This is a genomic window from Aeromonas sp. 9A (genome assembly GCF_963900955.1).
Taxonomy (GTDB): domain Bacteria; phylum Pseudomonadota; class Gammaproteobacteria; order Enterobacterales; family Aeromonadaceae; genus Aeromonas; species Aeromonas salmonicida.
In genome coordinates this window covers 1,871,133-1,928,113 of sequence record NZ_CAWRFG010000001.1, presented here as the reverse complement: position 1 = coordinate 1,928,113, position 56,981 = coordinate 1,871,133, and the positions used below count along the sequence as shown (strand labels likewise).

Genomic DNA, 56,981 nt, shown 5'->3' with positions numbered 1-56,981 from the left:
TTGGGGCAGGGCATAGCCCGCGGCCTTGATCTGCACCTGACCCGGGCCCTTGAGCCAGGCCACCAGCGCCTCCACCGCGGCCCCTTTCTTCAATACCAGCCCCTGCTGCTCGATGGCGGGATAGAAGTTGGCAGGCACAGCCCAGGCTTCGCCGGTTTTACCGGCGTCCACCAGATTGGCCCAGGCCACGAAGCCCAGTTCGGCATTGCCGGTATCGACAAACTGCCAGGTCTGGCCGATGTTGGCACCGGTCAGCAGCCGGTACTGCTTGGGATCGATCTTGAGATGGGTGAGGGTCGCCATGGCGGCGGCACCATAGGGTGCGGTGCGGGCATTGGCGATGGCAAGGTTGCCTTTCCAGCTGCGCAGGGTCGCCTCGTCAGGAGCCGGGCCCCCTTTCTTCCACAGCCCCAGCTGACCGATGGCGTAGGTGAAGCGATCGCTCCCCTTGCCCTCTTTTTCCAGCTTCTCGGGAGTCGCCACATCGGCGGAGAGGAAGAGATCGAACGGCGCGCCGTGACTGATCTGGGTGTAGAGCACTCCGGTGGCGGCAGACGAGATGGCCAGAGTGTGGCCGGTCTTGGCCGTGAACGCCTTGCCGATACGCTCCATGGTGCCCTTGAAGTTGGCAGCCACGGCCACCTTCACTTCATCGGCCTGCACGGCACCGGTATGCAAGGTAGCAGCGCAGACCCCTGCGATGACAACAGATAACAGCGGTTTCATTCCCTTTCTCCTGATGGGGGCCCGAACATCCGCGCCCCTAAGCGGGGCCGTGGTTCCCGTTGAACCTGCGCCCCTCGTGATGAACAGGTCAGGCTTGCCAGCGGGCGGCGGCGGCGTTGTCGCTATCCTTGGCCTCGACCCAGCGTTGTACACCCTCGGCGGTCAGCTCTTTTTTCCAGAACGGCGCCCGAGTTTTCAAGAAATCCATGATGAAGTGGCAGGCGTCAAAGGCGGCGTCACGGTGGGCACTGCTCACCGCCACCAGCACTATCTGATCGCCAAGCCACAGCTCGCCGATGCGGTGGATCAGGGTGCACTCATGCAACGGCCAGCGCTCGCGGGCCTCATGCACGATATCGGCCAACGCCTTCTCTGTCATGCCTGGGTAGTGCTCGAGTGCCAGCCCCTTCACCTCCTCCCCATGATTGAAGTCGCGCACCTTGCCAACGAAGGTGACGATGGCGCCACTGTCGGCGCGGGTGGCGAGACAGGCATACTCGTCGGCCAGCGAAAAGTCCTCCCGCTGCACCAGAATGCGATCTATGGGTATCGTGGTTGCTTGAGACATGGCTCAGCCTCCGGTCGTTACTGGAAGGAGAGGGAAGAAAGCCACTTCGTCACCACCGCACAGCTCAGTGGTGCGATCCACGGTCATTATCTCGCGCATCCTTAACCTCCGGTCGTTACTGGAAGGAGAGGGAAGAAGGCCACTTCGTCGCCACCGCACAGCTCAGTGGTGCGATCCACGGTCATTATCTCGCGCATCCTTAACCTCCGGTCGTTACTGGAAGGAGAGGGAAGAAGGCCACTTCGTCGCCACCGCACAGCTCAGTGGTGCGATCCACGGTCATTATCTCGCGCATCCTTAACCTCCGGTCGTTACTGGAAGGAGAGGGAAGAAGGCCACTTCGTCGCCACCGCACAGCTCAGTGGTGCGATCCACGGTCATTATCTCGCGCATCCTTAACCTCCGGTCACTGGGGGGAAGAAGGCCACTTCATCGCCATCATTGATGGGGGTATCGAGGGGCACCAGGGTCTGGTTGACCGCGACCAGCAATTTGCCAGCCTCCAGCGCCAGTGCCCACTTGTCGCCGCGCTCGCTTAAGCTGTTGCGCAGCGCTTCAGCGGTGGCGTAGTCACAGGGCAGGCTCAGTTCGTCACAGGCCACCAGCTCTCTTACTTGCGCAAAAAACAGTACCTTGATCATGCGTTATCTCCTGCATTCGATCCCAACTGAAAGTGGCCGGACTTGCCGCCCTTTTTCTCCACCAGTCGAACCTGTTCGATCACCATGTCCTTTTGCACCGCCTTGCACATGTCATAGATGGTCAGCGCTGCAACCGATGCGGCCGTCAGCGCCTCCATCTCCACCCCTGTCTTGCCGGAGAGTTTGCAGAGGGTGCGGATATGAACCCTGTTTTGCTCAGGTAACGGCACTATCTCCACCTCGACCCTGGTCAATGCCAGCGGATGGCAGAGCGGGATAAGATCCGAGGTCTTCTTGGCCGCCATGATGCCGGCGATGCGGGCGGTAGCGAACACGTCACCCTTGTGGTGCTGACCGCTCAGGATCAGGGCCAGGGTGTCAGATGCCATGGCGACGAAGGCCTCGGCGCGGGCCTCACGTTCGGTGACCTGCTTGTCGGTCACGTCCACCATGTGGGCTTCGCCGCTTTGGTTGAGATGGGTCAGGTTCATCACGCTCCCCTTTAAGGCTGACATAGTGTTGGGATCAATGACTCGCGACTCAGAGATGGGCCACGAAGTTGCAGGGCTGGGTACGGGCATCGAGCTGATCCCGGATAAGCTGCTCCCAGCCGAGCTGGCAAGCACCGGGAGAACCGGGCAGGCAGCAGACCAGAGTACGGTTGGCGAGCCCGGCCAGGGCACGGCTCTGCATGGCCGACCCTTCGATTTCGGCAAACGAGAGCTGGCGGAACAACTCGCCAAAGCCCTTGACGGTGCGATCGAACAGTACGCCGACCGCCTCCGGCACCCAGTTCTGATCGGTAAAACCCGTGCCGCCATTGATCAGCACCACCTGTATGGTTTCATCGGCAATCCACTGGCTGACCCGGGAACGAACCTGATAAAGGTTGTCGGCGAGCAGGGCACGATCGGCCAACTGGTGACCTGCTTCTGTCACGGCCGACACCAGATAATCACCCGAACTGTCATTGGCACTGGTACGACTGTCGGAGACCGTCAACACGGCGATCTTGAGAGGAATGAATGCGCTGTTTTTCTGTCCCATGGGCAGCTCCTGATAGCAAAAGACCGTGAGAAAAGAGAAGAAGAGAGTGGTCAGGATCCCGGCTTGCGGTACCTGCTCTCGGGATGGCCAGTGCCTGCTCGGGCACAACCTTGACCACCCGCTCACTCCCTGCGACTCACGGCGGCCCGATTCTACCAAAACTCGCGCAAGAGGGGGGATTTAAAGGAGGCACAAATACCGTTTCAAGCTGGCTGGCGGGAATATGAACAGACCGGACAACCCCGGTCTGTTCAAGATGGCTTAAAAGCCCTTGACCCCCGTCATGTCAGGCAATTGGTGAGCTATGCCCTTGTGACAGTCGATGCAGGTGTTCTCGCCACTGGCCAGACTGGTGGAGTGCATCTGGGCACCCCGCTTGCCTTGCAAAGAGAAGTCCATGTACTCGAAGTTATGACAATTGCGGCACTCCCTCGAGTCTGTATCCTTCATGCGTTGCCACTCCCGCTCGGCCATTTCGCGCCGGTGCGACTCGAACTTCTCGCGAGTATCCACCTTGCCAGTCAACATGCCCCACAGCTCTTTCGAGGCCTGTACCTTGCGAATGATCTTGTAGGTCCACTCGTGAGGCACGTGGCAATCCGGGCAACTGGCCCGCACACCGGAACGGTTGGCATAGTGAATGGTGTCGCGGTACTCCACGAACACGTTGTCTTTCATCTCGTGGCAACCGACACAGAATTTCTCGGTATTGGAAGCTTCCATGGCAGTATTGAAGCCACCCCAGAAGATGACGCCACCGAAAAAGCCCATCAGCAGCAGCACCCAGAGTGCTGCCTTTGACGGTGACTTGAACGTGGTCCACAGACGCTGGATAAAGCCGGGTAATTTCATCTATGGGTTCCTCAGTTCAGTGCTTCGTTCACTGGAGTGTTAAAGGTGTTCCAGACTCGCTGAACAACGCCGAATAATGTCATCTGCGAACTCCTCAGTTCAGTGCTTCAACCGGTTTAAAGGTGTTTTCCACCAGCGGCTTGGCATCCGCTTGCGGTACGTGGCACTGCAGGCAGAAGTAGCGACGCGGCGATACTTCACCCAGGGTCATGCCGTCACGGGTCTCAAAGTGAGTGGGACTGATCTTGGGGGCCTTCATCTTGCTGGCATTCTTGAAGCTGTGACAGGCCAGACACTTGTTGACCTTGGTGTCCACTTCATAGTTGCGAACATCGTGAGGGATCAGCGGCGGCTGATGCATGTACTGGCGATCGTAGAGATCCCCGTCCTTGCGAAAGTTCTTCAAAGGGGCAGCTTCAGCCTCCGTGGTGAGATCCGTGCTCCCCCGCTCGGATTTGATCCCCCCTGTGCTATTGGTGATCTCGGGGATGGCGGCCATCAAGGAACCCGCCATCAGGCAGGCCAGCATTGCTCCAATCAGCTTTTTCATTATGTGTTCTCCGACATTTTCTCTGCCTTGACGGCAAAACCTACAGTGATTTCAAAAACTTGCTCCGCGCAGACATCAATGCAACGGCCGCAGTTGGTACACTCTTGAGCCGCAATCAGGGGCCCGTGACCACGCTTGGCACCGTGAACGGGGCCGCGCAGAATGGGCCGCTCCGGGCAGACCGCATAACAATCCATGCAGTTGCTGCACCGCTCGCGTCCCTTGGCAGAAATTTTGATAAACCCGACCCGGTTGACCAGGGCGTAGAAGGCCCCCACCGGACAGAGATGACCACACCAGCCCCGCTCCACCACGAACAAGTCGAACAGGAAGATCATCGCCAACAGTGCCCAGCCAGCCCCCATTCCAAACAGCAGGCCGCGCATGGCCAAGGACACCGGATTGACCAGCTCCCACACCATCACACCCACCACGGCTGGCACCACCAGCACCATGGCCAGCAACCAGTAACGCGTATTGCGACTGAACTGGCCATTGCCCTTGAGGCCAAGTCTGGCCCTGGCCCAGGCGGCGGCATCCGTGACGAGGTTGACCGGACAGACCCAGGAGCAGAACACCCGTCCCCCGACCAGCCAGTACCCCAAGAGCACAATGACAGCCCCGATCCAGAGGGTGGTGATGGGCCAATGACCCGCCGCCACCGACTGCAGCAGGGTCAAGGGATCGCTCAGCGGCACCGTTTCCAGCAACAGCGAGCTGGAGAGATTGCCCTTGAGGATCCAGACACCCGCCAGCGGCCCCAGCAGAAACAACCCCAGCACGCTGAACTGGGTCAGACGACGCAGCAGCAGGAAGCAGTGTGCCCGCCACCAGCCGAGCCTAGCGCTGGCCTCGGCTCCCGGATAACGACTCATAACCCCTCCGGTTTACGGGTCGGCAGTGTGAGCCGCTCACCGATGAGTGACTTGCCCGCTTTGCGCTTTTCTTCCCAGCCGAGCCGGTAGTGATGGCCAAGCTCCCCTTTGGCGAGCTGGCGCGGCACCACCTTGATGGCGGACTCCTCCAGCACACAGGCATGCTCGCACTTGCCACAACCGGTACAGATGTCGCTGTGCACCGTCGGCAAAAACATGGCGTGTTTGCCGGTGCGCGGGTTGCGCACCAGTTCGAGCGAGATGGCCTTGTCAATCAAGGGACAGACCCGGTAGCAAACATCGCAGCGCAGACCCAGATAGTTGAGGCAGGTCTCGTGATCGATGAGCACAGCTACCCCCATTCGTGCCTGATCGATGTCGGTCATCCCCTGATCCAGGGCTCCGCTTGGACAGGCCACCACGCAGGGAATGTCGTCACACATCTCGCATGGCACGGCGCGCGCCTGGAAATAAGGGGTGCCCGTGGTGACGGGTTCAAACAGCCGGGCAAGCTTGAGGGTGTCGTAGGGACAGGCGTCGACGCAGAGTCCGCAGCGCACACAGGCACTGAGGAACTCGGCCTCGTCGAGGGCTGCCGGCGGACGCAGTGCCTGGGCGGGCACCGCCGCTGCCTGCTGACGCGCCATTCCGCCCAGACCCACACCAAGCAGGCCCACACCGCAGGCCCCCTTGGCCATGTCGGCCAGAAACTGGCGGCGACTACGACTCATCTCGCGCTCCCCCACCTTACGCCTTGACGACCTTGACGGCGCACTTCTTGTAATCCGTCTCTTTGGAGAGCGGATCCGTCGCATCCAGGGTCAACTTGTTGACCAGCTGGCTTGCGTCAAAGAAGGGCATGAACACCAGGCCTTTGGGCGGACGGTTGCGACCACGGGTCTCGACCCTTGTCTTCACCTCGCCACGGCGAGAGGAGACGATCACCTCTTCGCCACGGCGTACGCCACGGGCCTTGGCATCTTCCGGGTGCATGAAGAGCACCGCATCCGGGAAGGCGCGATAGAGCTCGGGCACCCGACGGGTCATGGTGCCTGTGTGCCAGTGCTCCAGCACACGACCGGTGGAGAGCCACATGTCGTACTCTTTGTCCGGCGCCTCGGCGGCCGGCTCGTAAGGCAGTGCGAATATAACGGCGCGGCCATCGGGCTTGCCGTAGAAACGCACCCCCTCGCCCGCCTTCACGTAAGGGTCGAACCCTTCGCGATAGCGCCACAGCGTCTCCTTGCCATCCACTACCGGCCAGCGCAGACCGCGCGCCTCATGGTACTGATCGAACGGCGCCATATCGTGACCATGGCCACGGCCGAAAGTGGCGTACTCCTCGAACAGCCCTTTCTGGACGTAAAAACCGAAGGACTCGGACTCGTCATTGAACTCGCCCTTGCTCTGCTCTTTGGGGAACTGATCGACCTGACCGTTGGCGTAGAGCACATCGAACAGTGTCTTGCCCTTGAGCTCGGGTTGTTTGGCGATAAGCTCCGCGGGCCATACGTCCTCGACCTTGAAGCGCTTGGCGAACTCCATCAGCTGCCACAGATCGGACTTGGCCCCTTCCGGCGGCTTGACCTGCTGGTGCCAGAACTGGGTGCGACGCTCGGCATTGCCGTAGGCACCCTCTTTCTCCACCCACATGGCGGTGGGCAGAATAAGATCAGCCGCTTGCGCCGTGACGGTCGGGTAAGGGTCGGACACCACGATGAAGTTGGCCGGGTTGCGATAACCGGGCAGCGCTTCTTCGTTCATGTTGGGGCCGGCCTGCATGTTGTTGTTGCACATCACCCAGTAGGCGTTGAGCTTGCCATCTTTGAGCATGCGGTTTTGCAGCACGGCGTGATACCCCACCTGCTCAGGGATAGTGCCTTCCGGCAGTTTCCAGATCTTCTCGGCAATGGCGCGGTGCTTGGGATCAGTCACGACCATGTCGGCGGGCAGGCGGTGGGCAAAGGTGCCGACCTCCCGCGCGGTACCGCAGGCAGAGGGCTGGCCGGTCAGGGAGAAGGGACCACTGCCCGGAGTGGAGATCTTGCCGGTCAGCAGGTGGATGTTGTAGCAGAGGTTGTTGGCCCAGACCCCACGGGTGTGCTGGTTGAAGCCCATGGTCCAGTAGGAGACCACCTTCTTGCTCGGGTCGGCATAGAGCTGAGCCAGTTTTTCCAGCTTCTCTTTCGACACGCCACTGAGCTTGGAGACAGACTCCAGGTCGTAGTCCGCCACGAACTTGGCGAAGTCATCGAAACTCATCGGCATGGAGTCGCCATTGCCGGGATTTTTGGCCCTGGCTTCGGTCGGGTGCGTCGGACGCAGGCCATAGCCGATGTCGGTGGTGCCTTTGCGGAACTGGGTGTGCTTGTTGACGAACTCCCAGTTCACCTTGTCATTCTGGATGATGTAGTTGGCGACGTAGTTGAGGATCGCCAGATCGGTCTGGGGCGTGAATACCATGCCGTTGTCTGCCAGTTCGAAGCTGCGGTGTTCGAAGGTGGAGAGCACATGCACCTGCACATCAGGGTTGGAGAGGCGACGATCGGACATCCGTGACCAGAGGATGGGGTGCATCTCGGCCATGTTGGATCCCCACAACACGAAGGCATCAGCTTGCTCGATGTCGTCATAGCAACCCATGGGCTCATCCATGCCGAAAGTACGCATGAAGCCAACCACGGCGGATGCCATGCAGTGACGAGCGTTGGGATCCAGATTGTTGGTACGAAAACCCGCCTTCATCAACTTGGCGGCGGCGTAGCCTTCCCACACTGTCCACTGACCGGAGCCGAACATGCCGACGGCGGTGGGGCCCTTCTCTTTCAGGGTCGCCTTGAACTTCTCGGCCATGATGTCGAATGCCTGATCCCAGCTGACGGGGGCAAAGTCACCATTCTTGTCGAACTTGCCATTGGTCATGCGCAGCATGGGCTGGGTCAGACGATCCTCGCCATACATGATTTTGGAGAGGAAGTAGCCCTTGATACAGTTGAGGCCACGGTTGACCGGCGCATCCGGGTCACCCTGGGTCGCCACGACACGTCCATCCTGGGAACCCACCAGCACGGAACAGCCGGTACCACAGAAGCGGCACGGGGCTTTATCCCACTTGATGGCGGTCTTGTCGGTACTGGTGATCAGGTTCGCCGCCAGGGTGGGGGCACTGACACCGGCCACGGCTGCGGCAGCTGCCACCGCGTTGGCCTTCATAAAGTCGCGTCGACTCAGCTTCATGACATCTCCTCGCATTGCGTAATCACATCAATGACAGCCATTGTGACGAGCCGCGCTGGCTCAGCTTCATGGCGCTTTATTGCTTTTATCGGGCATCGTGAACCTCGCGGCTCCGGCCTCACGGCGTTTCTATTCTTTGCATTCGACATCGAGCTCATCGAACTGGTGGTAAATCAAGGCGGCGGACAGCACGCCCGGCATTGCCTGTATCGCATCAATGGCTGACATGATGGGGCGCTGGCTGGGACCTTCCAGCGTCACCACCAGCTTGCCCTCGTCACTGACAGCGTGGACCTCGGCCCCTTCAAGGGTCGCAATCTGCTGCGCGAGCTGGTGACGAAAGGGGGGTTGGGTCAGCACCACCAGGCTCGATACATGGAACTCTTGGTTCATTGTGGCTCCTGCTTCACACATACATGATTCATGTTGGAGCCTCGGGTCTGGGCGCACCAACCCGGATGCTGCCCACCGGGCAATCCATCACGCAGGCGCCACAACCGGTACACGAGGCGGTATCTATGCTGGGAGTCGGCACACGGCCCAGCATGGGAGAAAAGCGGATCGCACGGGTTTCGCAACTGTCCTGGCAGCGCTGGCAAAAGACCTGCGCACTGGCCAGACAGTTGGCTTCAATATGGGCTATGTATTGCCAGGGCGCCTCCGTCATGGAACGAAATACCGGCGCCTTGCAGGCTGTGACGCAGTCACCGCAGAAGGTGCACTCACCGCGCAGGAAGTCCACCGCAGGGAAACCACCGTCACCCTTGATGAGGATCTGCTCCGGACAGGCCGTCAGACAGTCACCACAACGGGTGCAGTCGGCCACAAAATCGGGCCAGGCGACGGACCAGGGCAACTGCACCTGAGGCTCGCTCGATGTCAGGCGTCCCCGAAACAAACCACGACGTGACAGGTTGACCCTATCCGGCATATAGACTCCTTCCTGGTGGTAACGTCTGGTGCCATATAGCGCACAAGCGAGTCTCATGACAGGCATTTTCAATACCTATTATAAGAGTGGGTGTATATTGCGGCCCTGACAAGTTCAGGGATATACCACCAGGGAGATAAACAGGGGGGATTATTGCGCTGGATCAAACCCTTGGCGCAGGAACAAAGAATGGGGGCAGGTCAAAATACCCCCATTTGAGGATTGCTTATTAATCGATGGCTATTTTTGCAGAGTCGTTAGCGGCTTAACCGCCGATGGAAGCCAGATGAGGGGTCATACCGGCATTCCCCTCATGCAACCTGTGAGTGGCCGCCTTGCCGATGAGGGCCTGACGAATGCGCTGTTGCAACGCATCCTGCTGGCTGTCGGCTGACAGCAAGTCACGCAGTTCCACCCCGTTATCACCGAACAGGCACAGGTGCAGCTTGCCCACCGAGGAGACCCTCAACCGGTTGCAACCGGCGCAGAAATCCTTGCTGTAGGGCATGATGAGCCCCACTCCCCCCAACGAAGCCGGATGCATGAATACCTGCGCCGGACCATCATCAGTACCGCGCAACTGCTGTACCCAGCCGCCATCCAGCAGCCGCTGCTTGATGAGCTCGCCGCTGGCGTGGTGGTCACGAAACAGGGTGTCCATCTCGCCGGTCTGCATCAGTTCGATGAAACGCAACTCGATGGGCTTGTGCCTGATCCAGGCCAGAAATGCATCCAGCTGATGGTCATTGAGCCCCTTTAGCAGCACCGCATTGATCTTCACCGATTTGAAGCCGGCGGCCAGCGCCGCCTCAATGCCATCCATCACCTCCGCCAGCTTGTTTTCACCGGTTATCTGGTGAAACTGGCGGGGATCCAGGCTGTCGACGCTGACATTGAGGGCGGTGAGGCCCGCATCGAACCACTCCCGGGCCCGCTCTTTCAAGCGATAGCCATTGGTGGTCATGGCCACCTTTTCGATACCCGGGGTATTGGCCACCGTCTCTATGATGGCGGTGAAATCACGGCGCAGTGACGGCTCCCCCCCGGTCAGACGCACCTTGCGGGTACCCATGGCGGCAAAGCCGGAGACAATGCGGCGGATCTCATCGAGAGACAGGAACGACTTTCTACCCTCGGGACGATAACCGTCGGGCAAACAGTAGGTACAACGAAAATTGCACACGTCGGTAACCGACAGGCGCAAATAGTAAAAACGACGGGAAAAACCATCTTGCAGTGGCAACATAAACACCTTTCCAAATACGGGAGGCCAGGGCATTTCTTTCCTGACCCTTACAGCTCGAACATCGGCTGACGGCGGCTTTCCCCTATCCCAAGGACTTAGGCAAAACAGCTCGGAGTTCATCTAGTTTTTCGATGCTAGCACAAGTTGGAGTACACTCCCACGCAACTTTATGGGGTTATTGCCAGAGGTCGGGGACGCCAGCCAGCATGGGAAAATGGTTCAAAGTACATTCGGTCAGCAGCGCCATCGGGCGTTCCATGGTGCTCATTCTGTTCATGGCGAGCCTGATCGCCGTCGTGGCCATGGTGACCCTGTTTTACTCGGTGCCCGATGCCAAGGCGATCAACCTGTCGGGTTCGCTGCGGATGCAGGCCTATCGCATGGCCTACGAAATAGAGCAGGGCCAGCCAGTGCTGGGACGGCTCGATCAGTTCGAACAGACCCTGCATGCACGCGAGCTGCAAGAGACACAGCGCTGGATCACTCCGGCCTCCCTGCGCCGTACCTATGGCGAGGTGTTGCTGCAATGGCAGATGATGCGCGAGCACATCGAGAACGCCACCCCAAAACGCTACACCGACAATACGGAACAGTTTGTCGCGGCCATCGATGATTTCGTCAATCAGATGCAGTACCACGTGGAGTTCAAGGTGCGCATGCTGGCACTGGCGGAGGGGCTGGGCCTGCTCTCCATCATCACCATCGCCTGGTTTACCGTACGCTTCACCCGTCAGCAGGTGGTGGCCCCGCTAAACCAGCTGGTCTATTGCGCCCGCCAGATCCAGCGCCAGGAGTTCGATCTCACCCTGCCTCCCCATTGCGAGAATGAACTGGGAGAATTGTCGGCTGCCTTCGTCACCATGGCAGATGAGCTCGGCAAGCTCTATCGGGAGCTGGAGAGCAAGGTAGAAGAGAAAACGGCCAAGCTGCAACAGGCCAACGACACCCTCTCCTTTCTCTATTCCACCGCCCAGAAGCTGCATGCGGCGCCGCTGAGTCGGCGCACTCTGCTCAAACTGCTGGAGCGGGCCGCGGCCCATCAGCACATAGACCATATCCGGCTGACCCGCTTTGAACACAACGCCATGCCGGACTACATCACAGGCCGCAAGGGCTGGCCCGGCGATCTCGACTCAGTGGTGAGCTTTCATCTGCAGATGGATGAGCAGGAGTACGGCCGGCTCGACATGATAAGCACTCACCCCATCGACGAGCGGCTGATGAAAAACTTCTCCATGCTGCTGGCCCAGGTGCTGCACAAGGATCAGACCCTGCTGCAACATCAGCGGCTGTTGCTGATGGAAGAGAGAGCCGTCATCGCCCGCGAGCTGCACGACTCGCTGGCCCAGGCGCTCTCCTACCTCAAAATCCAGTCCACTCTGCTCAAACGCTCTTTTGCCAAGGGCGATAACGCCAAGGCAGAGGCGGCCATGCAGCAGATCGACGAGGGACTCAGCAGCGCCTACACCCAGTTGCGCGAGCTGCTGGGCACTTTCCGCCTCAGCATCGGCGATGCCAATCTGGGGGAAGCCATCAAGGTGATGCTGGAGCAGCTCAAGCCTCAGACCCAGGCCGAGATCAGGCTCCATTACGGTCTGGCTGACACGGATCTTGAAGCGGGTCAGCACATTCATATTCTGCAGCTGATCCGTGAGGCAGTGCTCAATGCCATCAAACATGCCAGCGCGCAAGTGATTGATGTTAGCTGTGAGACCCTCGCCGATGGTAACATTCAGGTTCAGATTTCAGATGACGGTGTTGGAATAGGGATCGCAAGCTCGGCGGTCAACCACTATGGCCTCAGCATCATGAATGAGCGTGCCAGCAAGCTGCATGGTCTGCTGACCATCAGCGAACAGCCGCCCAGAGGCACCTGCGTACATCTGACCTTTCCCACCAGCCTAACAAGAGATGCCTGATGGACGAGATGAAATATAGTGTTCTGGTCGTGGATGACCATCCCCTCATGCGCAAAGGGATTGTGCAACTGCTGGCACTGGAAGAGAACATAGAGGTGATTGGCGAGGCGTCCAACGGCACCGATGCCGTCGCCATGGCCAAAGAGTCCGAACCGGATCTGATCCTGCTCGATCTCAACATGAAGGGGCTCTCCGGTCTGGATACCCTCAAGGCGCTGCGCACCGAGGAAGTCACCTCCCGCGTGGTGATCCTGACCGTCTCCGATGCTCGCCAGGACGTAGTCGCCCTGCTCAAGGCCGGCGCCGATGGTTACCTGCTGAAAGATACCGAGCCAGAGATGTTGCTGGCCCAGCTGGCAGACGTGATGACCGGCAAGCAGATCCTGAGCGAGCCGCTGCGTCCCTACCTCGAGAACATCTACGAGCTGGACCACCTGCAACAGAAGCTGGAAAGCTTAACGCGTCGCGAAATGCAAATCCTGCGCGAAATTGCAAAGGGCCTCTCCAACAAACAGGTCGCTTCCGTGCTTCATATCTCCGAAGGCACGGTCAAGGTGCACGTCAAGAGCCTGCTGAAGAAACTCGAGGCGCAAAGCCGCGTGGAAGCAGCCGTCATGTACCTGGAGCAGCGCAACTAACGCGCGCTGGCAGAGCATGCAACCGAGCGCCTTGTTGCGCTCTATATTCATGCCTTGACCAGACTGAGAAAAAACCAAAGCCCCGCATCGTCGGGGCTTTCCTTATCTGCGCTAAATTTGCCCGAATCTGCCATCTGCGCTAAATCCGCCCGAAACCGGGCCTGCCACCCTTTGCCTCTGCAAGAAGCAAGATGGACGACCACATAATCCCGCTTGTGTGGAAGCGGGAGTCACCCGCCGATTCACCACATCCGTCACTGCGACACACTTCTATCTTCTCGTGCCCGAACAGGGCTCCCCTGCCTGCTCGCACCTTGCACTCAGGCCAGCGGCGCGGCTCACAAGCCGCCGCAACGGCCATGCGCATTTTGCACTTGGCTCTTTGCAAGATGCGATGCGCTTCAATTCAGGACGCGAAGAGAGTGGGGACCGAGTAACCAGGAACCGGCCGTATTCAGCTGACTACGGGGTCACGTCAGCAGAAAATATAAAAACATAAACTACTGATTATTAATAAATTTAACCCTAAAGCTGGATGCTGACGCCCCCATTCTGTGGCTTTTATCATCCTCTGGCACAGTCGCTGCATTGTCCTATTCAGCAACTACTCAATGGAGGACGGAACATGAAACTTCAACCTTTGGCATTGTTCCCCTTGCCTTCCCACATACTGCCTGGTGGCAAGCTTCCGCTGCGTTTGTTTGAACCGCGCCACCTGCAGATGCTCAAAGAGTCATTCATCAATGACCAGGGGTTCGGCATAGTGATGGAAGAGGCGACCACCACGGGTAAATCCGGGCGGATCCTGCCGGTCGGTACCCGGGTCAAGGTGACCGATTTTTATACCCTGAATGATGGTCTGCTCGGCGTCACTGTGCTCGGAATGGAACGCTTCTGCATCCATGAGATGGAAACGGACGAGATGGGATTGCGCCGTGCCAGGGTCGAAGCCCTGCCGAACTGGCCAAGCGCCCATTCAGACTTCAGTGACAAGCCGCTGGTCACCCGGCTGCGGGAAGTGTTCGAGCAGTATCCCGAGCTCGATGAGCTCTATCCGGACAAGCAGTTTGACGATGCGGCCTGGCTCTGCCAACGCTGGCTCGAGATCCTGCCCATGCCGATCTATGAAAAACAGATGTTGATTGCCAAACAAAATAGCGAAGCGGCTCGTCAATTCTTGCGCCGACTGATCGCACAGTGAGTCAAAGAGTCTTTGCAAAATGCGAATATTCCCACAATGAAAATAACAATTTCGCATTTTGCAAACAGCGGATAGCAATAAAAACAGACAATACCGCTGCAAGCCGCATAAACAGGTTCTGAAAAAGTTGGCACGACTTTTTCATATAGAACAATACAACCCGATTTATCCCGTGCTCTCTTCAGTATTTGCTGAAGAATTGGTCAACCACCCAGGTTGACCATTTTTTTTACCTGCGATCCGGCAGTTCGGGATGAAAATAGCGTTGCAGGCACTCTCTGAGCCGCATCAGGCTGATGGGCTTGGCCAGAAAGTCATCCATTCCCTGAGCCAGACAACGAGCCCTGTCCTCGGCCATGGCATTGGCCGTCAAGGCGACGATGGGCATCTTGCAGCCCAGCTCCCGCAGGCGGCGAGTCGCCTCCAATCCATCCATCTGCGGCATCCGCATATCCATCAGGATGAGATCCGGCTTTTGCTCCGCCACCTGGGCGAGCGCCTCCAGACCATTGGCCGCCAGTCGTACCCGGGTCACCAGTTTTTGCAGCATGAGCGAGACCACCAGCTGGTTCACCGGGCTGTCTTCCACCACCAGCACATCCAGATCCTGAATGGGCAATTGATCCGGCTCGGGCCGGCTGCTGCACTCGCATGGCAGCGCCATGCCGGGCAGCTCGAACCAGAAGCAGCTGCCCTGACCAGGGGCACTCTGCAATCGGATCTCGCCGCCCATCAGCTCCACCAGCCGCTTGCTGATGGCCAGCCCCAGGCCGGTGCCGGAGAAACGGCGGGTCGCCGAGCTGTCGACCTGGGAGAAAGGCTCGAACAGGAGCGCCTGATCTTCGGCCGAGATACCGATGCCGGTGTCGGTGACCGAGACTCGCAGCCGCTCATGGCGCCAACCCAGTTGCAAGGATACGCTGCCCTGACTGGTGAACTTCACCGCATTGCCGAGCAGGTTGCTGATGACCTGTGACAGGCGTACCGGATCCCCCTGCAACTGGGGGGGCACTGCCTCATCCACCAGCCAGCGCAGGATAATCCCCTTGCTACTGGCACGCGCTTGCAGCGGCTCGATCAGGGATTGGCACAGCTGGGTCGGGTGCAGGGTCTCGCAATGGAATTCCAGGGTATGGGATTCGATTTTCGAGAAGTCGAGCACATCGTCGATGATGGTTTGCAGCAGGCGTGCCGAGTGGGTGGCATGTCCCAGCAGAGTCTGCTGCTGGGGTTCAAGCTGGGCGTGCTGCAACAAGTCCAGCATGCCCAGCACCGCATTCATGGGGGAACGAATTTCGTGGGTCATCATGGCCAGGAACTGCGACTTGGCGCGGTTGGCCGCCTCGGCCTCATCTCGCGCCCGTGCCAATTCCTGCTCGCGGCGGATCTGGTTGCCCACATCCCGCGCAGTCCCCCGATAGCCGATGAATACACCGGCGGCATCGAAGCAGGGCTCGGCGTTGATCTCCATCCAGCAGGGGCCCTTGACCAGGCTGACCTGGGCCCGTACCGCCCGCACCGGCAGATGCAGCGCGATGAGACGACGGTACTTGCCCCACTCGGGATCCCGTCTGTCATAGGCGTAATCGTAGAGGCTCTGGCCGGGCTGATGCACCAGCACATCCCCGTGATAGCCGGGCGCCGACACATAGCTGAGCCTGTGCTCTGTGTCCGTCTCCCAGAACCAGTCGGAGGCCATGCCAGCAAAGCTGCGAAAACGCTGTTCGCTGGTCTGCAACGCCAGGGTCTTGAGTTCAACCTGTTCTTGCAACCGGGCACGATAGGCGATGTTGACCAGGGCCTGGGAGATGAGCGGGCGGCAGCGCTGCATCGCGGCCTTGCTCTTGAGATCGAAGGTACCCATGACGGCGTGACGGCAGATGAGAACACCGGAGAAACCGGGGGCGCGCAGCCCCGTCATCATGACGCTGGCCCAGCCGGATACGTGGGCCAGCGGCGCCAGCTCAGGCAATTGGGTGGGATCATAGATGACCAGTGTTTCCCCCTCGATGGCGCGGGAGAAGAGGGGCGTCAGTTGCCAGTCCCGACCCACTTCACCATCCTGGGTGCTGAGGTGAGTGACGCCGACATCCCCCTCCCAGGCCACCACGTCCGCATGTTCGAAACCGATGAAGGGCTTGAGCACCTGGATCAGACTGTCCAGCACCTGCTCCAGGGTCTGGGCATCGGCCAGCGTAGCCACGCCACACAGCAGGGTCTGCGACTCCTGGCGATATTTGGCCTCGCGTTCCCGACAACGCACCAGCTCCACCAGCGTGGTCTGCAGCTTGTCCCCGAGGGCTTCCAGTTCGGTATTACCTATCATCTTGTTTCCAGCGCCATATATCAGCTGTCGAGGAAGATCACGCTCGATACCATCAGGTTGCCGTGTGCCAGCTCACCGTGGGGTAAACGCCCCTGCTCACCGAAGGTAAACGGGGTAATAAAGGGGATATCCCCCAGCCGTGTGTGAAATTGGTCGACGAATTGGCATAAGCTATCACCAAGAGCCAAGCGACAACCAGCACAAAAGATCACTAGGGCCCCGAACGGCCGCATCTCTGTGGTCATGCCGTATTCGGGTTCGATGCGGGTAGCGTTCAGACTCCGCTGCAACAGCCCCTCCTGGCTGCTGTACATCAGCAGCAATTTCTCCCCGATCTGGGTATCGGTAAAGAGGCGCAAACCGCCCCCTTCTGTCACCGCCTCCGGGTGGGAGAGCTTGTAGTAGGGCATGTCGTCCAGAGTGCCCACCTGACGAGCCAGCGGCGAGAGCGTTGTCTCCCGCAGTATGGGCCCCACAGGCCAGGGCGTGGTTCGTCCAATCCAGCGGGCATAGACCTCGGCGGCAGGCGCATGATCAATGGTGAGGATCTCCCGTCCTGCCAGGGCGGTAATGGTGCCACGATGCTCGGTAGGGACATAGCTGGAGTGGAACTGGAACGCCAGCTGGCACTCAGGATAGAGCACGGCCAGCGCGACGCCCTCGCGGGCACTGCCCTCGTCCCAGCACAGCTGCCAGTCACCGCCGACGCTGTTGTCTGCCGCCGAGCCCCCCACGACAGGGACGGTCGTGCCCAGCTCGGCTTCGATGCTGGCAAGCATCGCCTCCTCCTGACCCGGGCTGGCGTGCAACAAGATGAGCTGGGGCAATTCGCCAGGACGCCCGCCATCGGCGATGGCATTGCGCAGCAACTGGCGTACATCCACGTCATCCCCCGTCTGCCCGGCTACCCCGTAGGCGCCCTTGTCATCATAGAGAGCCGCCACCGCCAGCCCGAATCCCTGACAAGCATGGTGTCCTGTCTGGGTCATGACACCGCCGCAGGAGCTGCACCCTATCAATCGAGTGGCTGGAAACTGCTGTTTGAGGTGGCGACGCAGTTCCTCGGCATCGTGGGCTTGGGTAAAATAGACCAATAACAGCGAAGGGGAATGGGGTGCTTGAGCGAGCAGCCGCTCACTGACCTGCCGCGCAGCCAGCAGGGAGGTCTCTTCAAGAGAGTGAGCCGTCAGAAAGTTCAACACCATCTCCTAGTTGTTCATGATGCTGGAGGTAAGCAAAAATCATACCTTAATCAAACAATTATCCCGTTTCGTCGGCTAGAATGGCCCTCGATTGAGCCCAACCACAGGACAGCTGCATGTGGCAGAAAAATATCAATGACTTTGACCGGGTCGTCGCCATCGGTGGTGGCCACGGCATGGGCCGTGTGCTCTCCTCACTCTCGTTTCTCGGCCAGCGCCTGACCGGTATCGTCGCCACCACGGACGACGGCGGATCCACAGGACGGCTGCGCAAGAGCCAGGAGTGCATCGCCTGGGGAGATCTGCGCAACTGCCTCAATCAACTGGTCACCGACCCCAGTATTGGCAGCCTGCTGTTCGAATACCGCTTCGCCGGCCGCGGCGAACTGGCGGGCCACAACCTCGGCAATCTGATGCTGCTGGCGCTCGACAACCTCTGCGTACGCCCTCTTGATGCTATCAAGCTCATCAGTGACATGCTGAAAATAGAGTCACAATTGTTACCCATGTCAGAATTTCCCACCGATCTGTGTGCCCACACCGTCTGTGGCAACCAGATCCTGGGAGAGGTCTCCATCGATCAACTCGATACGCCTCCCCTCTCCCTGAGCCTGAGCCCGGAAGTACCCGCGACTCGCGAGGCAGTGCAAGCCCTGGCTCAGGCCGACATGATCATCCTCGGACCCGGCAGCTTCCTCACCTCCATCATGCCGCCCCTGCTGCTGGCCGAGGTGGCGCAAGCCATCAACGAGAGCGATGCCATGCTGGTGTTCATCTGCAATCTGGTGGCCGAAAATGGCCCTGCCAGCCAGTTGAGTCTGCTCAATCAGTGGCGCTGGCTGGAATCACGGGTCGGTGCAGGCCGTGTCGATGCCATTCTGGCGCCAGCAGGGGAATATCCTGTCGAGCTCGCCAGCCAGCTGATCCAGGCCGAACTGGGTGAGGCTGACCTCCCCCATCGCCACGATCGGCTGAAACTCAAATTGGCGCTGGATAGGGTTATCCAGCAACTGATCAATCAACGCTAGTAACTGGCAAAGACGCGCAGCGATGAACACTGGGGTCACTGCGCAACAAGCTCAGTGATAATTGGCAAGGTGGGAAAGGACCTGAGGCAAGGATTGCTCCAGCTGGGTCAGCAAGCGGGCAACCTCGTCGGCATCTTCGTGCTTGCAGGCCAGCTCCAGTGCCACCACCTGCTGATAGCTGAGCTGGGCACCATAGCTGCCGCAGGACGATTTCATGCTGTGGGCAAGCCGGGCCAGCGCGGGCCAGTCCCGCCGTTCGTAGAGAGGCCGAAGCTGGGTGAGCTGCTCACCCACCTCCTCGATGAACACCGAGATCACCACCGGCATCATCTCCTGACCTATATCTTCCGCCAGCTGTCGCAGCACCTTCTGATCCAACCATTCCATCCCTCAGCCCTCTCTGGTGGTATTCAAACAGACCATACTATAGATGCCCGACGTGACAGCGTCATCCCTCACCCATATTCACTTGCTGACCGGCAAACGGTGGAGAGAAGGAAAGTGTGATCGAGCTCTATTAATTCGGCGAGAGGCAGGCGTTATTGAAATATAAATATTGCCAATAAATTAACATTTAAATAACAATGAAGGCCGTGAGAATGATGCAGCTCAGCAACACCTCTCTCATCCCTTTTTGCCTGTATGGCTGCTGCGAAGAACCAGGGTAGGATTCTACCCTGGTATTTTTTTACATTTAAATCAGACGATTACCGAATCTAACTGCCGCATACTCTCTCACCAAGGCGAAACAGGCTGAACTCGCCGGGCGCCATTTTGACCCAATTTTCATTGCCAGTGAGCGGGCGGGTCGCCACCAGGGTGACCACGTCATCCGGGGTTGTCTCGCTCTGAAAATCGATAACCACATCTTCATCCAGCAGCCGGGCCTCGCCAAACGGAGCACGCCGGGTGAGCCAGTGCAGGTTGTTGCTGCAATAGGTCATCACAAACTCCCCATCCGACAGCAGCATGTTGAATACCCCGAGTCCGCGCAATTCATCGCACAGGGTCGCCAGATAGCGAAACATGGCAGGGAAATTGGCGGGACGCTTGGGATATTTCTGCTCCAGTCGGTTGAGCAACCAGCAAAAAGCATGTTCGCTGTCGGTGTCTCCCACCGGACGGTGCCGCCCGGTTGCAAGTCGCTTGTAGCCGGTCAGCTGGCCATTATGGGCAAAGGTCCAGTAGCGGCCCCACAGTTCACGGGTGAACGGATGGGTGTTTTCCAGCGATACGCAGCCGCGGTTCGCCTGCCGGATATGGCTGACCACGGCGCGACTCTTCATGGGCAACGCCTGTACCAGCTTGGCTATCGGCGACTGGGCACTGGGCTCGGGATCCTTGAAGGTGCGAAACCCCCTCCCCTGATAGAAGGTGATCCCCCAGCCATCCTTGTGTGGCCCCGTCTTGCCGCCGCGCAGCATCAGACCGGTAAAGCTGAAGCAGATATCGGTCGGCACATTGGCACTCATGCCGAGCAGTTCGCACATAACCAGCGGACTCCTTATTACTTGGCCATCTCTTTTTCGACCAACTGGATCAGGATATGAATCACCTTGATGTGCACTTCCTGAATGCGGTCGGCATAACCAAAGTGCGGCACCCGGATCTCGACGTCGGCCAGACCCGCCATCTTGCCACCATCCTTGCCGGTCAGCGCTATCACCTTCATGCCCTTGGCATGGGCGGCTTCGATGGCCTTGAGGATGTTGCCCGAGTTGCCACTGGTGGAAATGCCGAGCAAGACGTCACCGCGACGGCCGACCGCTTCCACATAACGGGAGAACACATAGTCGTAGCCAAAGTCGTTGGAGACGCAGGAGAGGTGGCTGGGATCGGAAATGGCAATACCGGCATAGCCTGGACGGTTCTCGCGATAACGGCCCGTCAGCTCCTCGGCAAAATGCATGGCATCACAGTGGGAGCCACCATTGCCACAGGAGAGCACCTTGCCTTCCTGTTTAAAGGAGTCTGCCAGCAGTTTGGCGGCTGCCTCTATGTTCTTCAGATTCTGCTCATCTGCTAGGAACGCCTGGAGCACGCCAGCAGCTTCGGTCAATTCATTGCGGATCAGTTCTTGGTACATGATGTCTCTTCCAAAATGTGGGCGGCGTCATTGTCGCACAAGCCAATCCAATCGTCGCCCCCCAGCCAGCCAAGATGCCGCCTGCAGGACGTTATGCCGCTCACAGCGTGAAGGTAACGAGCTTGTAAACAGCTTGATAAGTTTGTGCGTATGAATTACAACAGGGGCCATATCCAACAGGTCAGACCTCTGGATCAGTCAACCTACTGCTTAGCCAACTTCGGCAACTCATGCAAGGAGCGAAAAATGACGACGACCCTCACTCTGCTCGGGGTGATCCTGGTGATCGGCGCCATGGCTTATCGCCGGGCGTCTCTGTTCACATCCACGCTTGCCACGGCCGCCGCCCTGGTCGCTGGCACCCTCTATGGCCATGTCCCCCTGCTGGTGTGGGCACTGTTCGCCGTGATTGCCATCCCCCTCAACCTGGTGGATTTTCGCCGAAATCAGCTGACCAAGCCGCTGTTCAAGATCTACAAGTCGATCATGCCGGAGATGTCCCGCACCGAGAAGGAAGCCATCGAAGCCGGGACCACCTGGTGGGAAGCGGACCTGTTCGCCGGCAACCCGAACTGGAAGAAGCTGCACGCCATCCCGGTCAGCGTTCTGTCAGCCGAAGAACAAGCCTTCATGGATGGTCCGGTTGAAAACGTCTGCCGCATGGTCAACGACTGGGAAGTGACTCACGAGCGGGCCGATCTCTCCCCCGAGGTGTGGCAATACCTGAAGGACAACAAGTTCTTCGCCATGATCATCAAGAAGAAATACGGTGGTCTGGAATTCTCCGCCTATGCCCAGTCTTGTGTGCTGCAAAAACTGTGTGGCGCCAGCGCCGTGCTGGCCTCCACAGTAGGCGTCCCCAACTCTCTCGGCCCGGGTGAACTGCTGCAACACTACGGCACCGATGAGCAGAAAGACCACTACCTGCCCCGCCTGGCGGTAGGCAAAGAGATCCCCTGCTTCGCCCTGACCAGCCCGGAAGCGGGTTCCGACGCCGGCTCCATTCCCGACTTCGGCATTATCTGCAAGGGTGAATGGGAAGGGGAAGAGGTGCTTGGCATGCGCCTGACCTGGAACAAGCGCTACATCACGCTCGCCCCTATTGCTACCGTGCTGGGTCTGGCCTTCAAGCTGCGCGACCCGGATCACCTGCTGGGTGACGAAGAAGAGCTGGGCATCACCTGTGCCCTGATCCCGACCCACATCAAGGGGGTCGAGATAGGCCGTCGTCACTTCCCGCTCAACGTGCCGTTCCAGAATGGTCCGACCCGTGGCGACAATGTGTTTGTACCGCTCGACTTCATCATAGGTGGCCCGGCCATGGCCGGTCAGGGCTGGCGCATGCTGGTCGAATGCCTCTCGGTTGGCCGCGGTATCACGTTGCCCTCCAACAGCACGGGCGGCGTCAAGATGCTGGCCCTGGCGACCGGCGCCTACAGCCGCATCCGCCGCCAGTTCAAGCTGCCCATCGGCAAGATGGAAGGCATTGAAGAGCCGCTGGCCCGTCTCGGTGGCAACGCTTACATAATGGGCGCTGCCGCCAACCTGACAGTGACTGGTATCGATCTGGGGGAAAAACCCTCGGTCATCTCCGCCATCGTCAAATACCACCTCACCGACCGTGCCCAGAAGTGCATCATAGATGCCATGGACATCCACGGCGGCAAGGCCATCTGCATGGGCCCGAACAACTATCTGGCCCGTGGCTATCAGGGAGCCCCGATCGCAGTGACAGTAGAAGGGGCCAACATCCTGACCCGCAGCATGATCATCTACGGTCAGGGCGCCATCCGCTGCCATCCCTATGTCCTGCCGGAGATGCTGGCAGCCAGCCATCCGGACAAGGAGCAAGCGCTGAAGGATTTCGACAAGGCCATGTTCAGCCACGTCGGTTTTGCCATCAGCAACCTGGTGCGCAGTTTCTGGCTGGGCTTGACCGGTGCTCGCTTCGCCGCGGCTCCTTACAAGGATCAGACCAAGGGCTATTACCAGCAACTCTCCCGCCTCTCGGCCAACCTGGCGTTCCTGTCAGACATGGCCATGGGCACCTTGGGCGGCGAGCTCAAGCGCAAGGAGCGTGTCTCCGCTCGCCTGGGCGACGTGTTGAGTCAGCTCTATCTGGCCTCAAGTGCCCTCAAGCGCTATCAGGATGAGGGTCGTCAGCAGGCGGATCTGCCACTGCTGCACTGGGCACTGCAAGATGCCATGTTCAAGGCGCAAGAGGCGATCGACGAGCTACTGCGCAACTTCCCGAACCGCTGGATTGGCCTTGCGCTGCGCGTCATAGTGCTGCCCCTTGGCCGTGACATGAAGCGCCCGAGCGACAAGCTGGACCAGCAAGTAGCCCGCCTGCTGCAAACGCCGAGCGAGACCCGCAGCCGTCTGGCCCGGGGCCAGTATCTGACCCGCGAAGAGGGCAACCCCTTCGGCTTGCTGGAACAGGCGCTGGATGACGTGCTGGCGGCCGAACCGCTGTTTGACAAAGTATGCAAAGCTGACGGTATCAAGCGTCTGTTTATGCAACTGGACAAGGTGGCGGATGCGGGTCTGGCGCTCGGTGTGCTCAACCAGAATGAGGCCGACTTGCTGCGCCGGGCCGAAGAGAGCCGCCTGCGTACCATCAACGTTGATGATTTCGACCCCATCGACCTGGTTGCCAACAAGGCCCTGTTCGAACCATCGGCCTATCACAGAGCTGCCTGATACGCAGAAAACGAACCTGACGCCTCCCATGTGGAGGCGTTTTTTATGGACCTGGATCACGATGACAACAAAGAGATTTCACAGATCAAATTTTATTTCTCAATAAGTTTCCTATCCTTAGTGAAGAAGTTAATGTAAGCACAGGATCCCAAACAGGATTGCATGATGGATGACCAAATCCTGATTATTGATGATGACGATCTGCCCCTTCAGGAACAGCAGCAAGCTGGATGGAAGGTGATGATTGTGGATGATGAGCCCGAAGTGCATCGCATCACCAAGATCACCCTGAGCAAGTTTGAATTCGATAACAAACCCATTGAATTTTTGCATGCTTATTCAGCTGCCAAGGCCAAGGAGTTGCTCGCCAAGACCCCGGACGTAGCTTTGTTGCTGCTCGACGTGGTCATGGAAGTCGATCACGCCGGTCTCGATGTGGTCAAATTCGTGCGCGAAGATCTGCAAAACAAGATGGTGCGCATCGTGCTGCGAACCGGGCAACCGGGGCAAGCGCCGGAAGATGATGTGGTCACCAACTACGACATCAACGATTACAAGGACAAGACAGAGCTCACCTCCCAGAAGCTGCGTACCCTGCTGCGGGCCAGCCTGCGTTCATACCGCGACATCCGCACCCTCGAGAGCAATCGCCAGGGATTGGAAAAGGTCATTGAGGCTTCCAAGGGGATCTTCGAAAAACGGGCTCTACGCCAGTTTGTCGAGGGCGCGCAGGAACAGCTCAGCGCTCTGCTCAATCTGGAAGAGTCCCAGATCTATGACGTGAAGCAGCTTGCCTATGAGGTGAGGGATCAGATCCTGGAGCCTCTGCTGCCCGGCCACCCGTCCGTGCGGCTTGTCGATGCTCCTGCTATTTTGCGTCAGGCCATGACCAATCGCGCCAACGTCTATGATGGCAACCAGATGGTGCTCTACTGTCAGAATCCCCGCCATCACCTGCTGTTTCACATCGAAACCACCCGTCAGCTCAGCCAGATGGACATGGGGTTGCTGAGCCTGTTTACCGAAAACATCATAGTGGCGCTGGAGAACATCCGGCTCAACGAGGTCATTGCAGATAACCAGCGCGAGATCATCTATCGCATCGGCGAGCTGGTGGAAACCCGCTCCAAGGAGTCCGGCCTGCACGTCAAACGGGTCGCCCTCTACACTGAGCTGCTCTGCCAGCTGCTTGGCATGAGCGAGGAGCAGAGCGAGCTCATCAAGCGCGCCTCTCCCCTGCACGATATCGGCAAGGTCGGGGTCCCGGATGCCATCTTGCACAAGCCAGGCAAACTGACACCGGAAGAGTGGGAGATCATGAAGACCCATGCCCAACTGGGGCAGGACATGCTCTCCGGCAGCGACCTGGCCCTGTTCCAGATAGGTGCCACCATAGCCGGTAACCACCACGAAAAGTGGAATGGCAGCGGTTATCCCCGCGGTCTCAAGGGAGACGATATTCCGTTGGAGGGACGAGTCGTGGCGCTGGCCGACGTGTTTGATGCTCTCGGGTCGGATCGCTGCTACAAGAAGGCGTGGCCGCTGGACAAGGTACTGGCGCTGATAGAAGAAGAGAAGGGACAGCACTTCGATCCCCAACTGGTGGAGCTGATGCTGGCCAATCTGGACAAGTTCCTCGAGATCCGCGATCAGCACAAGGATATCTACGTCGGGGATCATTGACCCCTTTCACACCCGTGCACCAACTGCCGCATATAAAAAAGCCGCCTCAACATGAAGTGAACCCCGAAAGTTGGACACCCAACGAGTAGGGGTTTTCGTTTATATGGGAAAGCAAAAATACTCGACCGACTTTAAACGTCAGGTTGCTCTCCATTATCTCAACGGCCATGACGGTGCCAAAAAAACGGCAGCACTGTTTGGCGTCGATCATGGCGCCGTTCGTCGCTGGACCGAGCACTGGAAAGCCAGTGGCGACCATGGCTTGACCATCACAACCAAAGCCTATTGCGCACCATTCAAACTGAAGGTGCTGCTTTGGATGAAGGAAAATAACGCTTCTTCTCGCAAGGCAGCCGCAACGTTCAAGATCGCCGCGGCCTGCACCGTCAGCCGGTGGGCGCGTCTTTATCGTGAAGGCGGTATCATGGCCCTTCGTGATAAACGCAGAGAACGCGCCATGACTTCAGGGAAGACACCACCCGGCAAACCGCTCACCGCCCCCTATCCCACGTTCCACAGTGCCGAGGAAGAGCTCGAATACCTGCGTGCGGAGAACGCCTATCTAAAAAAACTGCATGCCTTGGCTCGGGAAAAGCAGCAGAAAAAGCAAACGTCATTTCCGGGCTAAGGCAGGACCATAAGCTGGCCATTCTGCTGTATATCGCAGGGTTGCCACGCAGCACCTTCTATTGGCAGGTGAAATCGGGTACCAGAACAGTGACCTATGAGCATGAAGCGCAACGGGTCAAGGCGCTGTTTCATCACCACAAGGGGCGCTATGGTTATCGGCGGATCACCCTGGCGTTGCGCAATGAGGGGTACCCTCTCAACCATAAAACCGTGCGTAAGCTCATGCGAAAACAGGACCTTGCCTCGAACCTGCGCCGTAAGAGATATCGCTCGTACAAGGGGACATACGGCCATATCGCACCGAACCTCTTGCAGCGCGATTTTCACGCCGATGCCCCTAACCAGAAATGGGTCACCGATGTGACGGAGTTCACTCTCAAAGGGCAGAAGCTGTACCTGTCGCCCGTGTTGGACTTGTATAACAGCGAGGTCATCGCCTGGCACATGGCAACGCACCAAGGAATGCTGTTGGTGGACAAGATGTTGGATGAAGCCCTGGCGACATTACAGCCAGGAGACGCGCCGGTGCTGCACTCGGATCAAGGTTGGCAATATCAGATGGCGAGCTATCAAGCGAGGCTATCGTCAAGGGACGTGAAGCAAAGCATGTCACGCAAGGGGAACTGCCTGGACAATGCGGTGGTAGAGAACTTTTTCGGGCTGCTGAAGAGCGAATGCTGGTTTAACGAAGAGTACGAAGATACAGAGAAATTGAAGCATGCAGTAGATGAATACATCCACTACTACAACCATGAACGGATCAAAGTAAAACTAAACGGCCTGAGCCCGGTACAGTACCGAACTCAGACCATGTCATCCGCCAGCTAACGTGTCCAATAAATGGGGTTCACTTCAAACAGGCGGCTTTTTAGTGAAGGCCTGCTCGTTACTGTTCGGGCAGGTTCAGGTCCAGCTTGGCCTCGGGTTTGGCCCCTTCGCTTTCAGCCTTGTGCGCGGCCATCGCTTTCTTCATCGCACGGCGCTTTTGCAGCAAGATGAATCCCACCCCGCCGAGCAGGACAACCAGTATCCCTGCCCCGCCTAGCAACCATATCAACCAGCCGCTGCTCTCTTTTTCCTCAAACTTGACCTGGGTCGGTACCGCAACCGATGCCACAGGTGTAACCGGAGGGGGGGCCGCCTGCACGGGGAAAATATTGAACGATTTGACCGGCAGTATGACCTGGATCTCGCGGCCCAACCGGGTTGTCCCAAACAGAGTCGCACTCACCTCATACTGACCAACCGCCTTGAGCGCCGACAGATCCACCTCGACTTTGAACCCGGTTGCCACAGCACTGAAAGGCAGACTCTCATTGGTCGTGTTCATCGCCTTGCCTTTGACGACCACGGAGGCGGGATCCAGCTCATCGCCGTCGATCAAAAAAGAGAGCCGGGCACCGACCTCTTGTGACGGGGGCGTCAAGGTGAAGTTGACGGGGAGCGGATAGACAAGGACATCCTGAGACCTGGCCCGGGAGAAGACCTGATTGCCGGTGCTGTACAAAGCCCGATACTTGCCGGCCGGAACATCGAGCAGAGCCTCGGCGGTCATGACGCCATCTCCCGGCACCTCGTCGAGCCCCTTGCCATCATCAAGGTAGTGGCCAAGCACTTCATCCAGAATGGGCTCACCCTGCTGGGTATCATCGTTGAAACGCTGCAACTTCACCGTCATGCCGAGATCCGTGAGGTAATACCCGTCTTTGGGCGGCGCATCGTCAATCAACAGCCAGGATTTGAGTTTGATCACCTCCCCTTGATAGAGCTGGGTCGGCAACTGCTCGGTTTCAAGCTTGATGTTCGACAGGATCCGCACCCGATTGTCAGGGTCTACCTCGCCGATGGCCTGCCAAGGACCCGGCATGGGATCTCGAATGGTGATGAGATCATGGTCCTTGAGCGCCAACCAGCCCACCTCGGGTGGTGTGACCTTGCCGACATAGAGCTTGCTGCCATCGGGTCGCACCAGGATCACGGAGGAGGTGCCCGGCTTGCGCGTGACGATGAAGGTAATCTCCTTCACGCCATAATCGATGCGAAAGCGATTATCGAGCAGTGGAATGTCAGAGGGGGCAAACACCTCGTTGGCCGTGACCGTCAATGAGGTCAACAGCAGCAGGCCACTCCATAGCTTGCTCATTGCCGCCACAGGCAGGCACCTCCCTTCTTCTGGACCAGGTCTAACCTGGCCTCGTGCACCGCTTCGATATCGGCGCCGGCGCGCACTACCTTGAGCGGCGGACGATTGCTCTCCAGCCGACGAATGCTGGTGTCCTGATTGCGCTCGCTCTCACTGCTTTCGGTGGCCAGATTCAGCTTGGTCTGGCCACCCGTCATCAGCAGGTAAACGTCGGCCAGGATCTCCGCATCGAGCAAGGCGCCGTGCAAGGTGCGGTGAGAGTTGTCTATGCCGTAGCGATCGCACAGCACATCCAGGTTGTTACGCTTGCCCGGGAAAAGATCCCGCGCCATCGCCAGGGTATCCGTGATGCTGCAGATATCCCTGGTTTTGAAGTTGAGCCCGAGCTTGCCGAACTCATAGTCCATGAAGCTCACGTCAAAGGGGGCGTTGTGGGCGATAAGCTCGGCGCCACGAATGAACTCGATGAAATCGTTGGCGATCTGGCTGAACGAGGGCTTGTCCGCCAGGAAGGCATCCGTGATGCCATGTACCTGGATGGCCTCGGGATCCACCAGCCGATCCGGCTTGATATAGACGTGGTAGTGATTACCGGTCAGCTTGCGGTTGATCACCTCCACACAGCCAATCTCTATGATGCGGTGTCCCAGATAGATGGGGCCACCGGCTGTGTTCATACCTGTGGTTTCAGTATCCAGAATGATCTGGCGATTCAGTTGGGGTGTGTTCATGATCCAATCTATGTCAAACTTCGGCCTTACCCGCTAGTTTACCCCAAGACTCACGCTAAAAAAGATCGATTGCTCATGTTAAAACACATTGATTTATACACGGATGGTTCCTGCCTCGGTAATCCCGGCCCGGGTGGCTATGGCGCCGTCCTGGTCTATGGCGATCACCGCAAGGAGATTTCCGGCGGTTTTCGGTTGACCACCAATAACCGGATGGAGCTGATGGCCGCCATCATGGGGCTGCGTACCCTCAATGCCGCCTGCCAGGTACGGCTTACCACCGACAGCCAGTATGTGCGCCAGGGGATCACCCAATGGATCATCGGCTGGAAGAAGAAGGGGTGGATGACCTCAAATCGTCAGCCGGTCAAGAACGTCGATCTCTGGAAAGAGCTGGATGCCGAAGTGGCCCGCCATCAGATCGAGTGGCTCTGGGTCAAGGGGCACTCGGGTCACCCCGAGAACGAACGCTGCGATGAACTGGCGCGCGATGCCGCCAGCGGCAAAGAACTCGCCGAAGATACCGGCTACCAGCCCTGACGTGCCATGCCCGGTGCAGCTATCGACTCAGGCAAACGCCAGCGACGACGCACCGGGATGAGCGGAAAACGCCGTTTGCGCGCCGCTATTACATAGACGGATGCAAACGGTCTGCAGTAATCCCGCCCCACACTCTCCCGCCACCAGCCGATCCGGCTCTGTTTGCCCATGAACGAATAGCCGAAGCGTTCGTCAAACATCACCTCACAACCGAGCAGTTGCAACCAGTCGGTGACCCGTGCCGGGGTGAACATTCGTGCCGACCAGGGCAGACGTTGGCGCAGGAAAGGCAGACAATGACCAATACCGACCAGACTGAGCGGGTTATAGCCGCTGACGATGAGCCAGCCATCGTCGGTCAGCACCCGCTCTGCTTCACGCAGTACCTGGTGGGGATCGGGCGAGAAATCGAGGCAATGGGCAAGCAGACAGGCATCCACACTGCCGGTGCGTACCGGCAAGGCCAGCGGATCGCCCTTGATATCCAGCAAGCGGCCACTGGTCGCCACCCCTATCTGGTGACGAATGGAAGAGCAACCGCAAGAGAGCTCGGCGCTCAGGGCGCCCACTTTAAGCAGATGATAACCAAACAGATGTGGGCACCAGCTATCGAGCCGCTCCTGGATCTCGGCAGCCACCCAGTCCCCCATGGGTAACGCCGACCAGCTGGTCGGGACCTCGATTTGTTGTTCGGTACGTGCCAACTGCATAATGGGGCTCAACTTGGGGTGCGAACGCCATCCAGTTATATAAGATACCCTCCCTAAAGAGAAGCTAACTCATGTATACCGTTATCACAGTTCCTGCCTTTACCGACAATTACATCTGGTTGATCAGACACGAAAATCACTGCCTGGTGGTCGACCCGGGCGATGCGGCCCCCGTGCAGGATCGGCTGGCTGCCCTGGACTTGCAGCTCGATGCCATCTTGCTGACTCACCACCACCAGGATCATGTGGGCGGCGTCACCGCCCTGCTCAAGCATTTCCCCCATGCCAGATTGTATGGCCCCAAACATGACCCCATGCCCGATCACCATGGTCAGTGGCTCGATGACGGGGATCAGATCAACTGGCATGGTTTGAGCCTGGATGTGATTCATGTGCCCGGTCATACCCATGGCCATATTGCCTACCACGGCCATGGCATGCTGTTTTGCGGTGATACGCTCTTCTCCGGCGGTTGCGGTCGCCTGTTCGAAGGTACCCCGGCCCAGATGCATGACTCGCTGCAGCGGCTCGCGACCCTGCCCGACGACACCCTCATCTATTGTGCCCACGAATACACTCTCTCCAACCTGCGCTTCGCCTACGCAGTCGAGCCCGACAACAAGGCGATCCAGCAGCGGATCGGCATGATCAGCAAACTGCGCCAGCAGGGCCTGCCGAGTCTCCCTTCTCGCCTGGGCGATGAGCGTGATTTCAACGTTTTTCTGCGTTGCGAGCAGGATTCCGTGAAATTTTCTGCTGAAAAACACGCCTTAAAATGCTTGGAAAATCCAGAGGATACCTTCGCCGTCCTGCGCAGCTGGAAGGACGTTTTTTGAACGAACCTTGATCAGGGGGCCATTGCCCCTTATGATGCCAGCTGTTTTTCAAGAGATGACCTGAGCGAGATGAAGGTACGAACGGCCTTATTGGCGGCGCTGTTTCTCAGCGGCTGCCAAAACCTGAGCCATCAGGATGACCGGGCGCTAACGGCAATCGAGCCGATCAAGTCCCCCCAAGTCAACAAAAAAGCGTATAAAAAACATTCGACGCGCTTCCTGTTCGGTGACGAACAGATCGACGCACTGGATGACACGGATAACCTGTGGGTGCGTATCAGCGATGATATGCAGTTTGAACCACAGGACAATGCCCGTGTCAGCCAACAGCGTGATTGGTTACTGCGCAACGATAAGCATCTGGCGACCATTGCCAGCCGGGCTGAGCCCTACCTGTATCTGATGGTAGAGGAAATCGAACGGCGTGAGCTGCCAATGGAGCTTATTACCATTCCCATGATCGAGAGCATGTTCGATCCCCACGCCCGCTCCCGCAGCAATGCGGTCGGCCTGTGGCAATTCGTGCCTGCGACCGGCAAGAACTTCGGTCTGCGCCAGGACAGCTGGTATGACGGCCGACGCGATGTATTGGCCTCTACCAATGCCGCGCTGGATTACCTGGAGTACCTGAACCGCTTCTTTGATGGCGACTGGCTGCAAACTCTGGCTGCCTACAATGCCGGTGAAGGGCGCGTGCGAAACGCCATTGTGCGCAACCAGAAGGCCGGTCGTCCCACCGATTACTGGTCTCTCGATCTGCCGCGCGAAACCCGGATGTATGTTCCCAAAATCCTGGCGATGGCTGACATGATCCGCAATGCGGACAACTACAATGTCACCCTGCCGGTACTGGCCAACAAACCGCAGCTGCGGGTGGTCAATACCGGAGGCCAGATCGACTTGAACGTGGCGGCTCAGCTGGCGGGCTTGCGTCCGGCTCAGCTGAAAGAGGTCAACCCGGCCCTGAGCCGCTGGTCGACGTCTCCCCAGGGCCCCTATCGGCTGCTGGTACCGGTCGAATATGCCGATACCCTGGAGCTGGCGCTGGCTGATCTGCCACAGGGCGAGCGTATCCGCACTCGCTCCTATCAGGTCGTCAGTGGCGATACCCTCTCCCGCATCGCCCAGAACAACGGGGTGAGCGTGCAACAGCTCAAGTTGGCCAACAACCTGCGTGGCAACAATCTGCGCCGTGGCCAGACCCTGATGATCCCGACCGGCAGCAGCAAGTCTGGTGTCAGTCCGGCCGTTCAGAGCAAGCCGCAGCAAGTCGCCAAGCGCAGCGGGGGCAAGCTCCAGTACAAGGTGCGTTCCGGTGACAGCCTCTGGAGCATCAGCCAAGCTCACGGGGTCAATCATGACGAGCTGGCAAAGTGGAACGGTCTCAATGCCAAATCGTCCCTGAAACCCGGCATGAAGCTGGTGATCTGGCCCAAGCAGGGCAAGAGCAGCAACAAGTCCATGGTCTATCAGGTACGCCGTGGTGACTCTCTCTCCGCCATTGCCACCCGTTTTCAGGTTGCTGTAATGGATGTGATGCGCTGGAATCAGCTCGGCAAGAGTGACTATCTCAAGCCGGGTCAGGAACTGACCCTGTTCGTGAAGAACAGCAGCTGATTGTTCACCACTCCATAAAAAAACACCCCGCCAAGTGCGGGGTGTTTTTTTATCAAGTCTTGCTGCTCTTATCCGGGAACATCCATCAGGGAGTGATGGCCTGGGCCGAAAAGCGCGCCATGATGGGATTGTGATCCGAGGCATCGGTGGCCGGGCTGCTCACTTCCACCAGATCCAGATTGCGGTAATAGAGATGATCCAGCGGACGGCCAAATGCGGTACGGCGCAGATCCGGCACAGGAATGGCTTCCTGCAACCCCAGCTCCCCCACCAGCTTGTTCAACCAGAATTCCCGCTTGTCGCTCCAGGTGTTGAAATCCCCGGCCAGAATGACGGGCCCCTGATGACGGCGAATGAGAGCCGTCAGGTCATTGAGCTGTTCGCGGAAGGTGGCCATGCCCAGTTCAAAGTTGACTGCATGCAGGTTAACCACCAGCACACCGTCAGGATCGCCCTGCAAGGGGTACAGGCTGACCAGACCAGATTTTGGAATGCGTAGCAGAGGCTCGGGGGAACGAACGCCGCAGACGAAGGCCTGTGGCGTTTTGGCGACCGTCATGACGCCAAATGAAACGCCGCCCTGCGTAAAGGCTTGCAACTGTTGCCACTGAAACTCACCGGCCTTGAGCCAGTCCAGCATGTCCGGACGGGTCGCCGACTCCTGCAACAACACCAGATCCTGGGATTTGGCATACTCGTCCAGCCCCTCGCGCCAGTTTTTACGCTGACCCTTGTAGAGGTTCCAGACTGTGATGCCAAACTCGCGGGGCAAGGCGGTGGAGGCCAGCGCCACCAGTGGCGGCTTCTGGCAGTTGACGCCGGGAATGATGCCCTGCGCCGTGATCATATGATCCTGATCCGGTACCTCGAAACAGCCAACCAACCCCAACGTCAACAGCGACGTACCCAGAATGCGATAACTATTTTTCATTGGCTAACAACCACCTGCCTCTGCATTGTGTCATGACCATCACAAACGTCACCGCTGCCGACTAGGCTCATAGCTCGTGTCCGGCCAGGCTCATCCAGAAGGAATTCAACGATGGCGAGACAGCACCAGTACCGCGTGACATTTTATGATCAACAAGGAAATTGTCATCAAGTGGAGCTTTCCACCGTCTATCAGATCAGACGGGATCCCAAGTGCGATCTCTGCCTGTTCGACACCGAGCAGTGTGTCGGCTCGGAAGAGATGCTGGAACGCATGATACGGCAAAAAACCGGCTTTGAGCAGGAAATATCCATCATCAACGCCCGACTTGTCTGAGCCGGATCAGATGGGTACCGGACGGGATTTACCCTGCTCGTCGATGGCAACATAGGTGAAAATCCCCTCGGTCACGCAGTAACGTTGGGCCTCGTTTGCACGCAGCACCGGCTTGACCCAGACCTCCAGCTTCAGACGCATGGAGCTGCGGCCAATCTTCAGGCAACGCCCGTAGCAACACACCACATCACCAACCTTGACCGGGCTGTGAAAGGTCATGCCTTCGACGGAAACGGTACAAATACGTCCTTTTGCCAGCTCCTTGGCCATGATGCCCCCACCTATATCCATCTGGGACATGATCCAGCCCCCGAAGATATCGCCATTGGGGTTGGTATCGGCTGGCATCGCCAGGGTTCTCAGCAACAGTTCCCCGTCAGGGTGACGTTTTGTATCTATCATCATTACCGCTCTCTCTATCATGAATGGCGGCATGATAGGGGGCGAGCCCCGCCTTGGCAAACCTCAATTGCCCTGCGTTCTCAGCCAAAATGGGCCTTTGGAGCCGCATGTTACCCGGCAGGGAAACACAATTGAACGAAGGCGAGGCAGCCTCAGTGACCCAGTGCGGCCTGCTCGGCAAACCAGTGGGCCGGATCGGGCCAGCGGTAGCTAAAACCGAGACGCTGGCAGATAAGCTGGCCCTCGATGGGGGCAAAGGTCCCGGCTGGCTCGATGAAGCTGGGTGCCGGCAAACCGAGCAGGCGAGCCGCAAATGGATAGAACTGCTCGCGGCGCGGATGCACGGGAGCAGTCAGGTTATAGGCATCCCCGTTCTCTGCGTGCGCCAGCATCAGCTGACAGGCCGCCACCACATCCTCCAGATGCACCAGGTTTACCGCTTGGGCTCCGCCATCGAGGGTCTTGCCCGCCAGAAAACGACCGGGATGGCGATCCGGGCCGTAAAGACCGGCGGGGCGCAACACCATGGCGCACTCAAAACCGGCGGTCAACACAGCCTGCTCGGCAGCGAGCATTCGCTCCCCTCTGGCGTGGCCGGGTCTGGGCTGCTCCCCTTCCCCCTGCCCTGGCGCCCATACCGAAGTGGCGCTGACGAACAGCACTCTCTGCACACCCGCAGCTTTTGCCAGCTGGCATAACCGGGCGATGGCCGCAGGGTAATCCTCCGTCTTGCTCGGTGGCACGCAGATCACCAGCTCGCGGCAGACCAGCGGCAAAACATCCAGCCGGGCCGACAATTGCAGCGGCCAGGCCTTCACGCCTTCGGCGGTCAAGCGCTCGGCCTTCTCGGCCGAGCTGACCGTCACTACCACGGCCTTGCCTTGCGCCTGCAACGCCTGCGCCAGCGGCAACCCCAGCCAACCGGCTCCCACTATTCCCGTCTGGTTCCTGCATTCTGTTGTCATTGGCAAAAAATCCTGGCAAAAAAAAACGGCCATCCATGATGACCGTCGAAAGTAACGAAGGAAATAGCTGGATTGACCAGTTACCTCCCACAGCGGGAAAATCGGGAGCGCAGGCTCCTAATTCGTGGGGCCTATGCTAGTGGCAGGCTGGCCAAAAAGCTTTGAAGCGGATCACAGTTGAAAAGGATTTCTGAAAACGGTTTCAATTTTTAATGCGGAGTCAGTGAAAAATTGGCCCATTCAGGGCCAATTTCATCTCATCAGGCGACAGATTCGCGACTGACCAGTTCTGCTTCGAACTTGAGCGTCAGTCCGTCAACCGGCTTGTGATCCAGCAGACGCAAGGCCAGCTCGGCCGCGCGGCCACCCATCTCCTCGATGGGATAGCGCACTGTCGTGAGCTTGGGGTAGATGTAACGGGCATAAGGGATGTCATCAAAACCCACCACAGAGATCTGCTGCGGGATTTTGTAGCCACGCTCCAGCAGGCAGGAGATGGCTCCCGCCACCATGGCGTCGTTGAAACCGAGCACGGCAGTGAACTCTACGCCCCGCTCCAGCAGCTCGCCCATGGCCACATAACCGCCATTTTCATCGGCGAAGGCACGGCCAATCAGCGCTGGATCCAGCTCAATGCCCGCCCGTTGCAGGGCGTAGCGGTAACCCGCCATCCGCTGCAAGCCATCCACAAACTCTTCGTCATCCGAGGTCACGAAGGCAATCTTGCTATGCCCGGCATCCAGCAGATGCTGACACGCGGTGGTGATACCGGCCTGGTTATCCAGCCAGACACAGCGATCCTCTGCACCCGGTACCTGTCGGTTGATGAAGACGATTGGGGTATTGCCTGCCACCAGTTCGCTCAGCTCCTCGTCCGGCAGTGCCTTGCTGTGCAAAATCAAGGCATCGCACTGGCGCTGCAGCAGCGCCTGAATGGCATGACGCTCACGTGCCGCATCATGGTTGCCGGACATGACGATGGTGAATTTGTCCGCCTTGTCGACCATGGTCTCGATGCCGCGCATCATCTGGGCGAAAAAGGGGCCACCACACAGGTCCCCTACCAGTACGCCGATGCAGTTGGATCGCTTGCTGACCAGCGCCTGGGCAAAACTGTTGGGACGAAAATTCAGTTCCTTCATGGCCGCCAATACGGCCACACGCTTTTCTGGTGCCACTTGTGCCGTGTTGTTGATCACCCGCGACACAGTTGAAATGGACACATTGGCCAACCGAGAAACGTCTTTAATCGTTGCCACTATCAATTCCTTTGTTGGGGAAGCCTGTCTGTGTTGATCGGGCGATTATATCGAACCTGTCAGACCAAGACGTGGCGCCCGATCACCTGACAGGTTTCCTTTTGTAACAAAACCTTGTGGGATAATAACCATTTTGGGGAAGGAAAGGGAATTGGGCAGCCGCCAGGGCGGCTGCCGTCTCAATAAGCGTGACTCAGCTCGCGTTCAGACATGAAGCGCAGCGGCTGTTGCAGCTTGTGCTGGTAGATGAGATCGAACGACAGCACATTCTGCACATAGTTGCGCGTCTCCTTGTAGGGGATGCTCTCGACCCAGACATCCATTGGCCGATTGCGGCTCTGCTCCCGCCAGCGTTTCACCCTCCCCGGCCCGGCGTTGTAAGCCGCCGTCGCCAGAATACGGTTGCCGTCATACACATCCAGCAAGCGCTTGAGGTAGGCACTCCCCAACCTGACATTGAGGGTAGGCTCGAACAACTGCTCGGGATTGCGATAAGGCACCCCCAGCTTGCTGGCTGTCTCCTTGGCGGTACCCGGCATCAACTGCATCAGGCCGCGCGCCCCCACCGGCGATTCTGCCCGCGGGTAGAGAGCGCTCTCCTGGCGCGACACCGCATAAAGCAGACTCATATCGACCGAGCGCTCCCGCGCCATCTGGCTGAAGGTCTGCTTGTAGGGTTTGGGAAAACGCAACTCGATCGCATCCCAGGCTTCGGCGCGGATGCTGGCCAGAATAGCCAGCTCATGCCAGCCCTGATTGAGCGCTATATGACCGAACTCGATGCGCTGGGCAACCGGGTTGCGATCCATGTTGTGGACCCACTCAGCGCGCGCCGCCGTGATTTCGTTCATGTCCAGCAGCTCACGCACCCGCAGCAGGAAGGGCCAGCGGTGAGTTGCGGTACGCCAGTCAGGCACCTTGGTGCCGGCGCTCTGGTTCTTGATGCGATAAGGTACGCCGGTACGCTGAGCCGCCATGAAGCCATAGAAGCCGCGCAAGTTGGCTGTTTCCAGATAGAGATCCCGCGCCGGTTTCTTCTGCCCCTGCACTTCCAGCGAGCGGGCCAGCCAGTAACGCCAGCGGTCCTCTTTCTGCAAAGCCATCGGCATGCGCTTGACCCAACCGGAGAGGCCGCGCCAGTCCTGTTCCCAGATGGCAAGGCGGGCTCTGAGCTCCAACAGATCCGGGTCATCGAGCCGCACGACAGTGGCATCCACCCAACTGCGCTGGGAAATGGATCGATCCAGCAGCAGGCGACGGGCCACAGCCCGCTCCACCGGAGCCACCTCGGCTGGCGTCAAACCAAAGCGGGAGCGAGCTTGCGCAAGCTGGCGCAACACGGATTCGGGCTGCTGATTGGCATAACGGGCCAGTCCCAGTGACAGCAGGCGCCGGGAGGGCGCTGCCGTGGAAAAATAAGCCGGATTCATCGCCCTTGCAGGCTGCTCGAACAAGGCGATCATCTGGTCTGCATAAGGCTGCATGCCGCTGCCGAGCTGGGCACCGAGGTGGCGGATCAGGTTGGGGTTTTCCGCTTCAAACGCCAAGGTCATGCGGGTCCAGACCTTCTCCTGAGTGCGCAATCCGGCCTGCTGCCAGAGCTGGAACAAAGGGGTACAGGCATCGGGACGGGATTGGCCGCTCAACCAGAGCTTGCCCGCCTCCTGCAAGGCCTGGGTCTGCTGTCCCGTGTAGTAGCGGGCCTGATAGTGCATGCAGAGCAGATCGGTGGAACTAGGCTTGGCCGGGTAGAAGCGCAGGAACTGGGACCACTGCTGGCTCTGGGCCAGATGGGTCAGGTAGCTGCGCTCCAGGCGATTGGATTGCGGCGTATCGCCGTGTTCGCGAATGAAACGGGTTACTTTGTCATAGTCTGCCGCCCCGGGCCGAAAGGCCAACTGGTAATAATCCAGATAGGGCAACAGCGGATAATGGGTCAAACGGGCACGAATTTGCTGGAAACGAGCCTGATCGTTGGCACGTACCGCGTCATAAGCCTGACGATAGAGGGACTGATCCATTGTCTGTGCCGCGACTGGCATCAGAAGTCCTGGCACGAACAGCGCCGATAATATGATTCCCTGCACGGCTTTCACCAAAGACGTCTCCATTGAGCAGCAATGCCACCGCCCGCTGGCGGTGGTGTCATGTCCACTCATTCTACCCGTTAACATCAAGGGCTACAGCTCGCCCACCATACTATTTTTCTGCCACCACACAGGTATGGTCGTTGTGGGTCAGACGCCGGACATAGCGCTCCAGATAGGGCACAGGCAGCGGCTTGGAGGCGAGGTAACCCTGATAGAAATGGCAGCCCTGAGCTTGCAGGAACTCCAGCTGCTGGCGGGACTCCACCCCCTCTGCCGTCACGTTGAACCCCATGTGACGCGCCATGGCGATGACAGCCTCGACGATGGCCATGTTGTCGCCATCCTTGGGAATGTCCTGAATGAAGGAGCGGTCGATCTTGAGCTCATCGGCCGGCAGCCGTTTCAGGTAACTCAGGGAGGAGTAGCCGGCACCGAAGTCATCGATGGCGAAGCTGATGCCAATGGCCTTGAGCTCGCTCATCTTGCTGATGGTGTCTTCCGCATGCCCCAGCACCACCGACTCGGTGATCTCCAGATTCAGGCAGGCGGGGTCCATGCCGGTCGCCGCCAGTACGTCGTGAATGCATTCGACAAAATCGGTGGCATGGAACTGCTTGGCACTCACATTGACCGACAGCTGGGGGATATGGATGCCGTTTTCCTCCCACAGCACATACTGGGCGCACGCCTCGTGCAGCACCCAGTTGCCGATGTCGACGATGAGATCCGTCTCCTCGGCAATGGGAATGAACTCGGCGGGTGAGACCAGTGCCCTCCCCGGCGGTTGCCAGCGGATCAGCGCCTCAACGCCTATGATGTCACCTCCCTCCACCATGTGCTGGGGCTGGTAATAGAGCGTCAGCTCCTGCTGGCTCAAGGCATTGCGCAATTCGTTATGAATGAGCAAGCGACGATCCGCCTGTTGCTGCATGGAGGCATCGAAGAAGCGCCGGGTCTTGCGGCCCGCCGACTTGGCCTGATACATGGCGGTATCAGCCTGCTTGAGCAAGTCATCCACCCCCTGCTCACGCCCAGGAAAGAGGGTAATACCGACGCTGGCACCTATGTGCAGCACCTGCACACCATGGTTGTAAGGCGCAGCAATCTCGCTGATGAGCCGCTCGGCGATGAGGTCGGCCTGCATCTCCGCCTGAGGCGGGCTGGCCGAGAGGGAGGGCAGCAGCAGCACGAACTCGTCACCGCCGAGTCTGGCCAGGCAGTCCCCCTGACGCACCAATCGCTTGAGGCGGCTGGATACCTCCTTGAGCAACCAGTCGCCGGTAGCGTGACCGAGGGAGTCGTTGATGGTCTTGAAGTGATCCAGATCGATGAACAGCAGGGCCCCGATCAGGTTGTCACGGCTCGCTTCGCTGAATGCCTGCGCCAGGGTTTCGTGCAACTGGCGGCGATTGGGCAGGCCGGTCAGCTCGTCGTAATAGGCAAGATCCTGAATGCGGCGCTCAGCCGCTTTGCGCTCAGAGATGTCTTCGAAGCAGATGACGAAATGGCTGATAACGCCTTTGTCATCCTGCACAGGCGTGACGATTTCCCACTGGGGATAGGTGTGACCATCGAGGTGCAGGCGCTGAGTCTCCCCCTGCCAGCGGTTGAGGGTATTGAGCTCGTAACCAAGGCCATCAAGCCCTGACCAAAGCTCATTGCCCAGATGCAGACCTATCACCCGCTGGCTGTCAAAACCGGTGATCTGGCTGAAGGCATGGTTGACCCGCAGGATCTTGAAATCAGGATCCGTGATGATGATGCCTTCATGAGTTTCAAACGCCACAGCAGAGAGCCGCAACTGGGCGTCGCTCTGCAGCCGCTCCAGCTCGGCCACCATACGCACGGAGAAGATGGTCAACACTGAGCCCAGATTGGGGATCTCAATCTCGCCGGAGAAAAGCAGGGCCAGATGACCCAGGATCTGGCCATTTCGGTCAAACAGCGGCTGGGCGTAATAACGCTGCCCCGCCTTTAGTTGGGGGTTGAGCTGACAATGGGCCTCAAGGGTAACCACACAGGCTTCACCGCGCCGATAAACCTGCTGACAGGGCATGCCAGCGAGCTCGTACTCCTTGAGGTCGATGCCGTGACAGGCCAGCACCTTGAGGCGATCGCTGCCGGTGCGCTCTGCCAGCCAGACCGCATCCGCAACCAGAATATGGGCAAGCTGATTGACCAGGGTATCGAAGAAATCGAGCCCTGTTCTGGCGGAAAGGGCCTGGGCCAGCTGGGCCAGCAAGGGGTCTTGCAACAGAGGAAGCTGCTGGGATAACTCGACAGGCAAGGGGGTGCTGCGGGTGGTATCGAGCGGCGCAAGCCAGCCACAGCAAACCTGCTGGGCGGGGATGTACTGACCGCTCCAGAGCACGTGGCGCACGCTCCCCTCTTCATCGTTCAAATGGCCGATAAACTGGGCCGGTTGGTGCGAGTGATAGAGTCTGGAGAGAAAATCGGAGAATCCGGGTTCATCATCTGCAGCCAGCTGACCGGCCCAGGGGTGTGCGCCCTCCCCTTGCCAAAGCTGGTAAGAGGCATGATCGGACAGGCTCCACTGCTCCTGTTGTCGATCATAAAACCACATCATTTGAGTGGCTTGCTGTTTCATGTACTACTCCAACACCACAACAACCACGTTCAATGCCCGAATAACTTGATAGCGCCCACATTCACAGGTCGCACTACGGCATGACGAGGTGCGGCGGGAAGTGCGAAAGATGCGAGACTAAGCGGTGGAAACCGGACATGAGGTCGACATGCGGCGCTGCCAAGAAGGGACAGAAACGATCCAAGTTTTCCCATACTGCCTGCCTGTTTCATGGAGCTCAAGCGCTTTTTGGTGCAGAACGGGAAAAGATCACAATTTATATGTCCCGTGATAGTAAAGGGCCCATTTCGTGACCCAGATCACATTTCATTATTCCCCCATGAGTAATCTGAAGGTGAAGACACAAGCAAGACGACCCGAAGGGGGCCAATATGAAAATCGAAATTACCAGCAAAATCATCGACATTACCCCGGCTATCCGCGAGCGCATTGAATCCCGCTTTGAAAAGCTCGAACGTCTTCAGGTGCCTCTCATCACACCTCATGTGATTGTCTCCAAAGAGCGTCTGATGTTCATCATTGAAGCCACTGCTGGCATCCCCAACGGCAAACTGTTTGCCCAGGCAGAACACGAGGATCTCTACGCCGCCATCACTGAACTGGGGCAAAAGCTGGAGCGTCAGCTCACCCGTCACATCGAAAAACCCATTGCCCGTCGTGCGGCGGCCAGTGCCAAGGAAATCCCCCAGCCGGACGAAGCCGACGCATAATCCGCAATCACATCACACCAATTTGAATTCAAAGGCGGGATCTTCCCGCCTTTTTGCATGCTGACTTTTGTACGATCCCCTTCATGCTTGTGCCGCTGCCCTCAACTTAACCAGTGCAAGCGCGTATCCACCCCTTCTTGCAGTGCATTGAGGACTGGCAACATGAGCAAGGGATCGTCACGCCTTGGTTGATCCGCCAGCTTGTGCTGCCAGCGCTCGCGACCCAGGGGCGAGAGGTTGTCATAGACGGCAGGATCCAGCGCAGCTTGCGGGCCGAGCAAAGGCGGTGATCGCAGCGCCAGCCAAAGCCTCACATCCACCATGGATCCTCCCTGCTGCAACTGCTCATTGAGGTGCGCAGATCCCCCATCATCCTCGCCTCCTTGCAAGGGGGTCACGGCCGGTAGTTCAAAATGGCTGCGCCAGACCCGGGTATCTAGCTTGGAAACCCGCATCGGATCGAACCAGGGCTGCTCTTCTACAGCATCGGTCAGCAGGGCCAGGTGCAGACGAAAGTCGGCCCTGTCTCCGTGCTGGAGATCACGGTTGAGACGCTGCCCCAGCTGGGCCTCGTCAACCAACAGCTGATCACGAATCGCGCTGGGTAACATGAGATAACTCTTGGAAATAGTGGTTTCATTGCTTATCGGCCGCAAATCGGATCCTTTGAGCAGGAAAAATCCCGCCAAGGGGTTCACAACGACAGAAGATCTGTTAGTATGCGCCTCGCACTTGTGGAGGGGTTCCCGAGCGGCCAAAGGGATCAGACTGTAAATCTGACGGCTCTGCCTTCGAAGGTTCGAATCCTTCTCCCTCCACCATTTCAAGTGCAGCCAGTACGCAAGTCAGGCCAATAAACGTATGCAATACCCCGTGGAGGGGTTCCCGAGCGGCCAAAGGGATCAGACTGTAAATCTGACGGCTCTGCCTTCGAAGGTTCGAATCCTTCTCCCTCCACCACTCTTCAGAAAACCCGGCCTGGCGCCGGGTTTTCGCATTTCTGGCCATCAGGATGTCGTGTGACCCACCCTCACACTGCCCCATGAAAACGGGAGGCCAAGGCCTCCCGTTTTTGCATCCCCCTGCCCTACAGGGTGAAGCGGTAGAAGATGTCCACCGCCTGGGCGACGCCGCTCATGGCCTGCAGATAGAGTCTAGGCATCAGCTCGTAACGCAGCTTGAACTCGGCGATGGGGCTGAACACGCCGACCCCGTACTGGAACTGCAAACCGGGCAACAGATAGGCCGACAGGGTCACCTGAGTGTTGTTGCCACTGCCGGCGGTATCGAGCGCCACATCGCTCATGCCGAGGGATTCCCCCAGGCTGGAGACCACGCCATTGGCCTGGCTGACGGCACCGGCCACCAGCAGGCCGTTGAAACCACCATCTTCACCACTGGTCTGCAAGCCCTTGCCGCGCAGCAGATAGGAGAGCTGTTCTGATTGTGCCATCTGCGGCTCGGAATAGACGGTGATCTTGGGCTTGCTCGCCGGCCCTGTCACCCGCACCCCGACCGTCACCTTGTCCTCTATGGTATCCGGATCCCGATAGGCCTCTATGTTGAGGAAGGGTCGATCGAGCGGGCCGGAGAAGAGGATACGGCCATCCTTGATGATGAGGTTCTGGCCATAAGCCCTGAAGCGACCATCGTTGAGCACCAGCTGACCGTTGCCCGCCAGTGGCCGGGAAGGCTGCTGGCTGATATTGATGCCGCCGCCCACCCGGGTCTTGAGCCCCATGGCATCGAGCCGAACGTCATCCCCAAGCCGAATGGCCAGCTTGATGGCCATCGGCAGCGGCGCCGCCTTGGGCACAGGCGGCAGGTCGTCATAGATCACGGTCACATCGTCGGAGACAGAAACAGCACTCTCTGGCAGGCTCTTGACCAGGATCCGCGCCCAGGGAATATCGACCTGACCACTGACCTGGGTCTCCTCTCCCAGCGAGATGGCGATGTCGGGGGAGAGCCGTACCCGTCCCATGCCCGGATACTGGGCTTCCAGCTCCTTGCCCTGAATGGTGAGACTGCCCGTCACCGGCATGCTGGCCCAGCTCAGCCAGCCCCCCAGCGCCAGCGGGCCCTTGCCCACCAGCATGGCACCGTCAAGCTCGGCCCGGTTGCCTTCTATCTTGAGACGGGTCACCAGCTTGGAGAGGGTCACCATGTCGGAGTGGGTCTGCACCTCTCCATCGAGCAGGTTGAGCTGACCGAACAGCAGAGGGGACGCCAGTGTGCCATCGAAGCGGGCATCGGCCGAGATGACCCCCTGCAGGGAGCGCACCTCGGGAATGAGGGGTGCAAACGTCGTCAGCTTGAGGTCATCAAACTTGAGCTGGCCCGACAGAGTGCCACGACCGGCCGGATCCTTGATCAGCAGATCGGTATCGATATGACCTATCTGTTTGGAGACGAAGTCGAGCCGGATCGCCGCCTGCTGGCGTTCAAAGTCCACCCCCAGTTCGAGGCGCTGATAATCGGTCTTGAGCCCGTCAGCCACGAAGGTGCCCGGTGTGGTGCGCACATTGGCGTGCAGTGTCGGCTGATTGCCACGCCAGCTGGCGCGACCATCGGCTGAGAGCACCGCCTGCCAGCGGAAGTTTTCCGGCAGCCAGGGACGCAGGCGCTTGAGATCAAACTCGCTTAGGGCAAACTCCAGGCTTCCTTGCTGGGCCGAAACCTGGCTCCCCTTGACGCAGAGGCTGGCCCCCTGGGAGGTCAGGCAGAGATCCCCCATGGTCAGCCGCTGGCGTGGCAGATCGAGATCAAGGGCCCAGGGGTCGGTCAGCTCCCAGCGCCGCAACGGCGTCTTCAGCTTGAGCTCCGACAAGGCACCACGCCAGCGATCTCCGCGCAGCCCGCCGCTCAGGTTGAGGTTGGCAGCAACCGGATCGCCCTTCATGGTCAGACTCAGCACATGTTGGTTGAGGTCGCCACTGAGCGTCAAGGCCAGCTGACTGAGGGTGGTTTTTCCCTGCACCAGACTCACCACCGTCAGCGCCAGTTCACCGGCCGGCTTGTCACCGACCAGGGCATTGCCCTTGATGGCGATCCCTTTCAGATCCGTGCCCGCATAATAGAGACGGCTGGAGACCAGTTCAGTAGTGACCCGCGGCGCTTTCTGATTACCGGTCAGACGCACCTGTCCCTTTATGTCCCCTTTCAGGCCAGGATAGAGCCCCGTCAGATTGGGTGCATCGAGATCCGCATCCAGTCGCCACGCCTGCTGGCTGAGGCTGCCCTTGGCCTGCAACCGGTTGGGGCCGCTTTGCAGCGCCAGAGCCGGGATCTGCCACTCCATCTTGTCGTTGCCGCTGATCTCGCCCTGGATGGCGAGCGGATACTGATTAAGCTTGCCCTCGACTTTCAGCTCGGGCAGTTGCAACTGCCAGTGACCCGCCTCGCTCAGTTCGAAACGGCTGACTATCTTGCCCGCCAGCTTGCCCTTGAGTTCAGGCACCAGTTCGGCGGGATTGATCTCCTTGAATTCGGTGGTGCCCTGCCAGCGAACCCCCTTGTTCCAGGCCAGCTTGCCATCGAGCTTGAGCTCCCCCTTCAGGGCGTTGAGCAGCAGGTTTATCTGGTTGAGTTGCTCCAGATCCCCCTTGCCCGTCAGCGCCAGCTTGAAGGGGGGCACATCCGTGCCCTTGCCGGCGGTATTCAAGGCAAATTGGTAGGCAGAGAGCTTGCCCTTGGCGGTCAGGCTGCCCTTGTCCAGCTGATAGCCGGGCTCGTCCTTGGCTGCTTGTTTGGTGACAGTGTGCAGGGGCCAGCCGAGGCGCTTCCACTCCAGCGCCAGGTCAAACGGCAAGTCAGGGTTGAGGGGAGCCAATGACCCCTTGAGGTTGGCGGCCACAGGCCCCTTGGCTTGCAGTGCCAGCGCCAGCTTGCCCACTGAGCCACCCAGGGTCAGGGTCGCCTGCTCCCCTTTCAGTTCACCATCCAGCAACCCCTTGCGGGCTTTGGCATCCAGGGTCAACGTCAGCGGATAATCCTCGGTCAGCCGGACATGGCCCTTGAGCGCCAGATCCGCCATGGCATGGCGCAGGGAGAGCTCGCGCACCTCGATGCGCTCCTCTTTTGCCGTGGCCGACAACCGCAGGAAATCGAGCCCTTCGATCAGCTCCCCTTGCTGGTAGTGCAGCTTGGTGGCATGCAAACCTTCCAGCTGGATCGGGAATGGCAAGTGAATGGCAGGCAAGGTTATGGGTGCCGCCTGTTCTGCCTTGTCCTTGCCCGCCTGCTGCGCCTTGACGCTCAGCATGGGTTGGGTGGCGGCCTTGTCTGCAGTCGCCTTGTCTTTGCTCGCTTTCTCCCTGGCAGCCTTGTCGGCAGCGGGCTTGGCTGCATTGGCAGGCGGTGTCTCGGCCAGGATCACGCTCAGGCCATCGAGCACGGGCCCACGCACTATGAGCCCCTTGCGATTGAGGGAGGCACCGATATCCAGCGACGTGAGGGTTACCGCGACCCCGGGTACCGCCAGATCCAGATCTGCCACCTTGAGGCTGTCGATCTGGATTTTCAGCGGCAAGGGCCGCCAGACAAAAGGCTCCGATGGCGTTTCCGGTGTCGGTTCAGACTCGGCAACCTTCACCACGGGATGGGTAACCGACAGGGATTTTATCCAGAGCTTGCCCTGCAGCAGCTTGCCCAGATCCCAGTCGAGCACGGCCCGATCCACAGTGACATCCACCAGTTCATCCTGCCAGCCGACCCCTTCCAGGGTCCAGCCGTAGCCCAGTTGGCCAGCCACCAGATCCCCCTTGAGAGAAGGCAGCGCAGCCCTGGCCTGCAACCACAGCCACTTGTTGCCCTGGTGGGTGAACCCCAGCAGGCTGACACCGATGAGCAGCAAGAAGACCAGCCCCATCAGCCAGAGAAAAATGCGTTTTACCCAGATCACAGTGCAGACCCCCGCGAAACATGCAGCCGCAGCGGCCAAAGAAACGTGCGTTCAAACGAAATCATAATTCAGGCCCCAGCGCGAAATGCAGCCGCAGCGGCTTGTCTTCCTCGGAAATGCCCACCGCCAGATCGAGCCTGACCTGACCTATGGGGGTCACCCAGCGCACACCTACACCTGTCCCTATCTTCCAGGCTTCGCTGTAATCCTCGGTTGCCGTGCCGCCATCCACGAACAGGGCACCTAGCCACTTGTCGCTGAACCGGTAGTTGTATTCGGCACTGGCGGCGCTCACGTAGCGTCCCCCCAGCAACTTGCCATCACTGTCTCGCGGCGAGATCGTCTCATAGCCGTAGCCACGCACCGTCTGATCGCCCCCGGTAAAGAAGCGCAAGGAGGGGGGTACCAACGAGAAGCTGTCCCCTATGATGGCGCCCTGCTCGGCCCGCAGCAGGAAGCGGTGATCATCCCCCAAAGTACGCAGCCACTTGCTGCGGCCCCACACCCGCATGAAGCTGATATCCGACCCCCAGTAAGGGTCGGAAAACTCCAGGGTCAGTTGCTGGCGATCACCCCAGTCCGGTACCAGACCACCGCGCACCCGCAGCCGCGACCAGGAGACGCCGGGGATCAGCAGCAAGCTGTTCCCTTCATCCTTGCCCTGCACATAGCTTTCGTTTTCAAGCCGGATGAAGACGTCACGGTCCCATGTCTCCGGACGCCGCGTCCAGCGGTGGACACTGAAGGTGGCGAGATCGGAGCGGGTGTCATTGTTGTTGGTATAGCGATAACCGGTTTGCAGGGAGTAGTAATCCCGCAGCGGGTTGCCCACCGGGATCTGGTAATCGAAGCTGAGATCGGCCTGAGGGGCGGAGACATTGGCTGTCGCGTTGAGACGGTGACCATAGCGGTTGACCCAGGGCTTCTCCCAGGTGGCACTCATGCGCGGGCCCACGTCGGTGGCAAAGCCGACCCCCGTCTCTATCTCGTGGTCAACCCGGTTGGACAAGGTGACCTGCACAGGCACACGGTTGCCCTCGGCCTGACTGATCATGGGCTTGATATCCACCTGCTTGAACAGCTTGGTGGAGGAGACATCCTGCGACATCTCGGCCATCCGGATCGCCAGATAAGGGTCGCCACGCTTGATGTTGATGAGCGGTCGAATGAGGCGCAGCGCCTCCGGTGTGGCGTCGTAGTGGATCTCGCCAAAGTGATAGCGGGGGCCGGAGCGGAACAGGATGAAGATTTCGGCCGTGCCCTGATCCGGGAACACCTTGACCTGACTCTTGCTGATCTTGGCATCGAAATAACCCCGGGCCAGCCCCAGGTTGCCCAGATCCGCCTTGATGGATTCGTACTTGCCGTGGTTGAGGGCATCGCCCTCTTTCAAGGGCAGCTTGTCCAGCAGCTCGCTGTAAACCTCGTCGCTGCCCGCGTCCCCTTCCAGCAAAATATCGAGGCGAGAGATGATGACAGGCTTGCCCGGATCCACCTCTATCACCACCTTGGAGGGAGCCTGCTTGTCGCGGCTCAGGGTGATCTTGGGCTGATAGTAGCCATAGACCTGCAAGGCTTTTTGCACGCTCTCGGTGATCTTGGCGCGCGCGGGGCGGAACTGGCGTTCCTGATAGACAGGCAGGGCATTGAGGTAGGCTTCAACGTTGCTCTTGTTATCCCCTCTCAGACCCTTGATCTGATAGGTGAGCTTGGCCGCCATGGCGGGCGTGACAACCAGCAGCAGACAGAGGCTCAGGCCAAGTGCGCGAAGCCCGCGACGGAACGCCCGTCCGGGCGGTGAGATCCCTGCTGGCAGGGGCGGATTGCATCCTGTCAAACGTCAATTTCCCCGAAGAACATGATTAAAATAATGCAGTATTCAGAACGATAATGAGGCTCACTCGATGGCAAGCGCGCCTCATCCTAGCATATCCCCAGCCCAACATCAGAGCGGGGTGGCATTGAAATTCACCATATTATTGAAGCCTTTGCCGACCGGGTGACCCCCTTTACCCCCGCGCCGGCCACGCTGACCTGCGCCATTGCGGGTAAAAAGGGGAATTCCTCGCCCGTCAGGCCATGAAGTACCGCCTCAACGACGGCGATTCACGCCAGGGGCCAACTCTCAAGGCGCTCCGGATGATGCGACATCCATTGTCGGCAAACGGTCAAAATGACATCATCGCCCTCATGGCCTGCCCCCAAACATTGGCCCTGGCGTCCCCCTCCCTTGAAGGCATGTCTATTTAGACGATATAAATCAATTGGTTGAGTAACAATAATCAAAGCCTCGTTCACCTCAATCGATTTATCCCGCTGCCACCTTGCCTCTCCCTCCACCACACTGGGTCTATCAACAAAGGGACGCACATCATCTTCGCCAGCCTTGGCGTTATTCATTGAGGGGACACATCATGCATGCACGTAGCGAACAGATGGCTGACTATATTGCCGATCGTCTCGAGTTCATCACTTTTCTCGCCTGTTGCAGCGCCATGCTGGCCTTGCTGACGGGCATGAACGGCCAGCAGGCGCTGGCCTTTACCGCGCTCAATCTGCCGTTCGGGCTCGCCATTTTACTGGGGCTAGCCATGCTGGCACCGCTGCCGGCACACTGGCGCCTGCCGGGTGTCACCCTGCTGCTGGCAGGCAGTGCGCTGGCCACCCTGCAACTGGGTGGCAACTGGCTCAACCCCCTGGCCATCTGGAGCCTGCATGCCCTGCTGGGCCTGGAGATACTGTGGCAATCACGCCCAAGGGCGCATCTGACGGCTCACCTGCGTGGCTAATGCCAGAGTCCGGCTGACGTGTGCGATGAATTGGGGTAATCTTGCGCCCCGATTTGCCATCCGCCGAGGAGCACCCGAATGAAGAAAGCCTGTGCCCAGCACATCCTGGTCAAGACCGAGAAGCAGTGTCTGGAGATCAAGGAGAAACTTGCCAAGGGAGCCGACTTTGGCCAAATGGCCAAGCGCTTCTCCACCTGCGCCTCATCCAAGCGCTCGGGGGATCTGGGGGAGTTTTCGAAGGGTGACATGGTCAAGCCGTTTGACGATGCCGTGTTCAAGGGCGAACTGCTGACAGTGCTCGGCCCGATACGCACCAAGTTCGGCTTTCACCTCATCAAGGTGCTATACCGCAACTGACTAGCTGTGATCTCTCTGTAGGTTGTTCACTCGGGGCATTCCCGGAAAACTGGAGGCGCCAACCAAACCAATCATCCGAGGTGCCCCAGTGAACAACCATAAAAATGCCCGATTAACCGTCTTTGGTCGACAGCTTCTTGTCCAACGTATCATTGAGCAGGGCCTGCGCGTTGAAGAGGCCGCTCACGCTGCCGGCGTCAGTACCCGCACCGCTTACAAGTGGCTCACTCGATATCGCCAGGAGGGGCCTGATGGCTTGTACAATCGCTCTTCTCAACCGCGCAACGGGCAGAACACCTGCAACCGTGGCTGCATGAGTACAACTGGCATCGTCCTCATGCAAGTCTGGGCTATAAGCCCCCCATCAGCCGTCTTCAATCTGTGAACAACCTGGTGGGTTTACACAACTAGCTCATAAACGGAAGGCTCAGAGCTCGGGTGACAACACCAGGGGCCAACCGCCGCACCGGCGGGCATAGAAGCCAAAGCGCCAGGGATGGCGTTGTGCCCAGTTATCCATCTCGGGTGCCGGCGTGAACTTGCTATCCGGCCAGAGCGATACCCGGCTAGCCCGACCATGCAGGGCCTGCCAGCGGGTCAGGCTGATGTCAGCCAGACGCCATTGAAAATCATCCTTTGGCAACAGCACAGGGGCAAATGCCTGACCACGGTTGCAATATTGCCCGCCCCCATCATTGCCATCTACCAGTTGCCAGAAAATGTTGAGCAGATCCCCATATCCCACCAAAGCCGGATCGTATTCGATGCGTACCGCCTGACGCCGCAGCCCCCTCTTTTCAGCATCCGAGTTTCCTTTCAGCTCGGGTGTGACATAACCGGGCTCGACCCGGGTCACGCCGGGCACGGCTTCATATATGATCTCGGCACGCCACATGTCCCCTGCCGCCATGACAGCCGTGTCCGCCCAGAGAGGTGTGCTTTGGAAAAGCAGCAGGATTGAGATAAATTTACTAACGTTATCAGTCAATTAAGTTTATCCTTCTGGGCACATGTCCATCATAACCAGTGGATCCCCGTTATGCCCAGTTATTTGTGGTGGCCACTGCTGGCCTGGATGCTGCCCTTGGCTGGCGCCCTCGGCAGTCGCATGCATCTCTGGCCCTGGTGGGCAGGCTTCGCCCTCTGTCTCGTCAGCGCCCTGATCGCCCTTGGTCTCTTGCTGCGCCTGCCCTGGAGCCGGCACAAGGTGCCAAGCCTGTGGGGCATAGTTCCCCTGTTGCTGCCCCTGCTGTTTGTGGTGCAAGCACTGCGCATGCCGCTGACCAACGATGTCAGCACGGATCCCTATCATCCCCCCGCCCTTGCCTGGGCTGCCGAACTGAGAAGCCCGCAGGATCTGCCGATAAATCCGGCCCCCTTGCAAGTATTTGAGAAAAATCCCGGTCCTCTCTATACCAGAGCCTCCCCGGTCGAGGTGATCACGGAAGCGAGCGAGCTGATGGAAGAGCTCGGCTGGCAGCAACGACCCAGCCCAACCGGCATTGATGCCGTCGTCACCTCTCGCTGGTTTGGCTTTCAGGATGACGTGGCCTTGAGAGTCTTTGCGGGCCCCAAGGAGACCCGAGTCGACATGCGCTCTGCCTCCCGTCAGGGGCGCAGCGATCTAGGGGCGAATCGGGCTCGGATCCATGCATTTCTGGATCTGCTCAACGAACGGTTAGGCGGCGCCTATAAACCCAAGATGAAGAAAATTGAAGAGGATCAGTATGCGCGTTGAGGTCAAACCGGACCGGGAATATGCCTGGTTTATCCGCCCCTTTTTCTGGCTGCAAAAACGCAACTACGGTCAGGTGCTGATCCCGGGCAAATGCTGGGGCCGCTCACCACGGCTGTTTGCCGCCGTGGCCACCCTGTATGGTGTCATCAACCGCAAGCGCTCTCCCATCGATCCCGTGCTGCGCTCCCTGGTGACGGTCAGGGTCTCCCAGCTCAACTGGTGCCGTTTCTGCGTCGACATCAACGCCATGACCCTCATCAAGCGAGCGGGCTCCAGCGACAAGGTGGAGGCGCTGGCACACTGGCGCACCAGCCCCCTGTTCGACGAACGGGAAAAGGCGGTGCTCGACTACACCGAAGCCATGACAGGGCTCGATGGGGTGAGCGACGAGCAGGCGGCTCGCCTCAAGCCCTGGTTCGATGACGATGCCATGGTGGAGCTGACCGGCCTTGTCGCCTTCCAGAACATGTCGGCCAAGTTCAATGCGGCCCTCGATATTGCCCCCCAGGGCTTCTGCCAGTTGCCGGTGCAACCTGAGCGCCCCGTGGCAGCTCAGGAACAGCAGCCCGGCAAGGACGCCTGATGAAGCGCGCCCGCCTGCTGCTCCTGCTGGTGATGGGTTGCCTGATTGGCGCCTTTTTCACCCTCGATCTCGGCCGCTACCTGAGCCTGTCCCAGTTGCAGGCCCACCAGGATGCACTGGCACAACTGGTCGACACCCATTTTGTCGCCGCCTGCCTGCTGTTTGTGACTCTCTATGTGATCAGTACCGCCCTCTCACTGCCCGGCGCCAGCCTGCTCACCCTGGGGGGCAGCGCTGTATTCGGTATTGGCTGGGGGCTGCTGCTGGTCTCCTTTGCCAGTACGATCGGGGCCACACTGGCTTTTCTCAGCGCCCGCTTCCTGCTGCGCGACTGGGTACTCAGACACTTTGGCGACAATCTGGCCACGTTTCAGGCCGGCATGGCAAAAGACGGCGCCGCCTACCTGCTGAGCCTGCGCCTCATCCCGCTCTTCCCCTTCTTTCTGGTCAATCTGTTGATGGGGCTCACTCCCATCAGAGTCAGTACCTACTACTGGGTGAGCCAGCTTGGCATGCTGCCCGGCACCTTCGTCTATGTGCTGGCGGGAAGCGAGCTGGCAACCCTCACCAACACGGGCAATATTCTCTCCCCCGGCCTGATGGTGGCGCTGACCCTGCTAGGACTGATGCCCTTTTTGATGAAGAGGGCGATGACATGGCTGGCCCTGCGTCGCCTCCATGCCCCCTATCAAAAGCCAAGCCGCTATGACTACAACCTGCTGGTGATAGGTGCCGGTGCCGGCGGCCTGGTGACCAGCTATATCGCCGCGGCGGTGAAGGCCAAGGTCGCCCTTATCGAGAAACACAGGATGGGTGGGGACTGCCTCAATACCGGCTGCGTTCCCTCCAAGGCACTGATCCGAAGTAGCCGCTTTGCCGCCGAGCAGCGCAGGGCCGGGGAACTGGGTTTTAGCCCGAATCAGGCCCGCGCCGATTTTGCCGCCGTGATGGAGCGGGTGGCACAGGTGATCAAGGAGGTCGAACCCCACGACTCGGTGGCGCGCTATCAGAATCTGGGCGTGGAGTGCATCGAGGGCGAAGCAAAACTGGTCTCCCCTTGGGAGGTGGAGGTGAATGGCCGGCACCTCACCAGCCGCCATATCGTGATCGCCACCGGGGCAAGCCCCCTGGTGCCGGACCTGCCCGGATTGGCCGACACGCCTTATCTCACCTCGAATACCCTCTGGCAGCTGCGCACCCCGCCCCTCCGCCTGCTGGTGCTGGGCGGTGGCCCCATCGGCTGCGAACTGGCCCAGAGTTTTGCCCTGCTTGGCATCCCGGTCACCCAAGTGGAGCTGGCCGATCAGCTGCTGCCTCGTGAAGAGCGCGACGTAGCCGATGCTCTGCAACACCAGATGGCGGCGGACGGCGTCACCCTGCTCACCGGCTGGTGTGCCGAGCGGGTCGACTATGTGCCGCAAGAAGGGAGTGAGCAAGGGGAACACCTCCCCATCCGGCTCCACCTGTGTCGGGGTGATCAACGCCTGATGGTTGAAGGGGATCAACTGCTGCTGGCACTGGGGCGGGTTGCAAATGTCAGCGGCTTCGGCCTCGAAACGCTGGGGGTCGAGCTGGCGCCACGCGGCACCATTGCTGTCGATGGTTTTCTCGCCACCAACTACCCCAGCATACTGGCGGTGGGCGATGTGGCAGGCCCCTACCAGTTCACTCATTTTGCCGCCCATCAGGCCTGGTATGCCGCCGTCAATGCCCTGTTCGGCCAGTTCAAGCGCTTCAAGGCGGATTACAGGGTGATCCCCGCGGCGACCTACACCAGCCCGGAAATTGCCAGGGTGGGTCTCAACCGCAAGGAGGCCATGGCTCAAGGAATCCCCTTCGAGGTGACCCGCTTCGCGCTAGGGGAGCTGGATCGCGCCATTGCCGATGGGGAACGCCATGGCTTTATCGAGGTGCTGACGGTGCCCGGCAAAGACAAGATCCTCGGTGCCACCATAGTGGGCACTCACGCCGGTGAACGGCTCGCCGAATTCGTGCTCGCCATGCGCCACCAGCTGGGGCTTGGCAAGATACTCGCCACCATCCACGCCTATCCCACCCTGATGGAGGGGAACAAGTACGTGGCCGGTGAATGGAAACGGGCCCATCAGCCCACTCGGGTGCTGGCCCTGCTGGCCCGTTATCACCACTGGCGCCGCGGCGCCTGACCCTTTGCCCAAGGTAACGCCCATGTTCAAGACCCTGCCTTTGCTTAAATCCCTGTTGTGCGCCCTGCCCCTGCTGGCAAGCGGCACACTCTTTGCCGATGACACTGCCGACGAGGGAGCCCGTTGGCAGCAGACCCTTGATCAAGCGAGGGGCCAGACCGTCTACTTCAACGCCTGGGGCGGCAGCCCGGAGATCAACACCTATCTGGTGTGGGCGGGGCAGGAGATTGAGCGTCAATATCAGGTCAAACTGGTACAGGTGAAAGTGGATGACATAGCCCAGAGCGTCAGCCAGCTGCTGGCCAACAAACAGGCCGGCAAAAACACGGGAGGCCCCATCGATCTGCTCTGGGTCAACGGCGAGAATTTCAAGGCGCTCAAGGAGCAGGGGCTGTTGGGTGCCCCCTTCAGCCATGAGCTGCCCAACCTGGCCCTGGTGGACAAGAGCCTGCCGGTGAGTGAGGACTTCACTGTGCCGGTAGAGGGACTGGAAGCGCCCTGGGGCATAGGCCAGCTCAACCTGATGGTGAATGGGGACGAGGTGAGCAATCCCCCCCGCTCCGCAGAGGCGCTGCTCGCCTGGGCCAAGGCCCATCCCGGTCGTTTCAGCTATCCCAAGCCGCCCCAGTTTCATGGCTCCAGCTTTCTCAAACAGATATTGCTGGAGCTGACCCCGGATCCTGCCCCCCTCTATCGGGAGGCAACCGATGCCGATTTTGCCAGACTCACAGCGCCGCTCTGGGTCTGGCTCGACGAGTTCCACCCCGCACTCTGGCGCAAGGGCAAGCTGTTCCCCACCGGCGCCGCCGAGACCCGCCAGTTGCTGGATGACGGTGAGCTGGCCATGGCCATCAGCTTCAACCCGCAAGAAGCGCAGAGTGCGGTGCAAAACGGCGCCCTGCCCCCCAGCGTGGTGGCCGTGGCCATGGAGAAAGGGGCGCTCACCAACAGCCATTTTCTCGCCATCCCCTTCAACGCCAACGCCCGCGCGGGCGCCAAGGTAGTGGCCAACTTTCTGCTGAGCCCGGCAGCCCAGGCCCGCAAGGCCGAGCCCGCCTTTTGGGGCGATCCCAGCGTGCTGCGCAGCGACGCCTTGCCAGCGACCACCAAACAGGTACCAGCCCTGCGCTTCAAGGCGGTGGCTGAACCCCATCCCAGCTGGCAGACCAAGCTCGAAGCGGCCTGGGCCGAGCGTTACGGTCACTGATGACGGCAGGACTCGGCAACGCCATCCGCCGCACCCTCGGCTGGCGCCCCATGTTTACCCTCCTCTGCGCCCTCCTGCTGGCCGCCCCCCTGCTGGGAGGGCTGTGGCTGCTGGTGACACAGGGGACACTCAGCCCGCATGTTCAGCGGCTGCTGGCCCAGCCTGGGCTCTGGCACTCGGCAGCCTTGAGCTTCTGGATTGCGGCGGCCTCCACCCTGGGCAGCCTGCTGTTGACCGCCCTGCTGCTGGCACACAGCGTCAAGAACGGGGAAGAGAGCCGCAGCTTTCGGCTGCTGCGCCGTCTGCTCTCCCCCCTGCTGGCGCTGCCCCATGTCGCCTTTGCCATCGGTTTTGCCTTCCTGCTCGCCCCCTCCGGCTGGTTGTTGCGGCTCGTCTCTCCCTCCTTGACCGGTTTTGAGCTGCCCCCGGACTGGCAGACCATCAAAGACCCGGTCGGGCTTGGTCTTATCCTGGCGCTGATCCTCAAAGAGACCCCTTTCCTGCTGCTGATGGCACTGGCAGCGCAAGAACCCGCCAAGCTGGCCCGCCAGCAGTGGCTTGGCGCCAGCCTGGGTTTCAGTACCCCGCAGATCTGGTGGCGCCTGTTGTTGCCTGCGCTCTGGCCCGCCCTGCGCCTGCCCCTCTATGCGGTGGCCGCGTACGGAGTGGCTGTGGTGGATCTCGCTCTGCTGCTGGGGCCCGATGCCCCTGCCCCGCTGGCCGTGCGGCTCTGGCTCTGGTATCAGGATCCAGACCTTGACTGGCGCGGCGCCACCGCCAGCGGCGCCCTCTTGCTGCTCGCCATCAACCTGCTGCTGCTCGCCGGTTTGCGGCTGCTGGAGTGGGGCCACACGACTGTCGGCAAGCACGCCTGGCTCGATGGCCGGCGCGCCGAGCCAAATCCGCTGACAGCCAGCCTGTCCGGCATCACAACCTTTACCCTGATGGCCATCAATCTGGCAGTGCTGGCAGCCTTGGTGATCTGGTCGCTGACCCGGCGCTGGTCCTTCCCCGACCTGCTGCCTGGTCAGTGGAGCAGCCACCATTGGCATGTACTCCTGCCGGACCTGATGCCCCTGCTTGTGACGAGTACCCTGCTGGCACTGGCGAGCGGACTGCTGGCGCTGCTGATGGCGGTATTGAGTCTGGAGGCTCAGCAAGGCCGTCGGCCCTGGCCCCTCTGGCTCATCTGTTTGCCACTGCTGCTGCCCCAGGCCAGCCTGCTGTTTGGCATCCGGCTGGGGCTTGACTGGCTGGGGGGCGGGATTGGGT

General features: G+C 59.3%; 52 protein-coding genes, 2 tRNA genes, 1 pseudogene and 1 riboswitch (1 of these 56 only partly in view). Of the genes and pseudogenes, 23 read left to right on the top strand and 32 right to left on the bottom strand.

From position 1 onward, the window contains the following. The 13 genes from modA to moaA form a co-directional block, all read right to left on the bottom strand. On the bottom strand, positions 1–726 hold the 5' portion of the coding sequence (modA, locus tag AACX78_RS09170; RefSeq protein ID WP_159166001.1) for a molybdate ABC transporter substrate-binding protein. Its footprint begins 3 nt before the window's first position; 726 of the gene's 729 nt are visible here — the first part of the coding sequence; its start codon is at positions 724–726; the stop codon falls past the left edge of the window. A gap of 88 nt (positions 727–814) precedes the next feature. After that, entirely contained in the window at positions 815–1,294 is a 480-nt protein-coding gene (gene moaE, locus AACX78_RS09165) for a molybdopterin synthase catalytic subunit MoaE (protein ID WP_159166000.1), read from the bottom strand. A gap of 395 nt (positions 1,295–1,689) precedes the next feature. Then, positions 1,690–1,935 carry a molybdopterin synthase sulfur carrier subunit gene (gene moaD / locus AACX78_RS09160; RefSeq protein WP_159165999.1) on the bottom strand — a complete coding sequence of 82 codons (246 nt, stop codon included), beginning with the start codon at positions 1,933–1,935 and terminating at the stop codon, positions 1,690–1,692. Further along, positions 1,932–2,426 (bottom strand): cyclic pyranopterin monophosphate synthase MoaC, encoded by a 495-nt coding sequence (gene moaC / locus AACX78_RS09155; RefSeq protein ID WP_059113847.1) that lies wholly within the window; start codon positions 2,424–2,426, stop codon positions 1,932–1,934. The genes moaD and moaC overlap by 4 nt, the downstream gene beginning before the upstream one ends. Before the next feature lie 49 nt (positions 2,427–2,475). Further along, the gene (gene moaB / locus AACX78_RS09150) at positions 2,476–2,982 is read right to left on the bottom strand and encodes a molybdenum cofactor biosynthesis protein B (RefSeq protein WP_159165998.1); all 507 of its coding nucleotides are present in this window, start codon (positions 2,980–2,982) and stop codon (positions 2,476–2,478) included. 261 nt (positions 2,983–3,243) lie between these two features. Then, positions 3,244–3,834 carry a cytochrome c3 family protein gene (locus AACX78_RS09145; protein ID WP_005309887.1) on the bottom strand — a complete coding sequence of 197 codons (591 nt, stop codon included), beginning with the start codon at positions 3,832–3,834 and terminating at the stop codon, positions 3,244–3,246. 94 nt (positions 3,835–3,928) lie between these two features. Beyond that, positions 3,929–4,384 carry a nitrate reductase cytochrome c-type subunit gene (locus tag AACX78_RS09140; RefSeq protein WP_005309884.1) on the bottom strand — a complete coding sequence of 152 codons (456 nt, stop codon included), beginning with the start codon at positions 4,382–4,384 and terminating at the stop codon, positions 3,929–3,931. Next, positions 4,384–5,259, bottom strand: a complete 876-nt coding sequence (gene napH / locus AACX78_RS09135) for a quinol dehydrogenase ferredoxin subunit NapH (protein WP_159165997.1) — start codon at positions 5,257–5,259, stop codon at positions 4,384–4,386. Before napH ends, AACX78_RS09140 begins: the two co-directional genes overlap by 1 nt. Continuing rightward, positions 5,256–5,990 carry a ferredoxin-type protein NapG gene (napG, locus tag AACX78_RS09130; RefSeq protein WP_005309879.1) on the bottom strand — a complete coding sequence of 245 codons (735 nt, stop codon included), beginning with the start codon at positions 5,988–5,990 and terminating at the stop codon, positions 5,256–5,258. The genes napH and napG overlap by 4 nt, the downstream gene beginning before the upstream one ends. A 16-nt stretch (positions 5,991–6,006) precedes the next feature. Beyond that, positions 6,007–8,496 (bottom strand): nitrate reductase catalytic subunit NapA, encoded by a 2,490-nt coding sequence (gene napA / locus AACX78_RS09125; RefSeq protein ID WP_159165996.1) that lies wholly within the window; start codon positions 8,494–8,496, stop codon positions 6,007–6,009. A 129-nt stretch (positions 8,497–8,625) separates the two neighbouring features. Beyond that, positions 8,626–8,889 carry a chaperone NapD gene (locus AACX78_RS09120; protein WP_059168583.1) on the bottom strand — a complete coding sequence of 88 codons (264 nt, stop codon included), beginning with the start codon at positions 8,887–8,889 and terminating at the stop codon, positions 8,626–8,628. Positions 8,890–8,917: 28 nt separating this feature from the next. After that, on the bottom strand, positions 8,918–9,427 hold the full coding sequence (gene napF / locus AACX78_RS09115) for a ferredoxin-type protein NapF (protein ID WP_159165995.1): 510 nt from the start codon (positions 9,425–9,427) through the stop codon (positions 8,918–8,920). Between the two features lie 265 nt (positions 9,428–9,692). Further along, positions 9,693–10,673 (bottom strand): GTP 3',8-cyclase MoaA, encoded by a 981-nt coding sequence (gene moaA, locus AACX78_RS09110; RefSeq protein ID WP_005309868.1) that lies wholly within the window; start codon positions 10,671–10,673, stop codon positions 9,693–9,695. Beyond that, positions 10,661–10,800: riboswitch (molybdenum cofactor riboswitch) on the bottom strand. Its footprint overlaps the gene before it by 13 nt. 79 nt (positions 10,801–10,879) lie before the next feature. On the opposite strand from moaA, the gene narQ reads away from it, so the two are divergent. From narQ to AACX78_RS09095, 3 genes are all read left to right on the top strand, one after another. Beyond that, positions 10,880–12,592 (top strand): nitrate/nitrite two-component system sensor histidine kinase NarQ, encoded by a 1,713-nt coding sequence (gene narQ / locus AACX78_RS09105; RefSeq protein ID WP_034523260.1) that lies wholly within the window; start codon positions 10,880–10,882, stop codon positions 12,590–12,592. Further along, positions 12,592–13,230: a two-component system response regulator NarL gene (gene narL / locus AACX78_RS09100; RefSeq protein WP_017411638.1), complete on the top strand. Its 639-nt coding sequence runs from the start codon at positions 12,592–12,594 to the stop codon at positions 13,228–13,230. Before narQ ends, narL begins: the two co-directional genes overlap by 1 nt. A gap of 625 nt (positions 13,231–13,855) precedes the next feature. Then, complete coding sequence (locus AACX78_RS09095) at positions 13,856–14,431, top strand: LON peptidase substrate-binding domain-containing protein (protein WP_005309859.1); 576 nt, start codon at positions 13,856–13,858, stop codon at positions 14,429–14,431. 229 nt (positions 14,432–14,660) lie between these two features. On the opposite strand, the gene AACX78_RS09090 is transcribed toward AACX78_RS09095, so the two are convergent. Further along, entirely contained in the window at positions 14,661–16,757 is a 2,097-nt protein-coding gene (locus tag AACX78_RS09090) for a hybrid sensor histidine kinase/response regulator (RefSeq protein ID WP_059168586.1), read from the bottom strand. Positions 16,758–16,777: 20 nt separating this feature from the next. Beyond that, positions 16,778–17,962 (bottom strand): FIST signal transduction protein, encoded by a 1,185-nt coding sequence (locus AACX78_RS09085; protein ID WP_159165994.1) that lies wholly within the window; start codon positions 17,960–17,962, stop codon positions 16,778–16,780. 113 nt (positions 17,963–18,075) lie between these two features. Here AACX78_RS09085 and AACX78_RS09080 point away from each other — a divergent pair, with 113 nt between their 5' ends. Next, on the top strand, positions 18,076–18,987 hold the full coding sequence (locus AACX78_RS09080) for a gluconeogenesis factor YvcK family protein (protein ID WP_059168588.1): 912 nt from the start codon (positions 18,076–18,078) through the stop codon (positions 18,985–18,987). Positions 18,988–19,038: 51 nt separating this feature from the next. On the opposite strand, the gene AACX78_RS09075 is transcribed toward AACX78_RS09080, so the two are convergent. The 3 genes from AACX78_RS09075 to lpcA all read right to left on the bottom strand — a co-directional run bounded on the left by AACX78_RS09075 (position 19,039) and on the right by lpcA (position 21,073). After that, a complete protein-coding gene (locus tag AACX78_RS09075) occupies positions 19,039–19,374 on the bottom strand; it encodes an Hpt domain-containing protein (protein WP_005309846.1) in 336 nt (111 codons plus the stop codon). Positions 19,375–19,703: 329 nt separating this feature from the next. Beyond that, positions 19,704–20,477: a class II glutamine amidotransferase gene (locus AACX78_RS09070; protein ID WP_159165993.1), complete on the bottom strand. Its 774-nt coding sequence runs from the start codon at positions 20,475–20,477 to the stop codon at positions 19,704–19,706. Positions 20,478–20,494: 17 nt separating this feature from the next. Then, a complete protein-coding gene (gene lpcA / locus AACX78_RS09065; RefSeq protein ID WP_005309841.1) occupies positions 20,495–21,073 on the bottom strand; it encodes a D-sedoheptulose 7-phosphate isomerase in 579 nt (192 codons plus the stop codon). A 246-nt stretch (positions 21,074–21,319) separates the two neighbouring features. On the opposite strand from lpcA, the gene fadE reads away from it, so the two are divergent. From fadE to AACX78_RS09050, 3 genes are all read left to right on the top strand, one after another. Then, on the top strand, positions 21,320–23,776 hold the full coding sequence (gene fadE, locus AACX78_RS09060) for an acyl-CoA dehydrogenase FadE (RefSeq protein WP_159165992.1): 2,457 nt from the start codon (positions 21,320–21,322) through the stop codon (positions 23,774–23,776). A gap of 165 nt (positions 23,777–23,941) precedes the next feature. After that, positions 23,942–25,459 carry an HD domain-containing phosphohydrolase gene (locus AACX78_RS09055; RefSeq protein ID WP_021137880.1) on the top strand — a complete coding sequence of 506 codons (1,518 nt, stop codon included), beginning with the start codon at positions 23,942–23,944 and terminating at the stop codon, positions 25,457–25,459. 103 nt (positions 25,460–25,562) lie between these two features. Beyond that, a protein-coding gene (locus AACX78_RS09050; RefSeq protein WP_159165991.1) for an IS3 family transposase occupies positions 25,563–26,917 on the top strand; the annotation gives its coding sequence in 2 pieces (ribosomal slippage) (positions 25,563–26,031 and positions 26,031–26,917; 1,356 coding nt in all). Positions 26,918–26,975: 58 nt separating this feature from the next. Here the strand turns inward: AACX78_RS09050 and AACX78_RS09045 are convergent. Both AACX78_RS09045 and dnaQ read right to left on the bottom strand, forming a co-directional pair. Next, complete coding sequence (locus AACX78_RS09045) at positions 26,976–28,232, bottom strand: TIGR03503 family protein (protein ID WP_058395004.1); 1,257 nt, start codon at positions 28,230–28,232, stop codon at positions 26,976–26,978. Then, positions 28,229–28,963 (bottom strand): DNA polymerase III subunit epsilon, encoded by a 735-nt coding sequence (dnaQ, locus tag AACX78_RS09040; protein ID WP_021137882.1) that lies wholly within the window; start codon positions 28,961–28,963, stop codon positions 28,229–28,231. The genes AACX78_RS09045 and dnaQ overlap by 4 nt, the downstream gene beginning before the upstream one ends. 75 nt (positions 28,964–29,038) lie before the next feature. Here dnaQ and rnhA point away from each other — a divergent pair, with 75 nt between their 5' ends. Continuing rightward, a complete protein-coding gene (rnhA, locus tag AACX78_RS09035) occupies positions 29,039–29,503 on the top strand; it encodes a ribonuclease HI (protein ID WP_005309827.1) in 465 nt (154 codons plus the stop codon). On the opposite strand, the gene AACX78_RS09030 is transcribed toward rnhA, so the two are convergent. Beyond that, positions 29,491–30,213, bottom strand: coding sequence for a class I SAM-dependent methyltransferase (locus AACX78_RS09030; RefSeq protein ID WP_005309825.1), 723 nt, complete (start codon positions 30,211–30,213; stop codon positions 29,491–29,493). The genes rnhA and AACX78_RS09030 overlap by 13 nt on opposite strands. A 71-nt stretch (positions 30,214–30,284) precedes the next feature. Here AACX78_RS09030 and gloB point away from each other — a divergent pair, with 71 nt between their 5' ends. Both gloB and AACX78_RS09020 read left to right on the top strand, forming a co-directional pair. Beyond that, on the top strand, positions 30,285–31,049 hold the full coding sequence (gene gloB, locus AACX78_RS09025) for a hydroxyacylglutathione hydrolase (RefSeq protein WP_159165990.1): 765 nt from the start codon (positions 30,285–30,287) through the stop codon (positions 31,047–31,049). 69 nt (positions 31,050–31,118) lie between these two features. Beyond that, positions 31,119–32,666 carry a lytic transglycosylase gene (locus AACX78_RS09020; RefSeq protein WP_159165989.1) on the top strand — a complete coding sequence of 516 codons (1,548 nt, stop codon included), beginning with the start codon at positions 31,119–31,121 and terminating at the stop codon, positions 32,664–32,666. Positions 32,667–32,751: 85 nt separating this feature from the next. Here the strand turns inward: AACX78_RS09020 and AACX78_RS09015 are convergent, their stop codons facing one another. Next, complete coding sequence (locus AACX78_RS09015; protein ID WP_011898910.1) at positions 32,752–33,597, bottom strand: endonuclease/exonuclease/phosphatase family protein; 846 nt, start codon at positions 33,595–33,597, stop codon at positions 32,752–32,754. 111 nt (positions 33,598–33,708) lie between these two features. Here AACX78_RS09015 and AACX78_RS09010 point away from each other — a divergent pair, with 111 nt between their 5' ends. Next, entirely contained in the window at positions 33,709–33,933 is a 225-nt protein-coding gene (locus AACX78_RS09010; protein ID WP_201302819.1) for a hypothetical protein, read from the top strand. Positions 33,934–33,939: 6 nt separating this feature from the next. On the opposite strand, the gene yciA is transcribed toward AACX78_RS09010, so the two are convergent. The 5 genes from yciA to AACX78_RS08985 form a co-directional block, all read right to left on the bottom strand. After that, positions 33,940–34,338, bottom strand: a complete 399-nt coding sequence (gene yciA, locus AACX78_RS09005) for an acyl-CoA thioester hydrolase YciA (protein ID WP_159165988.1) — start codon at positions 34,336–34,338, stop codon at positions 33,940–33,942. A 149-nt stretch (positions 34,339–34,487) separates the two neighbouring features. Beyond that, positions 34,488–35,300 carry an NAD-dependent epimerase/dehydratase family protein gene (locus AACX78_RS09000; protein WP_159165987.1) on the bottom strand — a complete coding sequence of 271 codons (813 nt, stop codon included), beginning with the start codon at positions 35,298–35,300 and terminating at the stop codon, positions 34,488–34,490. 260 nt (positions 35,301–35,560) lie between these two features. Further along, positions 35,561–36,559, bottom strand: a complete 999-nt coding sequence (locus tag AACX78_RS08995; protein ID WP_034523272.1) for a LacI family DNA-binding transcriptional regulator — start codon at positions 36,557–36,559, stop codon at positions 35,561–35,563. A gap of 179 nt (positions 36,560–36,738) precedes the next feature. Next, complete coding sequence (locus AACX78_RS08990) at positions 36,739–38,655, bottom strand: transglycosylase SLT domain-containing protein (RefSeq protein WP_059167696.1); 1,917 nt, start codon at positions 38,653–38,655, stop codon at positions 36,739–36,741. 103 nt (positions 38,656–38,758) lie between these two features. Beyond that, positions 38,759–41,257, bottom strand: a complete 2,499-nt coding sequence (locus tag AACX78_RS08985) for a putative bifunctional diguanylate cyclase/phosphodiesterase (protein ID WP_159165986.1) — start codon at positions 41,255–41,257, stop codon at positions 38,759–38,761. A 371-nt stretch (positions 41,258–41,628) separates the two neighbouring features. Between AACX78_RS08985 and hpf the strand changes: the two genes are divergently transcribed. Then, positions 41,629–41,967, top strand: a complete 339-nt coding sequence (gene hpf, locus AACX78_RS08980) for a ribosome hibernation-promoting factor, HPF/YfiA family (protein WP_005309768.1) — start codon at positions 41,629–41,631, stop codon at positions 41,965–41,967. Positions 41,968–42,068: 101 nt separating this feature from the next. Here the strand turns inward: hpf and AACX78_RS08975 are convergent, their stop codons facing one another. Beyond that, positions 42,069–42,578, bottom strand: a complete 510-nt coding sequence (locus tag AACX78_RS08975) for a VC2046/SO_2500 family protein (protein WP_159165985.1) — start codon at positions 42,576–42,578, stop codon at positions 42,069–42,071. A gap of 125 nt (positions 42,579–42,703) precedes the next feature. On the opposite strand from AACX78_RS08975, the gene AACX78_RS08970 reads away from it, so the two are divergent. Together AACX78_RS08970 and AACX78_RS08965 are read left to right on the top strand one after the other, a co-directional pair. After that, positions 42,704–42,788, top strand: a tRNA-Tyr gene (locus AACX78_RS08970). 54 nt (positions 42,789–42,842) lie between these two features. After that, positions 42,843–42,927 (top strand) — tRNA-Tyr (locus AACX78_RS08965). 127 nt (positions 42,928–43,054) lie between these two features. Here the strand turns inward: AACX78_RS08965 and tamB are convergent. The 3 genes from tamB to AACX78_RS08950 form a co-directional block, all read right to left on the bottom strand. Further along, positions 43,055–46,870, bottom strand: coding sequence for an autotransporter assembly complex protein TamB (gene tamB / locus AACX78_RS08960; RefSeq protein WP_159165984.1), 3,816 nt, complete (start codon positions 46,868–46,870; stop codon positions 43,055–43,057). A 61-nt stretch (positions 46,871–46,931) separates the two neighbouring features. Next, on the bottom strand, positions 46,932–48,707 hold the full coding sequence (tamA, locus tag AACX78_RS08955) for an autotransporter assembly complex protein TamA (protein ID WP_011898917.1): 1,776 nt from the start codon (positions 48,705–48,707) through the stop codon (positions 46,932–46,934). Positions 48,708–48,976: 269 nt separating this feature from the next. Further along, positions 48,977–49,270 carry a hypothetical protein gene (locus tag AACX78_RS08950; protein ID WP_159165983.1) on the bottom strand — a complete coding sequence of 98 codons (294 nt, stop codon included), beginning with the start codon at positions 49,268–49,270 and terminating at the stop codon, positions 48,977–48,979. A 14-nt stretch (positions 49,271–49,284) separates the two neighbouring features. On the opposite strand from AACX78_RS08950, the gene AACX78_RS08945 reads away from it, so the two are divergent. From AACX78_RS08945 to AACX78_RS08930, 4 genes and pseudogenes are all read left to right on the top strand, one after another. After that, the gene (locus AACX78_RS08945; protein ID WP_005309754.1) at positions 49,285–49,659 is read left to right on the top strand and encodes a hypothetical protein; all 375 of its coding nucleotides are present in this window, start codon (positions 49,285–49,287) and stop codon (positions 49,657–49,659) included. 78 nt (positions 49,660–49,737) lie between these two features. Further along, a complete protein-coding gene (locus AACX78_RS08940; protein WP_043138524.1) occupies positions 49,738–50,016 on the top strand; it encodes a peptidylprolyl isomerase in 279 nt (92 codons plus the stop codon). Positions 50,017–50,104: 88 nt separating this feature from the next. Then, positions 50,105–50,308, top strand: a pseudogene (locus AACX78_RS08935) (leucine zipper domain-containing protein); the annotation flags it as partial. A gap of 5 nt (positions 50,309–50,313) precedes the next feature. After that, entirely contained in the window at positions 50,314–50,427 is a 114-nt protein-coding gene (locus tag AACX78_RS08930; RefSeq protein WP_321167832.1) for an integrase core domain-containing protein, read from the top strand. Positions 50,428–50,443: 16 nt separating this feature from the next. Here AACX78_RS08930 and AACX78_RS08925 read toward each other — a convergent pair whose 3' ends face one another. After that, positions 50,444–51,004 carry a peptide-methionine (S)-S-oxide reductase gene (locus tag AACX78_RS08925; RefSeq protein WP_159165982.1) on the bottom strand — a complete coding sequence of 187 codons (561 nt, stop codon included), beginning with the start codon at positions 51,002–51,004 and terminating at the stop codon, positions 50,444–50,446. Between the two features lie 51 nt (positions 51,005–51,055). Between AACX78_RS08925 and AACX78_RS08920 the strand changes: the two genes are divergently transcribed. The 5 genes from AACX78_RS08920 to AACX78_RS08900 form a co-directional block, all read left to right on the top strand. Then, complete coding sequence (locus tag AACX78_RS08920) at positions 51,056–51,754, top strand: DUF1499 domain-containing protein (RefSeq protein ID WP_125596402.1); 699 nt, start codon at positions 51,056–51,058, stop codon at positions 51,752–51,754. Further along, entirely contained in the window at positions 51,744–52,337 is a 594-nt protein-coding gene (locus AACX78_RS08915) for a carboxymuconolactone decarboxylase family protein (RefSeq protein WP_005309739.1), read from the top strand. The genes AACX78_RS08920 and AACX78_RS08915 overlap by 11 nt, the downstream gene beginning before the upstream one ends. Continuing rightward, positions 52,337–54,502 carry an FAD-dependent oxidoreductase gene (locus AACX78_RS08910; RefSeq protein ID WP_159165981.1) on the top strand — a complete coding sequence of 722 codons (2,166 nt, stop codon included), beginning with the start codon at positions 52,337–52,339 and terminating at the stop codon, positions 54,500–54,502. Before AACX78_RS08915 ends, AACX78_RS08910 begins: the two co-directional genes overlap by 1 nt. Before the next feature lie 22 nt (positions 54,503–54,524). Then, positions 54,525–55,709 (top strand): ABC transporter substrate-binding protein, encoded by a 1,185-nt coding sequence (locus tag AACX78_RS08905; RefSeq protein ID WP_159165980.1) that lies wholly within the window; start codon positions 54,525–54,527, stop codon positions 55,707–55,709. Next, on the top strand, positions 55,709–56,981 hold a 1,273-nt coding region (locus AACX78_RS08900; protein ID WP_159165979.1), incomplete at its 3' end, for an ABC transporter permease. The genes AACX78_RS08905 and AACX78_RS08900, both read left to right, overlap by 1 nt.

Excerpts from the sequence above, each read along its gene's own strand:
- moaE (WP_159166000.1), bottom strand. The coding sequence starts at position 1,294 with ATGTCTCAAGCAACCACGATACCCATAGATCGCATTCTGGTGCAGCGG.
- moaD (WP_159165999.1), bottom strand. The coding sequence starts at position 1,935 with ATGATCAAGGTACTGTTTTTTGCGCAAGTAAGAGAGCTGGTGGCCTGT.
- moaC (WP_059113847.1), bottom strand. The coding sequence starts at position 2,426 with ATGAACCTGACCCATCTCAACCAAAGCGGCGAAGCCCACATGGTGGAC.
- moaB (WP_159165998.1), bottom strand. The coding sequence starts at position 2,982 with ATGGGACAGAAAAACAGCGCATTCATTCCTCTCAAGATCGCCGTGTTG.
- AACX78_RS09145 (WP_005309887.1), bottom strand. The coding sequence starts at position 3,834 with ATGAAATTACCCGGCTTTATCCAGCGTCTGTGGACCACGTTCAAGTCA.
- AACX78_RS09140 (WP_005309884.1), bottom strand. The coding sequence starts at position 4,384 with ATGAAAAAGCTGATTGGAGCAATGCTGGCCTGCCTGATGGCGGGTTCC.
- napH (WP_159165997.1), bottom strand. The coding sequence starts at position 5,259 with ATGAGTCGTTATCCGGGAGCCGAGGCCAGCGCTAGGCTCGGCTGGTGG.
- napG (WP_005309879.1), bottom strand. The coding sequence starts at position 5,990 with ATGAGTCGTAGTCGCCGCCAGTTTCTGGCCGACATGGCCAAGGGGGCC.
- napA (WP_159165996.1), bottom strand. The coding sequence starts at position 8,496 with ATGAAGCTGAGTCGACGCGACTTTATGAAGGCCAACGCGGTGGCAGCT.
- AACX78_RS09120 (WP_059168583.1), bottom strand. The coding sequence starts at position 8,889 with ATGAACCAAGAGTTCCATGTATCGAGCCTGGTGGTGCTGACCCAACCC.
- napF (WP_159165995.1), bottom strand. The coding sequence starts at position 9,427 with ATGCCGGATAGGGTCAACCTGTCACGTCGTGGTTTGTTTCGGGGACGC.
- moaA (WP_005309868.1), bottom strand. The coding sequence starts at position 10,673 with ATGTTGCCACTGCAAGATGGTTTTTCCCGTCGTTTTTACTATTTGCGC.
- narQ (WP_034523260.1), top strand. The coding sequence starts at position 10,880 with ATGGGAAAATGGTTCAAAGTACATTCGGTCAGCAGCGCCATCGGGCGT.
- narL (WP_017411638.1), top strand. The coding sequence starts at position 12,592 with ATGGACGAGATGAAATATAGTGTTCTGGTCGTGGATGACCATCCCCTC.
- AACX78_RS09095 (WP_005309859.1), top strand. The coding sequence starts at position 13,856 with ATGAAACTTCAACCTTTGGCATTGTTCCCCTTGCCTTCCCACATACTG.
- AACX78_RS09090 (WP_059168586.1), bottom strand. The coding sequence starts at position 16,757 with ATGATAGGTAATACCGAACTGGAAGCCCTCGGGGACAAGCTGCAGACC.
- AACX78_RS09085 (WP_159165994.1), bottom strand. The coding sequence starts at position 17,962 with ATGGTGTTGAACTTTCTGACGGCTCACTCTCTTGAAGAGACCTCCCTG.
- AACX78_RS09080 (WP_059168588.1), top strand. The coding sequence starts at position 18,076 with ATGTGGCAGAAAAATATCAATGACTTTGACCGGGTCGTCGCCATCGGT.
- AACX78_RS09075 (WP_005309846.1), bottom strand. The coding sequence starts at position 19,374 with ATGGAATGGTTGGATCAGAAGGTGCTGCGACAGCTGGCGGAAGATATA.
- AACX78_RS09070 (WP_159165993.1), bottom strand. The coding sequence starts at position 20,477 with ATGTGCGAACTGCTCGGCATGAGTGCCAATGTGCCGACCGATATCTGC.
- lpcA (WP_005309841.1), bottom strand. The coding sequence starts at position 21,073 with ATGTACCAAGAACTGATCCGCAATGAATTGACCGAAGCTGCTGGCGTG.
- fadE (WP_159165992.1), top strand. The coding sequence starts at position 21,320 with ATGACGACGACCCTCACTCTGCTCGGGGTGATCCTGGTGATCGGCGCC.
- AACX78_RS09055 (WP_021137880.1), top strand. The coding sequence starts at position 23,942 with ATGGATGACCAAATCCTGATTATTGATGATGACGATCTGCCCCTTCAG.
- AACX78_RS09045 (WP_058395004.1), bottom strand. The coding sequence starts at position 28,232 with ATGAGCAAGCTATGGAGTGGCCTGCTGCTGTTGACCTCATTGACGGTC.
- dnaQ (WP_021137882.1), bottom strand. The coding sequence starts at position 28,963 with ATGAACACACCCCAACTGAATCGCCAGATCATTCTGGATACTGAAACC.
- rnhA (WP_005309827.1), top strand. The coding sequence starts at position 29,039 with ATGTTAAAACACATTGATTTATACACGGATGGTTCCTGCCTCGGTAAT.
- AACX78_RS09030 (WP_005309825.1), bottom strand. The coding sequence starts at position 30,213 with ATGCAGTTGGCACGTACCGAACAACAAATCGAGGTCCCGACCAGCTGG.
- gloB (WP_159165990.1), top strand. The coding sequence starts at position 30,285 with ATGTATACCGTTATCACAGTTCCTGCCTTTACCGACAATTACATCTGG.
- AACX78_RS09020 (WP_159165989.1), top strand. The coding sequence starts at position 31,119 with ATGAAGGTACGAACGGCCTTATTGGCGGCGCTGTTTCTCAGCGGCTGC.
- AACX78_RS09015 (WP_011898910.1), bottom strand. The coding sequence starts at position 33,597 with ATGAAAAATAGTTATCGCATTCTGGGTACGTCGCTGTTGACGTTGGGG.
- AACX78_RS09010 (WP_201302819.1), top strand. The coding sequence starts at position 33,709 with ATGGCGAGACAGCACCAGTACCGCGTGACATTTTATGATCAACAAGGA.
- yciA (WP_159165988.1), bottom strand. The coding sequence starts at position 34,338 with ATGATGATAGATACAAAACGTCACCCTGACGGGGAACTGTTGCTGAGA.
- AACX78_RS09000 (WP_159165987.1), bottom strand. The coding sequence starts at position 35,300 with ATGACAACAGAATGCAGGAACCAGACGGGAATAGTGGGAGCCGGTTGG.
- AACX78_RS08985 (WP_159165986.1), bottom strand. The coding sequence starts at position 41,257 with ATGAAACAGCAAGCCACTCAAATGATGTGGTTTTATGATCGACAACAG.
- hpf (WP_005309768.1), top strand. The coding sequence starts at position 41,629 with ATGAAAATCGAAATTACCAGCAAAATCATCGACATTACCCCGGCTATC.
- AACX78_RS08975 (WP_159165985.1), bottom strand. The coding sequence starts at position 42,578 with ATGTTACCCAGCGCGATTCGTGATCAGCTGTTGGTTGACGAGGCCCAG.
- AACX78_RS08950 (WP_159165983.1), bottom strand. The coding sequence starts at position 49,270 with ATGAATAACGCCAAGGCTGGCGAAGATGATGTGCGTCCCTTTGTTGAT.
- AACX78_RS08945 (WP_005309754.1), top strand. The coding sequence starts at position 49,285 with ATGCATGCACGTAGCGAACAGATGGCTGACTATATTGCCGATCGTCTC.
- AACX78_RS08940 (WP_043138524.1), top strand. The coding sequence starts at position 49,738 with ATGAAGAAAGCCTGTGCCCAGCACATCCTGGTCAAGACCGAGAAGCAG.
- AACX78_RS08920 (WP_125596402.1), top strand. The coding sequence starts at position 51,056 with ATGCCCAGTTATTTGTGGTGGCCACTGCTGGCCTGGATGCTGCCCTTG.
- AACX78_RS08915 (WP_005309739.1), top strand. The coding sequence starts at position 51,744 with ATGCGCGTTGAGGTCAAACCGGACCGGGAATATGCCTGGTTTATCCGC.
- AACX78_RS08910 (WP_159165981.1), top strand. The coding sequence starts at position 52,337 with ATGAAGCGCGCCCGCCTGCTGCTCCTGCTGGTGATGGGTTGCCTGATT.
- AACX78_RS08905 (WP_159165980.1), top strand. The coding sequence starts at position 54,525 with ATGTTCAAGACCCTGCCTTTGCTTAAATCCCTGTTGTGCGCCCTGCCC.